Genomic DNA, 57671 nt, shown 5'->3' with positions numbered 1-57671 from the left:
CATAACCGTTGTCCAGTAAGGTTTTTATCCCATCGGCAAAGCGAACAGAAGACCGGAGATGACGACACCAATAATCGGGAGTAGTGACCTCAAAATTGACTAAGTTGCCATTAAGGTTAGAAATTAAGGCTCGTTGGGGGGGATGATAGGTGATAGTTTCAGCAATTTGTCGGAACTCGTCTAAAATCTCCTCCATCAGAGGGGAATGAAAGGCTTGAGAGACATTTAACCGGGTAATTTTCAGATTTTTGACCTGAAGCTGTTTTACCAGGGTTTCTATGGTCTCTGCAGCACCGGACAGGACAATATTATCCTGACCATTAATAGCGGCAATAGCTACCTGAGATTGATAGGGGGCAATTAAGGGAGTAATTTCAGCTTCACTAGCCGAGATAACGACCATTGAACCACTTTTTCCCACAGAATCCATCAATTTAGCCCGATAGAAGACTAATTTTAAGGCATCTTCTAAACTAAAGACTCCAGCAACACAGGCGGCCACATATTCCCCTAAACTATGACCCATAACTCCATGGGGGCTAATTCCCCAGGATTCCCAGAGTTTAAAAAGGGCGTATTCGAGAGCAAATAGGGCAGGTTGGCTGTAAAAAGTTTGATTGAGATGATTTTCTTGGTCAATAATCTCCGTTAGGCAATAGTCCCCATATTGACGGAGAATCTCAGCACAGCGATCGATTGTTTGACGAAATAGAGGATAGGATTGGTATAGTTCCTTTCCCATACCGGGGTATTGAGAACCCTGTCCCGGAAAGAGAAAGGCAATTTTTGCCCGATTTTTGCCACTAAATTCACTTTTTTGGCGAAAAGAACTCGGTTCACCTTGAACAAAAGCGGTTAATTTTTCTTGAAGTTGGCAGTGACTAGAGACAACACAGGTGAAACGATGGGGTAATTGGGAGCGACTGCGATTGCTAGTAGCACAAATGGAGCTTAAAGCAATATTTTTGGCATTTTCTAGGTAATTTGCGTATTTTTGGGCTAGTTTGATTAAAGCCGATTCGGTCTTGGCTGAGAGGGTGAACAGATAGGGCGATGAATCAGGTGCCGCAGTCGTTTCAGGTTCGTAAGGGTATTCTTCGAGAATAATATGGGCATTAGTGCCATTTAAGCCAAAAGAACTAACTCCAGCTAAACGAGAAGAATTTTCACTAACCCATTCACGGTTTTTAGTCGGAACTTTCAGCGGTTGATTTTCCCAGTCTAGATGGGGTGTCGGTTGTTGGAAGTGGAGATGGGGGGCAATTTGTCGATGTTGCAAGCATAAAATCACTTTCATTAGTCCGGCAATACCTGCGGCCGCTTCTAGATGGCCGATATTGGTTTTGACGGAACCAACCCAAACTGGTTGGAGATTTTTAGCAAAAACTGTCGATAATGCACCTAATTCAATGGGATCGCCCAAAGAAGTGCCAGTGCCATGGGCCTCAATATAGCTAATGTCCTCTGGCTTTACCTGAGCATTTTTTAAAGCTTGACGAATCAATTGTTCTTGACTAAGTTGATTGGGAACTGTTAAACCGCTACTCGTACCGCCATGGTTAACGGCCGAACCTTTAATTAGTCCTAAAATCAAGTTATTATCCCGAATAGCCGCAGATAAAGACTTTAAAACTATAATACCGCCGCCTTCTCCCCGTACATAGCCATTCGCTGTTCTATCAAAGGTTTTACAACGACCGTCAGGAGACAACATCTGGGCGCGGGATTCCATGATAGTAACGAAGGGGGTTAACATTAGGTTGACTCCCCCGGCTAGGGCAACTTCACACTCGTTATTGCGTAAACTTTGGCAAGCTAAATGAACAGCGACTAAAGAGGAGGCACAAGCAGTATCAACCGTTAAAGTTGGGCCATGAAATCCAAAAAGATAGGATAAACGTCCCGAAGCTACACTTTTAGCATTTCCCGTTCCCGTATAGGCATCAATCAGATCGGGATGATGGCTAAAATGGGAGTAATCTTGAGTCATCATGCCGATAAATACCCCCGTTTGACTTCCTCGCCGATTTAAGGGTGATATTCCCGCATTTTCCAGAGCTTCCCAGGCTAGTTCCAGCAGTAATCGCTGTTGCGGATCCATTTGTGCCACCTCCCGGGGAGAAAGACCAAAAAAACCAGCGTCAAATTGATCTATCGGTTGATTTAAGAAGCCACCGTGACGGGTATAGACTTTTCCCCTTGCATCGGGTTTAGGATCGTAATAATTGTCAATATTCCAGCGTTGTGGCGGAATTTCGCTGATGGCATCGGTTCCTGATTGCAATAATTCCCAAAAAGTTTCCGGGGAATTAGCTCCCTGGGGAAAGCGACAGGACATACCAATAATTGCAATTGGTTCATTTTTGGCTTTTTCTAGGGTATGTAGCTTAGTTTTTAAGACCTTAATTTGATTTAAGGCATCTTTTATTAAGCTCATTTGATCGGTTTTGGCAGGTGTTTGTGTCATGGTAAACAGGTTATTTAGATAGGGTTTGAGGTCTGCTTTTCTAGCTTAAGGAATTTAACTCCTGTAGCAGTAAATCGGACAATTCTTCTAGGGATAAATCTTCTTCGTTGAGGGGATCAAGATTGTTATCTTGATTTGCTCCTATTGCTAAGGGTTTTAAACTAAAGTCAAGGTCAATAACTTCAGCTACTAGATAATCGACCAAACTGGTCACTGTTGGGTATTTAAAAGTGATAGTTGCCGCCAGAGATTTACCTAAATCCTTGGCTAAACGATTGCGTAATTCCACCGTCATTAAAGAATCCATTCCCAACTCAAAAAAACCTTGGTCAACTTGGGTAAATTCTCTAGCCGGAATAGCGAGAATTTCCGCTACAATCCCTTGAACATGAGCAGTCAAAGCCGCAAAACGCTCCTCAATTGGTACTGTCCTTAAGACATCAAGAAAATTATTTTCTGTGGTTAATTTTTGGGCTGAAAAACTCTGGAAATCTCGTAATAAAGGCGGAATTTTTTGATTCTCGAAACTGTTAAAAAAGCTATTCCAATTGAGAGAAGCGACAGTTACCTGTGTCCGAGAAGTCGTCAGCAATGTTTCGAGGAGATGCAAACATTTTTGGGGATCAAGAGGGGTAAAACCCTGTTTAATTAGCCTTTTTTTCGCTTTTTCGTCTAAATTTTCCGCCATACCACCCTCTGCCCAGGGTCCCCAATTAATAGTCAGGGCCGGCAGTCCTTGCGCTTGACGATAATGGGCTAGACTATCTAAAAAGGCATTAGCGCTAGCATAATTACTCTGTCCAGAAGACCCTAAAACCGAGGCCATCGAGGAAAAATTAATAAACCAGTCTAAATCCACTTCTTGACTGAGGAGATGCAAATTCCAAGCGCCGAGTATTTTGGGGGAAAAGACGCGCTCAAATTTCTCCCAAGTCTGTTTGGATAAGCTGGCATCCTCTAACACCCCGGCCGTGTGAATAATGCCTTTTAAGGGGGGTAACTGTTGCTCGATTATCTCAAAAGCCCGACGCATTTGGCCAAAGTCGCTAACGTCGGCGGCAAAAACTTCTACATTGGTTCCCTCTTGTCGCCATTGGTCTATAATTGGCTGGGTTTCTGGAGTTATTCCCCGGCGACTTAGTAAGACGAGGGATTTTGCTCCTTTTTTCCTTAACCAATTAGCCACTTGCTGCCCTAAGGCCCCTAGACCACCAGTAATAAGATAGGTGGCATTTTCGGCAATTTCTCGGTTTTTTAGCGACGATTTCGGGATAAATCGCCCTAAACGAGCCACATAGCTCTGGCCTTGCCGCCAAACGATTTGATTTTCCTCCTCCGAACTTTGTAAAGATTGGAACACCTCTAGGGCTAAGGTGTGGCTATCCTGAAATTTATCTCCATCTAGACACAGACAGCGCAATTCTGGGTGTTCTAGGGCAATAGTCCGTCCTAATCCCCAGAGGGAACTTTGGGCAAGGGCAATCACTGTGGGTTGAGAAGGAATGTATTGAGCCGATTGGGTGACAATATAGAGGCGAGGAGAGTAATTAACCTCTATTTTGCCTAGTTCTTGCACTATTTCCAGCAAAGTTCCACAAATTCGCTCTTGAGTGGCGGCTAGGTTTTGATTATTTTCTAAAGCTTGGTCGTCATCGATTCCCCAGAGATAAATTAGACCTTGATAGGGTTTTTTGAGGAGATATTGCCAAGTCTGGCGATTGTTTTCGGTGATAAGTTGGCATCTATGCCCTTGTTGCGCCAATTTTTCGGCTAATTGTTGCCCCACTCCCTTTTTGTCAGCAAAAATTAACCAATCTCCTGTTTCTGTCCAATCCATTCCCGTCAAGTCCGTGGCTTGCCAAGTAATTTCGTATAAACTATCCTTGAGGTCGTTGGTCTGGGAAAAGAGGGTTTCTGGCCGGGCCTGTTGAAAAGTTAATCCGTCAATTTGGCTAATTAATTGACCCGATTCGCTGAAAATAGTCAAATCAGCGATTAAGATGCCGTTTTGCAAATTGCTATGGCTGAAGCGACCATGACAGTATATAGAGGTGTCCTTAACTCCCGAAAAGGTCAATCGGTCAATATTAGTGGGAAGATAGGTGCTATTCCCCGCGGGAAATAGTGCCGACATAGCGTGAAAGCAACCATCAAGTAAGACAGGATGTAGCTGGTAATCCACCGCTTGCGAGAGTAGATGGGAAGAAAGTTGAATTTTTGCGACAATTTCGGACTGATTGCGGTAAAGTTCCTGGATAACTCGAAAACTTTCCCCGTAGTTCACTCCTTTACTTGAACAGTCCTGATAATGCTGTGCAATTTCGATTTTTTGGTGACAACGGTTCCGGATATCTGTCCAATTGCAGCTGGGTAAGTCCTGGTTTTCATTGGTTAAATTACCCGATAGATGCAGTAGGGAAACTTCCCCTTCCCCAAGACTGAGAATCTGAAATTGTCCCCCCGCTAGTAAGCTTAACTGTACCTTTTTACTCTGGTTTTCTGAGAAAATTAAGGGTCGATTCAGACTCAATTGACCAATAGTGAACTGCTGATTGGGATATTGTTGACCAGCTGCTACTATAATCATCTCTAGATAGGCTGCGGCTGGGAAAACTACCTGGCCAAAAACTTGATGTTCTTGCAGATAGCTGGGAGAGCAGGGAGAAAGAGAGGATTGATAGTGGACATCCTTTGACCCCAATAGATGCAGCGGTTGCTGTAGGAGAGGGTGGAAAGCTGCTGCTGTCGGGGTTTTTAGCTGAGAATCAATGTAATCTAACCAATAGCGTTTTCTTTGGAAGGGATAGGTCGGTAAGGGGATTTTTTCGCGTAAATAATCCAGGTCGAATCCATTCCAGTCAATTTTGACCCCTTTTACATAAAGGGTCGCTAAACTTTGGAGCAGGGTTTCCCAATTCGACTGTTTTGGGGATAAACTAGCTAACCAGAGACCTTGGTCGGGGAGATTTTGCTGACCTAGGCTAATTAAGGTGGTTTTGGCACCAATTTCTAGGAATATTTCCGTATTTAACTCTCCTAATCTTTCTATACCCCGGGCAAACTCTACGGGAGACAGTAGATGATTAACCCAATATTGGGAAGTTGCTATCTCTGCATCGATAACATCCCCAGTCAGGTTAGAAATAAGGGGGAGACGCGGGGAATTATAGGTGATAGTTTCGGCAATCTTGGCAAATTCTCCCACCATACCCGTCATTAAGGGAGAATGGAAAGCATGGGAAACAGCTAAAGTCTGACTTTCAATGCCTCTCTGATTAAAGTTAGCGATTAAATGGTTAATAGCCTCAGTTTCGCCAGAAATGACTGTATTTTCTCGACTATTGACCGCAGCAATGGTACAGATGCCCCTAATCTTCCTGAGATGATTGGTCACGCTGTCGGAATCGGTAAAAATTGCCGCCATTATGCCGTTTTTCGGTAATGTCTGCATTAAGCGTCCCCGATGGGCAATTAACTTCAAACCGTCTTCTAAGCTAAAGACTCCCGCTAAACAAGCGGCCACATATTCCCCTAAACTATGACCGATGAGAGCATCGGGTTTCACTCCCCAAGATAACCAGAGTTGAGCAAGGGCATATTCCAGAGAAAATAGGGTAATTTGACTGTAAAAAGTCTGATTAATCAACTGACTGGTTTTTTCGTCCCCATATAACACTTGCAGTAAGGATTTCACCCCATAGCTCCGTAAAATTTCGTCACATTTCTCTAAAGTTTGGCGAAAAGTCGGTTGCGTTTCGTAGAGTTCCCTAGCCATTCCGGGATACTGTGAACCCTGTCCCGTACACATAAAAGCCAGTTTAGGGGCTTTTTTCGAGGTTAAAAGACTTTTTTGACCTGAAAAGCGATTTTCACCCCTAATAAAGTCTTTTAAAGCTTGCTCAAGCTGTTTTTGAGCCAGAAAGGGAATAGCTAAACGATGCTCAAAATGCGATCGCCCAGTATTAGCGGTATAGGCCAGATTTGCCATGACCGTCTGGGAATTTTGACCTAAAAAATCGTAGTAGCGTTGAGCTAATTCCCGTAAGGCTGGCTCACTTTTCGCCGAAAGGGTAATTAAATGACAAGGACGTTCTAAATGAGGTTTTTCGTCACCAAGCCGCTCAAAATTGCTTTCCTCCACGATTAAATGGACGTTAGTCCCACTCATCCCAAAAGCGCTCACTCCAGCCCGTCGGACTCCTTCTCTGACCAACCAAGGGGTAAGAGTGGTGGGGATTTTGACCGGCAGTTTTTCCCAGGGAATATAGGGATTAGGGTTCTTAAAATGAAGATTAGGGGCGATTTGCTGATTTTGTAGCTGTAAAACTGTCTTAATTAACGCTGCAATCCCCGCAGCCCCTTCCAGATGCCCCATATTAGTTTTCACGGTTCCCAAAATCAGGGGATTATCTTGGCTATGACCCCGGCCATAAATTTTCCCTAAGGATAAAACCTCGATGGGATCTCCTAAAGATGTACCTGTACCGTGAACTTCGACGTATTGCAGATCTTTAGGTTGAATTTTCGCTCTTTCGAGGGCTTGTCTGAGTAAAGCTTCCTGTGCCTGACCATTGGGGGCGGTTAAGCCATTACTTTTTCCATCGTGATTGACAGCCGAACCGCGAATTTGGGCGAAAATAAGATTGCCATCTCGGAGAGCATCACTGAGACGTTTTAAGACCACGACACCGCAACCTTCGCCCCGACCATAACCATCGGCCGAAGCATCAAAGGTTTTACTGCGACCCTGGGGAGAAACGGCTTTTAACTTACAATTACTAATCGCAGTGGCCGGGGTTAACATCAGATTCACACCCCCCGCTAAAGCGAGATTACATTCTTGGCCGCGCAGACTTTGACAGGCCAAATGTACTGCTAAGAGGGAGGAGGAACAGGCCGTATCAATTTGCAGAGTCGGACCGTGAAACCCAAATAGATAAGAGATTCTGCCGACGGCAATAGCGCGACTGGTTCCTAAACTGTTGTAAGCATCAATGTGATTGACTACGCCTTGATGAAAACACAATTGGGCATAATCATCGCGAAAAATGCCCATAAATACGCCAGTTTGACTATTAATCAAACTTTCTGGCGCAATAGCCGCATTTTCTAGGGATTCCCAACAGACTTCTAACAGTAACCGTTGTTGCGGATCCATGGCGGCGGCTTCCCGGGGTGAGATGCCGAAGAAAGCTGGGTCAAATTCGTCAACTTTGTCTAAAAATGCCCCTTCCCGACTATACATTTTCCCCGGAACATCGGCATCTTGGTGATAATAGTCGGCAATATTCCAACGTTCTAGAGGAATTTCTGTTACTGCATCGATGCCATTAACCAATAACTGCCAATAACTTGCGGAATCATTGACTCCTGCGGGAAAACGACAGCCCATCCCCACAATAGCGATGGGTTCGGTTTGCGCTTTGACCATTGCATCGAGGTGTTTGTATTGTTCTAAAAAAGCTTGTTTTTGTTGATTCATCTTCCTAACAACTCTTGTCTTGTTATGTCACGTCACTTTCATCTCAGGTTATGCTTGGGAAAAAGTCACGGATAAGCGGGAAAAACCTTGATACTGTCGGGATGGGAAAATTTAGTGGCATAGTCACAATTGTCCCCGTGACTCCGAGGTGGGGGATAGGTCAAGGGAAATTAGCTATCCTATCCCCACCAGCGATTAACTAAAGAAGGCTGAGATTTCTTCTTCGGATATTTGGGGTAAAACTGCTAAAATTTCGCTTTTTTCTCGATTATTTGTCGATTCAGCCGCCGTATTGCTTTGATTAATCTGGTTAGCTAAATATTCTGCCAAACTATCAATAGTGGGATAATTCCAAACAATGGTGGCTTCGACGGGGATTCCCGACCAATCGGCAATATCTTGCGCTAATTCCACGGCAAAAATTGAATCTAAGCCAAAATCAGCAAAAGACTGGCTGGTTTGGATAGTGGCTGGATTGACCTTTAATTTCTGGTGTAACCAATTACTTAACCACATTTCCACCTTTTCGGGAGTTTGTTGGCTAATAAGGGACTTTTTCGGACTAGAGGGGCTATTTACTCGGTTCTGCGGCGTTTGAATAGCAATTTCGACCAGAGAAGTTTCAGCTTGAGGATGAGTCTGTTTAGCTTCTGGTTCCAACGTCAATAACTCGTCGAGTTGATAATCGGAACCCTCTAGACGTTGTTCGATATCATCAATAGATTGACTATAATCGAGGATACGATCGCGGATAGTCGCCACCGAAGAAGCAAAGTTTTCTTCGGGTGTTCCCCGGAGAGCTTTCTGCACACATAAATCAAACTGCAATTGACTCCAAGCTAGGGCATGACTGTACTTTTCCCCGGGGTGAATTTGGGACATTTTCGCTGTTGTTGCTACTAAAGCGGCGTAACAACCCAATTCTCCGATTAAAGAATAAGCCCAAGCTAAGGCGGCAGAACGATCACCCCAGAGATTAGACTGGAGACAACGCTGATTAATAGATTGGGCAGTGGTGTGGAGTTGCAGGGCAATCTCGGGCGCTTCCAGAACTTTTGTCAGAAATTCGCCTAATTTGTCCGTATGGGTGATACTTTTGCCCAAAAAGATTTTCAAACTTTCGTTAGGACCTTCGCCAATTCGTAAAACTCTGGCATCCCGGAGAATTTGCGGGGCAAGATTAGTTTCCATGTAACCTCTACCCCCGAGCATCTGAACGAGACTATCGGCCGCTTCCCAGAGGTAATCAGCCCCCGTAATCTTGGCAATAACTGCCATTTCCCTGGGAACGGCAACTTTTTGGTCTAAGGCGGTGGTGATACACTTTAAGAGACTGGACAAGGCCACCGTAGCCCCAGTTAAATGGTCAAAACGGGCTAAAGTAATCGGACTTTCTAGCAATTTACCTGTAGCGATCGAACGACGACTGGCATAACGTAACATTAATTGTAAACAGCGTTTCATGCCGCCAACTCCCATCATGCCAATCCCTAAACGGGCATAAAGTAAAGCATCGTCGGCGGGTTCAGTGCCATTGCCCAATTCTCCCAGCAATTGCTCTTTAGTGACTAAAACATCCTCAAAATAGATGGCATTTTGCATAATTCCCCGTAATCCCATAGTTAGGGATTCAGGTCCCAAACGCAGACCGGGGGTGCCTTGACGGACAAGAAAACCTGTCAAACCGTTATTCCCCGGTTCTTCCGAATCAAGCAAACGGACAAAAACATTAATCATTCCGGCCCAAGCGGAACCATTCCAACGCTTAAGGCCGCGAATTCGCCATTTATCTCGGCCATCCGGCACGGCAACGGTACTAATTGCCCCGATATTCGCTCCTGCTTCCGGTTCCGTCATGCCAAAGGAGGATAATTGCCTTCCTGTCGCTAAAAGAGGTAATAACTCTTGCTTGAGGGAAATAGTCCCGTAGTTGAGCAGCGGACGGATACCTAAGCTGTTATTGAGACTCACCATCGTCGCCAGAGTTAAATCAATGGCGGCTAATTGTTCCATCACCTGCAAAAAATTGCGATTATTAAGGGCTATTCCCCCGTATTCTTCGGGAATCTGCATTCCCATCAGTCCTTGATTGCCAAAATCCATGACAATATAGGGCGGCACACAACGACGGTCATCAATCAGATGGGAATTAATGCGAGTTTTGGCGTAATCTCGCAACCAAGTCAAGATTTGCTCGGTTTTTTCTTGACTAGCGGTTGTGGGGGCAGCTTGGTGACTGCTGAGGGGGGGGGTTAGCGTCGGCATAGGGGATGAAATTAGTGGAAGTTGCTGGTTTAAATACTGTTGACGGCAAGCGTGGCGTTGAATTTTGCCGCTAGAAGTTTTGGACAGAGATGCGGGTTTGATAAAAGCAATATCATAAACTTGCAATTCGTGTTCTTGAAAAACCGCTCGACGAACTGCTTCTAGGGCTTTTTGCTGGTTAAAACGGCGAATTGCCGTTCTTTCTACCTCTTGAACCAGGACTAACTTTTCTTCTGCCTCGATTTCTACGGTAAAGGCGGCAGTTCCACTGGGGCAAAAGTCGGGATAGCATTGTTCTACGGTCTGTTCGATATCCTGGGGATAGTAGTTACCACCGCGAATAATCATCAGGTCTTTCAAGCGTCCGGTGATGTATAGTTGACCCTGATGAATAAAACCTAAATCCCCTGTACGCAAATAAAAACCCTGTCCAGTATCGGCGATAACTGCTTGAAAAGTTTTTTCTGTAGCTTCGGGATGTTGCCAATAGCCCTGGGCAACGGTTTTGCCTTTCACCCAAATTTCTCCCACCTGCTGGGAGGGACAGCGTTGACAGGTTTCAGGATTAACAATGGCAATTTCTGTGTCGATTTCTGTTTGTCCACAACTGACTAAGGATTGAGAATTTGGGCTTTTTTCTGTAAAAACGATTTGATGACGGTTTAAAGCGGCTTTTTCAACCCAGCAGATTTGAGGAACTTGATTTTTCCTGACAGCAGCAACTTTTAAGGTGGCCTCGGCTAAACCATAACCCGGACAAAAGGCGGCAAACTCAAAACCACAGGGGGCAAATTTACGAGCAAATTCGCTCAAAATTTCCATTCTGACCGTTTCTGCCCCATTTAAAGCCACTTTCCAACTGCTTAAGTCTAAATCCGCCAGCTGTTCCTCTTTAATCTTGTCAAGACAACGTTTATAGGCAAAATTAGGGGCGGCAGTGTGGGTGGCCCTGTATTTGCTGATGGCATTTAACCAACCGAAAGGACGTTGTAAAAAGGAAACCGGAGACATGAGATAACAGGGAAATCCTCGATAAAAAGGCAGTAAAATACCATAAATTAGCCCCATATCATGAAAAGTTGGCAACCATGTCACCATAACGCTCTTTTCATCGTGTTCCCAGCCTAAATCTAAATCTCGGAGGTTGGTCAAAAGATTCTCGTGATTGACCATCACTCCTTTGGGAGTCCCCGTGGAACCAGAGGTGTATTGTAAAAAGGCTAAGGTCTCTGCTTTTATCTGAGTGGGGTGGTCTTCGGCTAAACTTTTGCCGATTAAGCTATCCGTAGCTAGAAAGGGAATGTCTCTGTCTAGTTGCCTTTTTAATTGGTCTAATTCCGATTGTGTGCTTAAAAGTAAGCTTGCTTGCGAATTGTTAAGAATAGAAGTTAAGCGAGCCATCTTTTGGTTTTTCTTGGGCAAATTAACTGGAATTGCCACTACTCCTGCTAATAAACAGCCGAAAAACCCAGTAATAAACTCTAATCCCGAAGGGTATGCTAATAAAACTCGTTCCCCCGGTAATAGGATGGATTGGAGACTATTGGCAATCGCTTGCGCTTCTAGAAATAATTCCCCGTAGGTAAGGCGTTTTTCTTCGGTTTCGCCATCGACTAAAAAGGTATAAGCAGTTTTTCGGGGTTGGTATTGGGCGCGATAACGAATAATATCGACTAAACTGCTTATTTCTGACAAATTAAGCTTAGTATCTAAACAAAGAGTCATTTTTTTACTCCCTATTATTAAATGGAATCGAAGACAAAGATTTAATCCTCTCGCACCGGGAAAAGTTTCTGGTGACGGGGCGACGGTCACTCTAGGGGTGATTTGGGCTTAAATTAAAGGTTTCTCCGTAAATTTCGCCATAGCAGAGCTTCTGAGTCCCAAAACGTCCCCCATACTCGCTCAAGGGTTCATCAGCGTATCCCAAGGCTAAGAGACAACAGACATCGACCGTATCGGGAATTTGGAAATACTCGCGCAAGGGTTTAGCCACAAATCCTTCTAGGGGACAACTATCCACCCCCAAGCTTTGCGCCGCTATCATGAGATAAGTAACCGCAATCATAACTTGTCGGTTGCTCCAAGCTTCTGGAGACTGATAACAGGGTTTAAATTGGAAAAAAGGCGGAATGGCCATGTGCATGAACTTGGCCCGTTTTTCGGAAATCGTCCCCTCTTGCTTTCCTAACTCAATCACTTGATTAATGTAACCACGATGGTTAACTTGGCGATCGCCACAACAGATTAAAACCACGGGTGCATCGACCAATTTATCTTGTTCAAAGCCGAATTCTCGCAATTTTGCCTTATTTTCTGGTTCTCTAACCACAATAAATCGCCATGGTTGCAAATTATAACTAGAGGGTGCTTGGAATCCTAAACGAAAAATTTCGGCTAAAATTTCTTCGGGAATGGCATCGGTGCGAAATTTACGAGTAGAGCGTCTTTTTTGAAATATTTCAGCAATATTCATCATCTAACCCCTTTTATAAGACTTTTTCAACGGTTTAACCTAAAAAACTTTCGGGAATCGCTGGTCCCCATTGATAGAGAATATCTAACCCACCCGCATGAAGTTCTGGCTCGGTGGTTTGCTCGAAAAGATCCCCATCGGTAAAATGTTCAATGAGGCTACCGAAAGGATCTTGCCAATAGTCAAACACTTGACTTCCCAACAAATGGCGACCAATACCCCACACAGGAGTCCATCCTTTTTCTCGTAACCAATCGTGGCCGATTTTAATAGAGTCAAAATCTTGCACCTCGAAGGCAGTATGATGGACTTTGGGGTGAGAACCTTGCAACATGGCGATGGTGTGATGATCAACCCATTCCTCTCCCCGTTGACAACGAAGAAAACCCCCGACTCGTAAACTGGGATGGCCGTAATAAATTAAATCTGTTGCTTTTAAGCCAAAAGTCTGCTGATACCAGTGATAGCTTTCCTCAAAGTCTTTGACATCAATAGCTAGATGACCTAGACGTAAAATAGGTGCGGGTTCTTTTTTCGGCCTTTGGGTGCGACCTAAACGGGTTTTCCGACTAGCGTGATTCCATTGCAAGGGTTCGGGAATCGGCAAAGGTTCCACTTCCTCGATACCATAGACCAATTCTAGGTTAAAACCGTTGGGGTCAATAATTTTGATGCGCTGACCACCGCCGGGGGTGAACAGGGTTTCCACGGTCGAAGCGGAGGCTAAAGTGGCTAGTTCATGTAAGACGGATTCTGATGTCGCTTCTAGGGCAAAACTGACAAATTTAGCTTCTTTTCCCCATTCTACGACATAGACAAACTGTTTTTTGCCTCTAGCTCGCATATACAAGGCTGTATCGGTTTTAACTGCGGTAATCAGGCCAAAATCCCTCAAAAAACGTTCGCACAGGTCTAAATCCGGATGTTGATAGGTAACGTAGGCAATATCAGCAATTTTAGTCATAGTCGGTCATCCAGTGGAGTTGTCTAATTCGGCACAAAATAGCCAGACAGATATCGGTCAAAGTGCTGCCATAGCAAGGGTAAAAAGACTATTAAGAAAATCTGAACCTTGTTGTGGTTGATTATGGCATTGTGAGTACACCCACAGTCAAAGGCGAATTTTTCTTGCCCTCAATTGCTATCCCAGACTGGAGTTTGAGTAACTTGGGGGTGGAGAAAAACCTTGGGGAACTTCGGGGTTTTGCGGAAAATTTTTTTGAGAGATGTGGTCAAGGTTGTCTAGAGTACCTCGATAAATTGGACTTATTGAGAAAATATTCACACTAATTGAGAATAAACAAATGTCTAGAAAAGTTACCTATGGGGATATTCCCAGACAAAGAACCAAATATCTGCTTAATGCTCTGTTAAAGTTTGCTAACTACGAGGTGGATAATTGTGAAAATCTGGCTATTAAATTTAGCTGGATTAATGAGAAAAAATTGAAAATTCAAGCCGAACTTAATGCTTTAGAAATGCTGACGGAAAAATGTGGTCAAAAGCTGGAGTCATGGCAAATTCGCGATGCTTTGACGGAATATCTTAACGAAAAGTTTTTAGGTATTTTGGAAGATCATCGTCTCAATAATCAAGGAAAAATTCGTACTTTTCAAATTACTTTTTGGCAACGGGGTCATGATATTTTAACTAACCTAAGGAGCTTTGATCAAGAGTGGGCAAACAAAAGTAAACATCAATCTCCCGCAATTGCTGCTATTCTCTCCTCTTTAGATGAGGAAAAACAACAGGATTATCAGACCTATATTAAGGATTATGTGAAACGTCCACCTCTGGAGGAAAATTGTCTCAAAGTTCTTCAGCAAGAACAATCATTGCTAAGAATTCGTGCACCTCATAATAGTGGCAAAACCCGTTTAGTTAATTGGTTAGTCCATCATCTCAAACAAGATAATTATCAACCAGTTATCATTGATTGTGAGGAGGAAAAATCCACTATTGCCCTTAGTTGTGAAGACTTGCTGCTGTCGATTTGTCGTACCATTACCCAAGAATTAAAGATTAACGAATCTCTTCTCGATAAATTTTGGTCTCGTCCCGGAACTCCTGCCCACAAAACTCGACGATATTTAGAGGAATATGTTCTCCAACCCAGCGCTAATCCTCTGGTTTTTGTCTTTGAAAAATTTGATACAATTTTGGAAACTGAAACACTCGGTAATGAAATTTGTGGTATTCTCAGAAGTTGGCATGAAAGACGTTCCCAACCTTGGCGGAAACTGCGCTTAATTATTATTCATTCAACGGAATTTTATAGCAACTACGATTTTTATGCCTCTCCCTTAATTGGTGTAGGTTATGTGGCCAGTTTATCGGATTTTAATGCGGAACAAGTTCTCTCTTTCGCTCAAGTTCATGGCATGAATTGGACGTTATCAGATGTTAATAAGGTCATGAACTTAGTGGGAGGTAATCCTTATTTAATTAAGTTAATCTTGGTAAAATTGCAAGAAGGGAATTCTCTGGAAAAGGTTCTAGATGATGCCTTGCAGGGACGAGAGCCATTTCAAAGTCATTTTTTCCTCCTGATGAGATATCTGAAAAGTAATGCTAACCTACGGAATACTTTTAGGCAAATTCTTCAGAAAAAAGCTCTGACTCCGGCGCAAATGAAAGGAGAATCTGTCCAATTTTTGGAACGATTGGGACTGATCGACAAAAATTATGATACCCTAGAGGTGCGTTGCAATTTGTATCAAGTATATTTTGACGACTTGCTTGATTAGTCTCGTTGAGATTCCCAGTGAAACCGAATTGATTTTTCAAGTTTTGCTTCTAACTTACTCTCAACCTTCACAGTAATTGGTTCTCGATTAGATTCAGATTCATTATCTACAAACCTGAGAGGATTACCTGAGGTCAAACTGGCCGAAAGATTGAGGTTTTCTAAATGTTCTTGTATCAACTCTAAAGAAATTTTATTCTGGGATTGCAAGGCTCTAATAGCAGCTATAAATGATTGAGCCGCATCATAACTGGTAGCAGTTCGCCAACTAATATCTTCTTTCCATAAAGCTTGAGCATCTCTGACAAAATTTTGGGACTTAATTAGATGGGAAAACCAAGGCACAGCCAAAACTAAATTATCAATAAATTTACCGCTATCAACCAACATTTCATGTTCATACATGGAATGACTCCCTAAAAGAACTAGCTTATTTTTCAGTTCTGGAGTGTTGCTGGTATTCAACTCTTCAAGAGTATGGGATAATTCTACTACCACAGAAGCTGATTCCAAACTGGGAAATAAGACAATTCCTCTAACTTGATCTTGGGAAAATGCTTTTAAAACTTCTGCGTCAATATCGAGGGAAGATGATAAATCAATTACTTTAGTGATTTTACCGCCTTTTTTTTGGAAAGCTTGACGAAACTCTTGAGTAAGTTCTTGGCTATCAATCTGGTTAGAATTATTAAAAATAATTACCTTATCTAGATCATGTTTGCTGGCGTAATTAGCTAAAGTCTCACCAATTTTTTCATTGGTAATAACGGTTCTAAAAAAGTATTCACTCTCAATTACATCCGAAGAACTTGTAGAAGAAATTAAAGTAATTTTGGCTCTTTCATAGATAGGTAAAGCTGCTAAGGTGGCTTCACTAGAATAATGTCCAATTACTCCAATAACTTTGGGGTCTTTAACGATTTCCTTGGCGACTATCTTGGCAACTTTTTCATCATTATTATCATTGGCAATAACGATATTTAAAAATAAATTATTCGCACTTGTCGGTAATTGGCTATTAAATAAATATTGTGCTTGAGCAATCCCTTTAAGGATTTCTTGGGAAATTTCATTTTTTTTGCCACTGGGAATAACCACCGCCAAAGTAACATAATTATTACTTAAATAAGCGATAGCATTATTATAATAAATCAATGTTTCTGCATCTTCAGGATGAGCAAGATAGGCTTTTTTGAATAACTGTTTAGCTTCCAGATAATTAGCATTTTGAAAAGCCAAAATACCCCGATCTTTATAAAAATTTTCCTGTTCAATAAATAGCTTTTTTTCGCCTTGGCTAAATAGTTTAGGCTCGTTAGTATAGGGAATTTTATAAAAGTAAGGTAACAGCCATGACTGGTAGAATCCCAACCCAAGTAACCCTGTAACAATGCTAGTAAATATTCCCGCTACCAACATAAATAAACGAGATTGTTTTTGACGAGTAATGCTTTCAGAGGCTGCTAAAAAACGATAATCGATACTATCTAATTCTTTATCTTCTTGCCATTTTTTAGATTCCTCTAACTTTTTCCCCGTCAGTAAACAATTTGTATCGGTAAAATTTGAGTCTTCCCACTTAGCAATTTCCGATTGATAAGGACGACTAGCTGCTAATACATTATATAACCATTTTTGATTAAAAATTGCCTGATAAATAGCATTAGCCACTCTAAGATAGCCCTGATTATCGACGATAACTAATCCAGATAGTAATAATTCATCATGTTCTGGTGTGTTACTCGCTTTCACCAATTTACCTTTTAAAACATTAGCATAAACCCTTAGTAAATACCCTTGGTCAGGATGATAAATAAGTCGCTCTCTTATACTTGATAAAAAAGCAGGTTCATCTTTTTTTTCCCAGTTATCAATAATGTGTTTATAAACAAAATCTCGCATCCAAGCTGATAAGAGAGACTGAGGTATTGTAACTTTAAACTTGGCCATTAAATAGCACAATTTTTGAGTTAGAAAAGGTTGACCATTAGTCCAGCTAAAAATTTCTTGTAGAATTTCTTGAGGGGAAACACCCAACCCTTCTAGTCCTTGCATCAAGGGTTGACAGTTATCTTCTAACGACAGTCCATTTAATTCAATTGCTTTACCAATATTGAAAGGAGTTCTTTGACTATCCTGAATTAATTGATTGGGGGTAGCCGTGCCAATTAAAACAAATGAAATACGATTAAAATCTGCATTAATAACTCGCTTTTCATGACAAGATCTAATGTAAGCAAAAAAGTCATCAGTAGCAAAGGGTAGTTTTCTAACTACATCAATTTCATCAATAAAAATAACAATGTTGTTTGAAATTTTTATCAATAAAATTTCTTTAATAAACTGTCTAAGTAACCCAACATTAGAAACAGATTGACTGGCAATCCAAGATTCTAAATCCGTCATATTTAGTTTTAATTGTTCGGCAATTTCAATAATTAAGGAATGATACCAGCTAGATTGATCTACTGATGTCCCCAATTCATTTAAGTCTATACGGGAACAGGCTACTCCTTGGACTTCAATTTGAGTTTGGATGCGTACCGTCAAACTCGACTTGCCCATTTTGCGAGAATTGAAAATATAACAATACTGACTGTTCATCAGAGCTTGGTACAATTCCAGATCAGCCCTTCTATCCACATAGCTTGGATCGGAAGGAGATAAGGTACTAGAAAACTTATAAACATTCTCGGCGGTTCCGTTTTCTTGCATATTTCGGTATTTCATTGACCAGATAACCAAAACTTGGGTAAGTAATACCAGTTTGAACTACACTAACCCCGGTGATAAATCCAGAAAAAAACCGCGCTCACTCATAGCCGATTATTGGTAAGCTAGTTCTACTCTGAATGAAATTGGCATATTTTCTTAGGGTAAACTCATCTAAGCTGAATTCTCTCAACGAACCCGCGCGAGTCCCCACCCTCAGCAACGGGTTCGGCGGAGACTTTTCAGTCTCCTATCCCCTAATTCCCTACTCTAAAGCGTAGATACGACCATCCATGAGCAGACGGGTGATCCCTTTAGCTTCCAGTTGAGCGTGAGCTTTTTCGATCAGGCGACCGTCGGGAACTTTAATCACTTTTTCCTTGCGCTTGGAGAAACGACGAGCGATGCGATGACTTTCAAAGATGGGGAGGGTGCGCTGCTGGATTTCCTGAGGGGGAACCTTACCCAATTCGGCAAAATCCTTGAGGGGACGGGTGATTAATTCGGCAGCGCGATCAATTACCAAGTAACAGGTTTTGGGAAAAGCCGCCGCCGAGAGGGGTAAGATCTGTAGTTGGGCGGTTTTAACGATAGTCGGGCCTAAATAGCTGTCCGCTAGTTCTCCCTCATCTTCATCTTCATCTTCATCTTCATCTTCATCTTCATCCTCCTCTTCATCCCAATCCTCGTCAAGCTCATCTTCCTCGATAGCTTCGACGAAAAACTCGTTTAAATTAGCGGTTTCTAGGGTCTTATCGCCATTAATTTCCGTGTCTTCCGGATTATCTGCTTCTGGCGAGTAAGAGGTATCCATTAACAGGGTTAATTGTTCCACAGAAGCGATCGGTGGCTCAAAATCCCGCTCATCCTTAGCTTCGGTGCGCGCTGCCCGAAAACTAATCACCTCGATCGCTTTTTCCGGTAAATCCGCTGCTGCCTCCTCCTCCTCAAGGCCGCGACCATTGCGGGCCAAGCGTTTTTTCTGGATTAACTGCTCGTATTCCTCGCCAGAAAAAGAATTTTTGAGAAAACGACTGACCGTAGAACTACTCACGCCATAACGCTCGGCTAACGTGGAAGTGGTGGCCTCCGTTTCCCGATAAAGCTTAAGAATTTCTTTTTTCGTGGCATCAGTCAGTTTTCTTGGACTCATATTACTTATATAGTTATTTTTTAAGCGATAGGATTTTGCCGATGGCTAGTCAGGGGAAGCTGTTGTCTTTGAGCGGACGTACTCTTAATCATAAAACGCCCTAGCCAATTAAAACTAAGCAATTCGTTTTCTAGTCCCTGTTCTAGTCTATCCTTGACTTCTGTTTCTCACCACTACTCAAGATTAAAAAATTGACGATGATATCCAGTGCTGCTAGTCAAAAAGCCTTATTAGTTCTGGCCGATGGTACGGTTTACGAGGGTTATTCCTTCGGCTCCCAGGGAACCACCGTCGGCGAAGTTGTCTTTAACACAGGGATGACCGGTTATCAGGAAGTCCTCACCGATCCCAGTTATGCTGGTCAAATCGTCACTTTTACCTATCCAGAATTGGGAAATACGGGGGTTAACCCCGAAGATGAGGAGTCAATTCGTCCCCAGGTCAAAGGAGCGATTGCCAAAAACATCTGCCACCGGCCCAGTAATTGGCGTTCTAGCCAATCCCTACCGGATTATCTGGCCGCTCATCATGTTATTGGCATCTATGGCATCGATACCCGCTCCCTGACCCGCAAAATTCGCTCGGTTGGGGCGATGAATGGGGCAATTTCGACGGAAATACTCGATTATCATGATTTACTGCGACTGGTGCAGGCAGCCCCCAGTATGGCCGGGTTAAATCTCGTTAAAGAAGTTACCACCAAGGAAGTGTACGAATGGACGACTCCCACCCCGTCCGCCTGGGAATTTGCGCCAATTGATAGTGATCAAGAACCGTTAACGGTGGTGGCGATCGATTTTGGCATCAAACGCAATATTCTCCGGCGTTTAGCCAGCTACGGTTGTCGGGTGATCGTGGTTCCCGCCGACACTCCCCCGGAAAAAATCGCCGCATATAATCCCGATGGTATTTTCTTTTCTAACGGACCGGGAGATCCGGCGGCTGTCACCGAAGGAATTGCCCTAGCCAAGCAACTTTTGCAAGGGGAAAAACCGACTTTTGGCATCTGTATGGGTCATCAAATTTTGGGGCTATCCCTAGGAGCAGAAACCTTTAAACTGAAATTTGGTCATCGCGGGTTAAATCAACCCTGTGGACTCCAGCAACAGGTGGAAATTACCAGTCAGAATCACGGTTTTGCCGTGCAGGAGGCATCTTTAAATCCGCAAGTGGAGATTACCCATCTCAACCTCAATGATCGCACCGTAGCCGGTTTAAAACACCGGTCTTTGCCCTTTTTCTCGGTACAATACCACCCCGAAGCCAGTCCCGGCCCCCACGATGCCGATTATCTGTTCGCCAAATTTGTCGATTTAATGCGGCAAGCAAAAAAGGATCGGTCGTAAATTTTTAGGATATACTAGGGTTTTGATTTTTACGGCTCTAGAGCTAGGAGGCGATTATTCCAGAAGCAATTAACTTGACCGTCAGCTTGCGAGGCACGCGTGAGGTCAGAGATAAGTACCAAATTTTCCGTTTGACGGGTCTTTTAGATGCCTTTTCCGAACCGACTTTTTGTAAGGTGATCGAAGGCTATGTGGAGCAAGGTCCCAAGGATGTGATTATTAGCCTCGCTCAGATTGATTTTATCGATAGCTCCGGTTTAGGGGCCTTAGTAAAATTGGTGAAAAAGGCCAAAACCGAAGGGGGCAGTTTACAAATTGTTACCAATCCCCGGGTGACTCAAACCGTAAAACTGGTGCGATTGGAGAAGTTTTTTTCCCTGCAACCCACCCTGGAAGCGGCGATCAAACATCTAGAAAAAGCGTAAATCGTGGAATCTCCTCTCGAACAAATTCGCTTACAGGTCAATGGCCAGGGTTCACCAATCCTAGAGGGTCTTGACCGATTATCGCCCGCTTCCCTGGCCTATCTAGGGGATGCTGTTTATGAATTATACATCCGCACCTATTATTTACTGCCGCCCCAGCGTCTGGGAGACTATCACGCTCAGGTGGTGGGCAAAGTCAGGGCCGAACAACAGGCTTTAGATTTAGCACAACTGCAGCCCTATCTGACAGACCAAGAAAAAGAAATTCTGCGCCGGGGACGCAATGCGGTCACGGGAAAACGCCGTCGTCTGACAGCCCAAGTCTATCAGCAGGCCAGCAGTTTAGAAACCCTGTTCGGCTATCTTTATCTACAAGACCCCTCAAGATTACATCAACTATTAGAAAAACTAGAATTATAGCCATCGGGATGACTCCCGACTCCTTTACTATTAATCAATCATGAGCGATCGACCATTTCGTGACAAGTCCGATAATCGTAATTCTCGCCGGCCCTTGCGGTCAAAAACTGGGCCAATTCTGGCTAAATCCCCGGCAGTAACTCCAGAAAACCAAGAAGCTGATGATCTGCTCTACGGTCGCCGGGTGGTTTTAACAGCCATGGAGGAGGAGCGCCAACTTAATCGGATTTGGGTGGTCAATCGACTCCGTTACGATCCCCGTTATCATACCCTCTTAGAAAAAGCCAAGGCCAACGGCACGGTAATTGATGAGGTGGATGATCTGCGTCTCGATCAGATTACCAATAAGGCCAATCATCAGGGGATTGCCGCCCAGATGTCTCCCTATGAGTATATAGAATTAGCCGATCTGATCGAGAAAGCTAAGGGCAGAAGTCGCCACCCCGTCATCGTCATCGCTGAAGGTATTACGGATCCCCATAACCTTGGGGCAATCATTCGCACCGCTGAAGCTATGGGTTGTCAGGGGGTAGTTATTCCCCAACGTCGCGCCGCCGGGGTGACATCGACAGTGATGAAAGTGGCGGCCGGATCCTTGGAATATTTACCCGTCGCTAGGGTGGTTAATCTCAATCGTGCTTTAGAGGAATTAAAAGCGGCCGGTTTTTGGCTCTACGGCACGGCGGCAAAAACTGGTAAATCTTTACACACAATCAATTTAACGGGTGCGATAGGATTGGTGGTAGGTTCGGAGGGAGAGGGTTTGAGTCTGTTGACCCAAAAGTCCTGCGATGAGTTGGTATCTATCCCTTTGGCAGGCAAAACCCCCAGTCTCAATGCTTCGGTGGCGGCGGGTATGGCTCTTTACGAGGTTTACCGGCAACGCTGGCAAAATTCCCCCGACTGAGAATCTGTATTTTTCGACACTCCCAATAGCCAAAAGGAGAAAGTATAAATAAAATAGGAAGGAAGTTTGCGAAATGTAAACGAACGTAACAAAACCACCAGAGTAGATTTAGATGGGGAACGAGATGAAAGAATTTTTGATTAGCTTACTGGAAAGGTTCGGATTAGCCTACTGGGTCGAGATTAAAACCGACTATCCCAGATGTACTTATTATTTCGGTCCTTTTCTCGCTAAAGACGAGGCTGAAGTCGCTCAAGCTGGTTACGAAGAAGATTTGAAAACAGAAGGAGCGCAGGGGATTAAATTGCATATAAAACGTTGTAAACCGAAAGATTTAACTATTTTTGAGGAAAAAGAAGAAAGCAAGCTCCTGAATACCCTAAAGGTCTTACGCAGTCAAGTTTCTTAACAATTTTCAGTGATCAGTAATCAGTGATCAGTAATCAGTAATCAGTGATCAGTAAACAGTAAACAGTGAAAAGACAGCAGGAAACTGCCATTTGATGAGGCTCACTTAATACATACTGCTTAGGGACTTGCGTGGGAATAATATCCCAATCGATCGGAGGGCGCAAGCTTTGCGCCCCTACAGTAACGGATTTTGTCCACAATGTAGGGGCGAACTGCGTTCGCCCAAAAGGTACATTATCAAAGCGCAAGTCCCTTACTTAAAACTGATAACTGATAACTGGTAACTGATAACTGATAACTGGTAACTGATAACTGATAACTGATAACTGATGGCTAAATATCAATGGGAGCGATTTAAAAAACAGCTATATTCTGCTTCTGTCAGTCTTCCCGCTTCGTAGAGAGTATCGGTAATTTCTGCTAGGGTTAAAACCGAATAAGGTTGATAACCATGGCTACGAAGTTTATCTTTAACGGGGCCACCATGGTCGATAAAAACCACGATATCATTAACTAATAATCCCGCCGATTTAATCTTTTCTGCCCCCTCGATCGCACTTTTGCCAGAAATTAAAATATCGTCCACTACTACCACGGTTTCCCCCACCTGAAAATTACCTTCAATTACTCTTCTTGTGCCGTGAGCTTTTACTTCTTTGCGGGGGAAAATCATCGGATGATTTAATAATAAAGATAAACCCGTGGCTGTGGGTAAAGAACCGTAGGGAATACCAGCAACGCGGTCAAATGTCAAGGTTTTTAATATTTCTCCATAGGCTTCAATTACCTGCTGAAAAATATTAGGATTAGAGATAATTTTTCTCAGATCAATATAATAGGAAAAAGTTTCTCCCGATGCTTGCACATAATCGCCAAACATCAAGCAGCCAATATCAAATAATTGTAGAATTAAATCCTGATGAGGATGTTGTTTTAAAAGACAAACGTTAGCAGTCCAAGTCTCATCTTGGCTCGATTCTTGCTGGTGATTTTGTTTAATTTTGTTGACTTCCTCGCGTAAATCCTTGACTTTTGCTCCCAAATCAGGTTGAGATAAAAAGTCTTGGGGTACAGGAATTAATAAACCCTCGCCATGACTATTTAAACCCACAGTAATTAACTCGGAAAATTTACTTTTGTCTTCCCAAATACTGCGTAATAAAATCAATCTTTCGGGGGCAAAATTGCGAATCTTGGTCAAAATCTCTGGTTGAGTGGTTCCCACTTCTAAAAACACCTGTTCGGGAGTTCCCCAGGTGCAAGCTTCTTTGACAACTTGCAGATAAAAAGGATTGTCGCGACTGGGGAATTCTTGCAGATTAATTGCGCCTTGATTGGAAGTATGACAGAGGATAAAAGCGCCATGCTCGGGGTAAACTAAAAAAGGAGCAACGTGATCCTGTCCGGAGTAGGGATTGAGAGTAACCGCGTCCACCTGCCAAGTTTTAAAGATAGTCTCGGCTAAAATACTGCTGGTATTAATATCACCGTGTTTAGCATCCAAAATTACCGGGATATGAGCGGGAATTGCCGTTAAAATTCGCTGTAATAATTCTAAACCTGCCGCTCCCAAAGCTTGATAAAAACCTAAAGTTGGTTTGTAGGCACAGACAAAAGGAGCAGTTTCATCGATAATAAACTTGAGCCACCGTTCTAAATTAACGATTAATTCTCCCGGGGTGGAGGGCATCATTTCGGGGTTAGCATCTAAACCGAGGACAAGTAGAGTCTGGTTTTGACTAATGGCGTGGTTTAACTTTTGAAAAAAATTCATCGGTTCCTAATCTCAGGATTCTGGATTAGTTTCTAATTCTACACTATTTGGCCGAAAAATAGGCTGTAAAATTGTCTGGTGCAGACTTTTTCTGGTGTCAGCGTCAAGGAATTTCTTTTGTAAGGGTTGCCATTCTTGCCATTTTTGGTGACGGATATTTTGGAAAATTTCTAATAAAGTCGGCATTTCCTTGGCAAGACAATTGGGGAAAATTTTGCTAAGAAAATCCGAGAGAACACAACAATCCTGCATTTCTCCGAGAATACTTTGAAGGTTTTTAATGTCTTCTAGATACTCTTGATACTTGTCGCCATAAAACTGAGTGAATAACTCCATATTATAGCGGGAACGCTTGGCTTCTTTGCGGAGATCGTGCAGTAATAATCCTTCTTTTTCCAATAAGTCATCAATTTCTTGACTAGAAAACTCTCCTACTTTTTGATCTTCCTCTAAATTTACCCCAACTAACCAGCCTTCGTGCAGTAAAAAGCGACTCGCTTGCGGTAATAATAAGTCTGGTAAAACCGTGGCAATATCTAATTTTCCCATCGGTTGATAGGTGGGATTATCCAACCAAATGGCAAAATCTGCCTTAAAATTGAGAAATTTATCGGACTTTAACAGCTTTTCTACCTTAGCAAAAGCCTTCTTTCTTTGGCTTTCGAGAACTTGTAAAACTTTCTTCAGTAAATCCTGTTCTTGCGGGGGCAAAATTGGCTGATAATGACCGATAAAAGCCTCTTTTAACACATCTAAATCTCGCAATTCTCCTAAAATTCTGCCCAGATTACCCACCCGTTTTTGATCGGCATATTTCGGCATGGTTAAAGCGGGATCAAAACCAGTTAAGGTACTGCGAAGACGGCGCATTCCCACACGAATTTGATGTAATTCTTCTGGATCCTGATCGAGTAAAACCCCAGCTTCGTGTTTAAGAACTTTATGAAAATGTTTATCGATACCGATATAGGCCCAATCGGCAACAGTTTTAGCCCGAGGATTAAATTTGTTAGTCATTGGTCTTTAGGGAGGAAATAATGTCAAGATGGTGATAGAATCTTTAAGTAAAGACTGGAACTAATAGATACTATTTATTCTATACAATAGGATGAACCAGCCGCTTTAAGAGAAGTTTATGGATAGTTTTTGGCTAGATTATGGGGGGGAAATCGCTTTTCGCACAGGAGAGCATCTTTTCTTGACGGGAATAGCCATGGCTATGGGTAGCTTAATCGGGATTCCTCTAGGTATTTTAATTAGTCGTCAAGCTATTCTCGCTCAACCGATTATAGCGATCGTTAACACCCTACAGACTATCCCCAGTTTAGCCCTATTTGGTTTTTTAATTTCCGTGCCTTTTTTGGGAGGAATCGGCAAAATTCCCGCTATTGTTGCCCTAACTCTCTATACCTTACTGCCAATTGTTTTAAATACCTATCTGGGCATCAAAAAAGTTGATCCTGAATTAAAATTAGCCGGGTTATCCCTAGGTATGACCGACGGACAAATCCTGCGCTATATCGAATTACCCCTGGCCAGGGCGACAATTTTGGCAGGAGTGAGAATTGCCACGGTGATTGCTATCGGTGTGGCTACGATCGCAGCTGCCATCGGTGGCGGTGGTTTGGGAGTGTTTATTTTTCGCGGTATTGCCACGGTAAATAATCAGTTAATTTTGGCGGGGGCAATTCCTGCCGCTTTTTTAGCCCTTGTTGCCGATTGGAGTCTCGGTCGGCTAGAAAAGACCTTTACCCCTTCGCCACGTCCGAAAAAGCCCTCTAAATGGCAATGGGGATTAGGTTTAATCGGGTTGGCCTTGCTATCTTTCCTCTTGACTCAAATTTTCCATTCATCCCCCGGCACAGTGGTGATCGGTTCCAAAAATTTTACTGAACAGGTGATTTTAGGGGAAATTTTGGCACAGGAAATCGAAAAAGAGACGAATTTACGGGTTGATCGTCAATTTAATCTCGGTGGTACTCTGATCTGTCATGAAGCGGTGAAAGCGGGTAAAATCGACGGTTATGTGGAGTATTCCGGCACAGCTTTCACGGGAATTTTGCGAGAAAAACCCCTGAACGATGCCCGATTAGTCTCTGAAAAGCTGCAAAAGATTTATCCGGAAAAATTTAATCTAGAAGTCTTTCCCAGTTTAGGATTTGAGAATACTTTCGCCATTGTTATCCGGGGAGAAACCGCCAGTCAATACCATCTTAAAACTCTCTCGCAAGCGGCGAAATATACCCCCAATTGGCAAGCGGGTTTTGGTTATGAATTTTTGGAAAGGGAAGACGGTTACAAGGGATTAGCGAAGACCTACGGCCTAACTTTTGCCCGACCCCCGAAAGTGATGGATTTAGGCTTAATGTACCGCGCTTTAGCCGAAAAACAAGTGGATTTAGTGGCGGGAAATTCCACCGATGGCTTAATTCCCGTGCTAGATTTAGTCATCCTAGAAGATGATCGACGCTATTTTCCTCCCTACGAAGCGGTACCGATTTTTAACCGGGATAGTTTGCAAAAATATCCGCAATTGCGACAGGTTTTAGCCAAACTCACCGGCAAAATTACCTCCAGCACTATGCAGAAATTAAACTATCAGGTGGATGGACGCAATCGCAAAGTAGAGGAAGTGGCCGAAGAATTTCTAGTCTCCCTCTCTTAACCATTTAGTCACTCCCCCGGGTTGGTCGATTAAAGTAATGCCTTGGGCTTTTAATTCTGCGCGAATGCGATCGCTTTCGGCGTAATTTTTCGCTTTTTTTGCCTCTGTCCGTTGTTGGATGAGATTGTCGATTTCCGCTGCACTAATTCCCTCAGAAACAGGAGTTTCTCCCTGGTCGGCGGCAATTTCTAGACCCAAAACCCTAGACAATTTCACCAAAGTATGCCATTTTACCGCTAATTGGGCCAGATTGCTGTCTGTCTTACCCGCATGGGTTAAATTATTACCTTCCTTGCGTAACTCCTTAGCGATTTCAAATAACACCGCTAAACCACCGGCAAAGTTAAAATCGTGATTTACCGCCTCTTGAAAGCGATTTTCTAGCTCTTGGTCAGTAATTGTGGGATTATCTGGCGGAAGATGCTTATAACCAAAGGATAAACCCTCTTGTAAAGTATGCCAGCCATTAGTGGCCGCCTGCAATCCCTCATCGGAAAAATCGATCGGTTTGCGGTATTGGGCGCCTAAAATTAATAATCTCACGGCTAAGGGGTCATATTTTGCCAATAACTCGCGAATAGTGATGAAATTACCGAGGGATTTCGACATTTTTTCCCCGGCCACCTTAACCATGCCATTATGTAACCAATATTGGGCCAGAGGTTTACCCGTAGCCGCTTCACTTTGAGCAATTTCGTTTTCGTGGTGGGGAAAAATCAGATCACTTCCCCCCACATGAATATCGATAGTTTCTCCCAATTGTTCTTTGACCATAGCCGAACATTCAATATGCCACCCCGGACGACCTTGGCCCCAGGGAGAATCCCAACTAGGTTCCCCCGGTTTTGCCCCCTTCCAGAGGGCAAAATCGAAGGGGTCTTGTTTTTTAATTGCTTCCGGGTCGTCGGTTTCTACCCGGCCGCTGGCCCCAGCTTGCAGATCATCGAGTTTTCGCCCTGATAGTTTGCCATAATCAGAAAAACGACGGACGGAATAGTAAACATCGCCATCGCTGGGGTAAGCATAGCCTTTTTGTTCTAATTCATAGACTAGGCGCTTGATACCGTCGAGGGTATGAGTGGCCCGGGGATAAGCGTCCGCCGGTCTGACTCCTAATTTTGCCATATCCTCAAAGTAGGCCTGGATAAATTTCTCGGCCACGGCTGCCATGGTGGTGTGTTCATTTTTAGCCCGATTGAGAATTTTATCGTCAATATCAGTAAAATTCTGAATATAGCGCACTTGATAACCGAGATACTCCAAATAACGCCGCACCACATCCCAAACCACACAGGTACGCGCATGACCCAAATGGCAATAATCATAGACGGTAATGCCGCAGCAATACATGGAGACCATGCCGGGGATGAGGGGGGTAAAGGGTTCTTCGCGACGACTGAGGGTGTTGTAGAGGATTAAGGTCATGGATGGGGATTTTTTTCTGGGGAAAAAGGCTAGTCCAATTTTATAGCAGTTATTTTCAGTTATCAGTGATCAGTTATCAGTTATCAGTGATCAGTGATCAGTTATCAGTGATCAGTTATCAGTGTAAGTATCTAAGCACAATTAATTACACATCTAAGCCACTACTCCGTCAGACTTCTGCGGTGGTGAGCAAACAGAGAACTGAAAACTCAAATCCGATCCCTAATAGCTGTATCCCGTCTCCTGTCTCCTGTCTCCTGTCTCGACTAGGAAATTAATTTTGCACGACTACTTATCAGTGACCGCTAACCACTTTCCCTGATTTACCTACTATATTTTGTGTTTTTTGTCAAGGGGTTTTTGGGGTTTTAGTAAAGATGTGACGGGATAGGACTGTTTTGATGACAACTATTATTGATAGAATCGATAGAATAACGAGAGGAAAGCTTGATTGTTTGCCTCAACCGACAATTTTTAATTGTTAATAAACTTTGACCAGACCCTAACTATGAATGAACCACCTAATAGCGCTGGCGATGAAATCCAATTACCCCGGGGAGAAAGAGTTGACCAGCTAAGAAATCTCATCGAAACCCTACGCATTGCCGATGAAGTGGCCAATCGCGGTTATTTGATTACCAGCGCCGAAGTGGCCGATTTAATGGATATTAATCCAGGGGCCGTTACCAGTCGCGGCGACCATTGGCCGTGGCGAAATTGGGTAATCTCCCGGGTCAGACGCGAGGGAAACCAAATTCTTTGGCAGTTGGAAAAAGTCGATTAGGATTAATGGCAACCATCAGTTAATTTCTCTCTTGACTTTTGCAATTATTTCGTCATTTTCCCCCAGCAGATGACGCGCAAAACGTCGGGCCAGGGGCGGAGCCGATACAAGTGTACTGGTAAAGCCAGAAAATACCTGCAATCCCACTTTATCAGCGATCGCTCCCACTAAAGGCCGTCCCGAGGGAGCAAAAGCCACTAGGCAATGATGACAGCTGCCGGGGAGAGAGGCTAAAGAGGGCAGCAATGTCCCCACGGCGGCCCGTATTGCTTTTTCCCCGGCCAGAGGGTTTAAAATCGCGTCTGGATCGGTGATAATGGCGCTAATTTGCCCTAGATAAAGGCTTTGATCCCGGAATTGTACCGCCCCCGTTTCTAAAACACTGGCAATTATTTCTGGGGTTTCTCTCTGCCAAATGCCCTGCTTTTCTAGTTGGGTGATTTTTTGCTCTAATAGCAATCTGGCAGGAATTGCGGGCATAACTAGGGTGTTTAATTTGATCTCAGTGGGGGGAATTTTGATCACCTGGGCATGGGTAAAATAGACGGGAGCGGCAATACCGGATTTTTGCAGTAAAGACCGGGTTAATCCCCCCGCACAGACGATAGTTTCCCCAGCAGAATAATTATGTTTAGGGGTTTTTACGCCGGTAATTCTCGATGCAGTTTCAGTTAATTCGATGACAGCTTCCCGAATAATCGTGCCTCCCAGACGCAGAAAAGCTTGTTGATAGGCAAGATTAGTTTTTTCGGCGTTAATGTGACCGTGGGGCAGTCGTAAAACTCCAGAGATAGCTGCGGGATTTAATAGAGGTTCTAAAGCGATCGCTGCTTGCGGATCAAGAATTTCGGGAGTAATAGCAAAGATAGCAAATTTTTCGGCCACAGTGGCCGGATCATCTTCGGGGTTAACGGTGAGGATTAGCTCTATGTCCCGGTATTCGTTATCTATGCCCAGTTCCTGGGATAAATTGCGCTGAATTTCTCGACCTTCTTGGTATAATTTTCTCTGGATTTCTGTGGTAGCTGACCAATAGGCTAAACCTCCATAACTGTAGAAAGTGGCGTTGAGGGGATGGGTTTCTTTTTCTAATAAGAGGACTCGACTGCCTAGGTTAGCTAGTTCATAGCTTAAGGCGGAACCGGTGATACCACCACCGATAATTATATAATCATAAGTTGTGGTCATAATTGGGCTTATTTTTTCTCAATTAATCCATTCTATCATTATACTTGCTCAGTTCCCTGATTCTGATTTGATCAATAATTGCTATAATTAGAGAAAAAGTTCAAAGCGGGATCGGATAACTATGCAACAGCTAGAAACTAGGGGGATAACTGACTCATGGATTAAAGCTAGTTGGGAAGAATACCTAGAAGCGATTAACGATTTTCCAGAAAATCAAGGAAAAAGTTATTATTACAATGGCTATTATCGATTAGAAATGACTCCTATTGGATTTGAACACGCTAGAGATCATCACGTTGTCTTTTTGGGGGTGAGTCTCTACGCTATCCTCAAGGAAATTCCTTTTCAAGGACTCCCCACTTGTTCCTATCGCAAAAGAGGAATTAGAGAAGTGCAGCCAGATATATCTTACTATCTAGGAGAGAAAGCGAATCTGATACCAAATGGGACTTCGATTATTGATTTAAATCAGTATCCCCCACCAGATTTAGTCATTGAAATCTCAAAATCTACCCTCAATGATGACTTAGGCAATAAACGCTTACTCTACGAAGAATTAGGAGTTAGTGAATATTGGAGTGTTAACGTCGATTATCCTCAAATATTTGCTTTTGAAATAATCGATCGAGGTAGCAAAAGAATTGATATATCAAAGGTTTTACCTAATTTAAAACTTGCGGTTTTAGAGTCAGCTTTACAACAGGCACGCACTAGAGATCAAAGTCAGGTGGGACGTTGGTTAATCAGTCAATTTCAAGGTTAACCCCATAAAATCGAGGCGAAGATTATGCAACAGCTAGAAACTACTATCTCGACAGATTTATGGATTAAAGGTAGTTGGGAAGAATACTTAAAAGCAATTAAAAACTTCCCAGAAAATCAAGGAAAAAGTTATTATTACAATGGCTATTATCGATTAGAAATGACTCCTATTGGTAACGATCATGCCAGCGATCATGCTATTTTGATCTTCGCTGTTAGTCTCTATGCTACCCTAAAAAATCTGGCCTTTAGTGCCAAAGATAATTGCAGTTTTCGCAAGTCTGGTTATCGAGAAGTTCAACCGGATATATCTTATTATTTTGCAGAGAAAGCTAATCTAATTTCCTACGGTACTTCGATTATTGATTTAAATCAGTATCCCCCACCAGATTTAGTCATTGAAATCTCAAAATCTACCCTCAATGATGACTTAGGTAATAAACGCTTACTCTATGAAGAATTAGGAGTTAGTGAATATTGGAGTGTTAACGTCGATTATCCCCAAATATTCGCTTTTGAAATAATTGATCGAGGTAGTAAAAGAATTGATATATCAAAGGTTTTACCTAATTTAAAACTTGCGGTTTTAGAGTCAGCTTTACAACAGGCACGCAGCAAGGATCAAAGTCAGGTAGGACGTTGGTTAATCAGTCAATTTCAAGGTTAAATCCTGCTGTTTTTTGGCAGCCGCTTTATCCAATAAAGACTCGGCAAAAGCGATGGCAGCCGCTGCCGAATTTCCTCCCGTTAATTGTGCCAATTCTTCCCTTCTCGTCTGACGGTTATCGAGAGAAGTAACCCGGACAACCGTGCGAATTTCCGAGAGATTAGTAGAATTATCTTCGGCAATCATTTGTTTATAAACGCGAAAATGGTGATCAGCTAAAGCAGCCACTAAGGGTTGATGAGTAACGCATAAAACCTGATATTGTTGACCTAATTGATCTAATTTATCGGCAATTGCTTGAGCAACTTTTCCCGATACTCCCGCATCGATTTCGTCAAAAATTAGGGTTGCCGCTGCTGATTGGGATTGGGAAAAACAGGACTTTAAAGCTAGAAGAAAACGACTCATTTCTCCTCCAGAAGCGGTACTGGATAAAGGTTGGATTTTTTCCCCCGGATTGGGACTAAAATAAAATCCCACTTGATCGACTCCCAGACTGCTAGGATTACCCGGAGCAATCCGACAGACAAAAATCACCTTTTCCATGGCTAAAGGTTTTAATTCCTGTACCAATTGTTTTTCTAGTTGACTAGCGGTTTCTTGTCGCAAAAAGGTCAACTGGGTGCTAGTTTCTCGATAGATTTTTTCCTGTTGCTGACAAATTTTTTCTAATTCCTCAATCGATTGTCCTTCTCCCGTCAACTCCGCTAATTCCTGCTGTAATTTCTGATAATAATCGATCGCTTCGGCTAAACTTGGGCCATATTTGCGACAAATGCGCTTAAGTTGGATAATTCTCTCTTCTATCTCGTTCAATCTCTCCGGATCTGCCTCTAGACTATCCCCATAAACGTTGATTTCCTGTCCCGCTTCCACCACCTGATTTAATGCCGATCGCACCATTTCTAAAATTGGCTCTAAACTGCTATCATAAACCATCATATTTGTCAAGATATTGTCAGCTTTTCCTAACAAATCGGCGACGGCGGGTTGATCGCGATCGTTTTGGTAGAGGAGTTGATAGACTTGATAGCTGGAATTTTGCAAATCGACAGCGTGGGAGAGTCGGTTTCTTTCCTGTTCCAACTGTTCCAACTCGTTAGCGTCAGTTAAATTAGCTGATTCTAGTTCTTTTAGTTGATATTCTATTAAATCTAATCTTTGTAGGCGATTTTGTTCCGATTGCAACCTATTATTTAAACTATTCTTGCTTTCTTGCCAGTTAGCGTAGGCTGTGGCTACTTTTTCCCGCTGCCGCAGCAGCGATTCACCCCCGTAGAGATCTAATAATTCCCTCTGTCGATTAGCGTCCATTAACTGAACTGTTTGACCTTGAGCGGTGATTTCTACCAAAAAATCTCTTATTTGCGCCATTTGTTGGCGATTAGCGACGACTCCGTTAATCCGAGAACGAGAACGCAAGGAATTATTAGTAATCACTAATTCCCTGCTGATGGTCAGACTATTATCTTCTAATGGGTCAATTTCCTGACTTTCTAGCCAAGCAATTAATTCTGGAGTTAGAGAAAAAGTCGCTTCTAGGGTTGATTGTTGGCTTCCCTGACGGATGACGCGATGATTGACTTTACCACCGAGAACAATATCGATCGCATCTAATATAATCGATTTTCCTGCCCCCGTCTCACCGGTCAGTACATTTAATCCGTTCCCGAAAGTTAATTCTAAGCGATCGATGAGGGTAAAATTTTCAATTCGTAGGCAGGATAACATATGTCAGTAATCAGTAATCAGTTGCTAAGTAGGTAGGCGTTAAAAATTATCAGATGCCCCCTTATTAAGGGGGTATCCCCCCTTAATCCCCCCTTATCAAGGGGGCAGGGGGGATCGAACCTAAAATCCATTTTTAATTTAATTATAACCAGCTACTTATTCTCATTATCCTTCAGTATTCCCTAATTTTCCCCGAAACGGTAGCCCTTCCCATAGACAGTATTAATTAGAGGTGTTTCTCCGGCCGCTTCGATTTTACGACGCAGCAAGCGCATCAGGGCAGGAACCACATTACTATTAGGTTGCTCTCCTTCTGACCAGAGATGCTGATAAATTTGTTCATGGGTGAGAAGTTGCCCGGGATGGGTCATAAATAAAGTTAACAATTGTACTTCTTTTGCTGATAAACTAATCGTGCGACCGTGACGATAGGCCACTTGATTTTCGCTATCGAGTTCTAAATCAGCACATTTTAGTTTACTGCTGTTACTAGCTTCAAAATTGGGAGAACGACGCAATAAAGCGCGGACTCTCGCTAATAATTCTCGCAGTTGAAAGGGTTTGACTAAATAATCATCAGCGCCGGCATCTAATCCCGCCACTCGATCGTCTATGGTATCCTTAGCGGTTAGAAATAAAACGGGAGTGGTGTCCCCTTGATCCCGTAAATATTGACAGATTTGTAATCCAGATTGCTGGGGTAACATCCAATCGAGAATTAAGAGGTCATAATTATTCTCTCGTGCCAATTCTAACCCCGTCCGACCATTATCAGCAATATCAACGTCATAGCCTTCTTGAGCAAGAATTTGTTCTAAGGGTTCGGTTAATTCTTTTTCATCGTCAACGATAAGTATTTTCATAAAAGTAAAAAAGATGGTGTCGGGTTTTGGGGTTTTGGGGTTTTTAGTTGAATCTCCCCATTTCCCCATATCCCCATTTTTCCTAATTATCTATCTTTGGGTAATAAATTGCGCCATTCGAGAGGGATATAACTTTCAATAAATCTAGCTAGGGTGGGGTAATGACGCTGATACAAAACTCCCATATAGATAATACCAAGTCCTAGGACGGTTAGGGCAAAGGGAAAGAAAATTGAATCGGCAAAGATACGATAGGAGAGATAGGAAAGATAGGCAAATACTCCGATACCTCCAAAAACCACAAATAATCTTCTTTTTAGCAGGATGGATAATAACATCAATCCCAAGTTAATTAGACAGTATAAAAATCGTTGCGCTTCATTATCCTCGATGAGGAGAGATAGACTAAACCAAAACATAATCAATCCGAATAGGTATAGCCAAAAAGCAAAATCTCCCCGACTGCGACGCTGACGTACATCAATTAAATAGGCAGTTATCAAACAGGCAATTCCAAACCAAAAGGATACCCACAGTCGCAGTCTCCATGTATATTCGTTCTCTCCAAATAGTAAAGAGGTTAAGTCCATTGACATATACCACAGACTAAAAGCGATCGGTGCAGTTAAAAAGGGAAATTTAACAAATCGCAAAGTTATTAATCCTGCGATAATCGTGCCTAATTCCATTAAAAACCAACTGCCTTTAATCCATGTATGGAAATCTCGATAGATGCCCGGATAGCCAGCTTGCCAGTATCCTGTCCAGCGTTGTAAACCATAGATTGCTAAGGGAGTCATTGCCACTGCCATGGTAAATAAAAGGCCGCCGGGGATTTTGAGATTTTGCTGAAAATAGAGATTTTTTCCCGTGAAAATAAAACAAACTGCATAAAACAGGGCGATAAAAAATAGGCCTGCACCGCCGAAACTCTCCCAAGCTTCGTTCATAAACCACCCCAGAGCAGAGATAACAATTAATGCCCCAAAATAATAGGCTACATTAGCGAAATTAAAGCGAGGACGATTAACTTCATCTTCTTGGGGATAACGGGACAAAAAAGCCGTCCATAAATTTTCAGATTGGCTGGCAGTAATTAGGTTTTGTTGTACTGCCCAATCAAAATCTTCTTTTTCTAGTCTCATAACATTCTCTAGTCCTTAAGCTAAGATGTATTTTAACCGCTTATCCTAAGGATAAGGGAATAGGGCATAGGCGCAGATGTTAAATCCTGTAATAAAACTTAACATTTACCGCTAGAAACATCCGAAATCTGCAAAATAGAGTATGATCCAATCTAGATTAACTATTATCGAAGCCATCATGACAACTAAATCAGAACTCTATGAACAAGATTTTCAATTATGGCTGATAACAACAATAGGTCAGTTAGAACAAGGAGATTTTCAGGCATTAGATGTATCTCATTTAGTTGAGGAGTTGAAAGAATTGGGTAAATCAGATAAAAATGCCCTAGAAGGAAATTTAATGATTTTGCTGGCTCATTTACTGAAATTAAAAGTACAATCATCTGTCCCTGAAAGCATGAAATCTAGCTGGTATAGCTCCATTGTCGAACACAGGGAACGAGTTATCGCCTTACTAGAAAACACCCCTTCTTTGAAATCTCATCTAGCAATCGCCATCGATAAAACCTATCCTAAAGGTCGCAAAATTGCCATCAAGGAAAGTAAATTGGCTGACTTGGGAATTGCGATTCCTCCAGAGGAAGCATATCCCCTAGACTGCCCTTTTTCCTTAGAACAAATTCTTGACGAAGATTTCTATGGCTGATAATTCATAAGTAGTCGTGCAAAATTAATTTCTTGGTTAGGATAGGCAAGAGGCAACCCCCCCAACCCCCCCGACATCGGGGGGGCAAGGGGGTGGGGGAGATTGAGCTAATTTAAGGGTAGGTGGTTAAAATTCGTCTTGGCATAGCTTACAAGCTTTTTTGCTCAACCCTAGTTAATCAGCCTTTAAAAAATAAGTAAAAATTATCAATTTAAGATAAACAATTAAAATATTTAAATACTTTGGGTGATTAGTTAAATGTAAAAAGTAAGTTACAAGATTTTAATTTTCCCAGAATTTGCCAAAATTTGGCTGTAAATCGGGGTTGCCTACATTTATTAATCTGGTATGATCATGGTATGCTGTGGGCTTAGTTTAACTGTTAAGCCTTAAATTAACGTAAAACCAAGACAATCAGGGTACTGTATCGATTCTCTTGCCCAAAAAAAGCCCCTAGTGGCGACATTTTTTTATGTTGCAATTTTTTAAGTTTTGTAAAGGTTATTGACTTAAAGCCAGAATTATGCAGGTCGAGAATTTTAGTAGAAATGCTCAAACTCCTCTCCCTTCTCCCTAATTTCCTATACTTTTTAAACAGGATTTAGTATGAGATAACCGCCGTAAGATGGGCTAAAAACTGGCGTAATGTGGACATCGATCGAAAGACTAAGCTAAACTGGTAATGACTATGTATTAGGGCGGAGGTCAAGGGATACAACTATGGACAATTTGGAGGTAAAACAAAAACCGATCCGGTGTTTAGAAGATGCGATCGAAAGGTGTCAAACTTTAGGAATGCGGGTTAGTCGTCAGCGTCGCTATATTTTAGAATTGCTGTGGCAAGCGCAGGAACACCTATCAGCGCGAGAAATTTATGATCGTCTCAATCTGCAAGGAAAAAACATCGGTCATACCTCAGTGTACCAAAACCTAGAGGCTCTATCGGGTCAAGGCATTATCGAATCTGTGGAACGCTGGGACGGCAGACTCTACGGCAACATCAGCGATTCCCACAGTCACATCAATTGTCTGGACAGTCAAGAAATCATCGATGTGCATATCCAACTTCCCCCGGAATTAATTAAACAGATTGAGGCATCGACGGGGGTAAAAATTACCGATTATCGCATCGATTTCTATGGCTATAAACAAAACAAATGAGCTAGATCACTGTATAATTGACCCTGTGAATAGTATCCGTTGACAGGCTGCAACTCTTGTGATCGATCGCCCTCTCACCCTAATTATCATCGATAATGACCCGATTTTCCGCTTGGGTCTAGTGCAGGCTTTGTCGCAGATAGAAAATATTAGTATCGTCACCGAAGGGGATTTAGAAACAATTTTCGCTTTGACTCTTAATCCGGCCCCCGAAATTATTATTATTGATCCTCTCTTTGATTGGTCTTACTGTGAAATTCTCCACTCTCGCTATCCCGAAAGTAAAATTGTTCTATTAACCTTTCCTCTCGATTCCAGGCAGCAACTAATCGCCAGAGAATTAGGCATCGCTGGTTATATTCCCAAAGGCACAAACCTAGAGCAATTTATCACTATTTTAGGGCAAATTTCCCGGGATGAATCCCATGATGTTGTCCCTTCTCCTCTCACCATTGCTACCCGTGCAAGTTTAGCTCCTAGCCATTGGTTAATCAGTGCTGGCAAAACGGGATTAAATCGCATCGAAAGTGAATTACATTTAATTGATCTCCATCTTAATCAACAGTCTTTATCTGGCTTTGATCGCTTTTATTGGCAGGGGAGAAAACGAGAACTTTTAGCAGCCCTATGGCTAGTCAGAAAACTAATTCCCCTTGAAGGTAGCTATTACAATTCAGCTTCAGTGACAGCCCCGGTAATAATTAACAATATCGATCGAGAATTACCAATTTTAAGCCGCGAGCGTCCCCTCTGTGTTTCGGCGGTTTTTGAGTCCACTTTAGCAGTCATTCGCTCCCCTTTAATTAATAGAACCAAGATCAGTTTTGAAATTGATGTTTTACAGGATAATCGGCAACGGGAATTATTGTATTTAGTTCTCGATGAAATTCGTAAAAATGTCGATGAAATGAGATATTTACAGATTAGTAGCGGGGAATTAACTGGTCGCTTAAATCTGATTATTTACGATATCTGGGAGAAAGTTACCCGTAAATTTTTAGAAATTAATGCCTCGGTTTATGAGGAAATTAGTAAAGGCAGACTTAACGAAATTATTCTGGAAGAAAGAGAGGCAATTCAAACAGAAATCCTCAATAAAATTCCTTTTACTCTTGACTTATTTTCCTATTTAGTGTACGAAAATAGTTTAACTATTGACGGAGTAGAATACCGAGCTAATGCTCCTGAAACTATTGCCAGAGCCGAAATTATCCTGCAAAATCTCATTCATAATATTGCCAATGCGGTGACGGTAATTATTCTCAATAACTTCTCGGAATCGGAAAGAATCAAACAAAAACTTTACCAGTCAGAATTTCTCATCGCCAGAAAATTAGCTAAAATCCGCAATGAATTATCTTGGAAATACCGACGGCAACAATATTGGCAAGAACCTAAAGATATCTTTGAAAGTCAATATCAATTATTTCACTATAGCGAGGGAGAAATCCAATCTCTAGCCATTTATTCCCCTCGACAGGAAGAATTAAATAGTTTAACAGGCATACCCTGGTTAGCTTCGATCGCCTTAGAATTAAGAGACTCTTTATCTCCTCGTTTACGCGCTTTTTTTCGGGTGGTGGGTAAGGGAGTAGTCTATATTCTTATCCAAGTTATCGGTAGGGGTATTGGTTTAGTAATTCGCGGGGTTTTACAGGGAGTCGGTAACACTTGGCAGGAAGTAAAAGGTAAAAAGGGATCATGAATTATGACTGATAACTGATAACTGATAACTGATAACTGATAACTGATAACTGATAACTGAAGTGTCCCTAACTTTTACAATTCCTTGTCAAAACTGTATTTATCGCGAATCTGTCCGACAAAAAACTGTCCTTTCGATGGTGCAGACTGAAAATCTTTATATACTGCCAAAGGTAGATCATGATAAAGATAGATACCACCGTGATTAAATTCCACTTTCAGAATTTTTTTGTCCTGATCGTAGTCAAAAGATTTAATCGCTGTACTTTGACTTTTTAATAAGGGGAAAGCAATCACATCGCGAATACTGGCAGAATCGGTTAATAACATGATCAGGCGATCGATGCCAATTCCTAAGCCTCCCGTGGGGGGCATTCCGTATTCTAAAGCGGTTAAAAAGTCCTCATCAACTCCCTGCGCTTCCAAATCGCCGGCCGCTTTTTTGAGTGCCTGTGCTTCCAATCTTTGCCGTTGATCGATGGGATCGGTTAACTCAGAAAAACTATTAGCTAATTCCCGTCCAACCACATATAATTCAAATCTTTCCACGAGGTCAGTTTTTGAGCGATGGGGTTTAGCTAAAGGGGAAATTTCCACGGGAAAATCTAGCACAAAAGTGGGCTGTATTAGGGTTTCTTCGACTTTTTGTTCAAAAGCTTCATTTAAGAGCTTACCAATGGTTTTACAGTCCTCTGGAACGCCAATGCCGGCATTTTCTGCGGCAATACGAGCCGACTCGAAATCCTCAAAACTATTCAAGTCAACCCCGGTTATTTCTTGGACTAATTCGTGCATAGTCACTCGTCGCCAAGGGGGAGTTAGGTCAATTTCCCTGTCTTGATAGGTGATTTTCAGCGTACCTAAAACATCTTGTGCAGCATTAACAATAATGTTTTCGGTTAACTCCATCATGTCATAATAATCAGCGTAGGCCTGATAGATTTCGATGGAAGTAAACTCGGGGTTATGTTTAGTAGAAACCCCTTCATTACGAAAAATTCTGCCTAACTCAAAGACTTTTTCAAAACCACCCACTATTAATCTTTTTAGATGTAATTCGGTGGCAATGCGGAGATATAACTCCATCTCCAGCGTATTATGATAGGTGATAAACGGTCTAGCATCGGCTCCTCCCGCTTCACTTTGTAGCACGGGAGTTTCAATTTCAATAAAACCTTCTTGGTCTAAATATCTCCGAATAGCAGCAGTAATTTGGGCGCGACGGCGAAAAGTTTGTCGCACTTCAGGATTAACAATTAAATCCACATATCTTTGTCGATAACGCTTTTCTACATCGGTTAAACCGTGCCATTTATCCGGTAGAGGTAAGAGGGATTTGGTGAGAATTTCGTACTCGTTAACATAGATAGATAATTCGCCGCGTTCTGTGCGTTTAATTGTGCCTTTTGCCCCTAAAATATCACCTGTATCGGTCAGTTTAATTACCGTGTTAAAGGCATTCGGCACGGCGGCCATAGTTTCACTAATGCGTTTTTTATCGAGGTATAATTGAATCGTCCCCGTTTCATCTTGCAGGTTAAAAAAGGCTAGTTTACCCATAATTCTTCGGGCAATAATCCGACCAGCAATTGCTACTTCTGTGCTAATTTCTTCCCCCGGTGCTAAGTCAGCGTACTGCTCTTGTAATTGTTGAGCGTGAGCGGTAGATTTCCACTGGTAAGCGTAGGGATTTAAGCCAGCTTTTTGCAGTCCTGCCACTTTTTCTAAACGAGCAGCCCGGATTTCTTCGAGAGTAGAGGAGGGTTGATTTTCAGGATTTTGTGCTTGAGATGCCATCGTTTTCTAAGAGGAACAATTCTGGGGAATTTTTAGGTGTTGGGTTTTGGGGTTTTAGGGTGTTGGGGTGTTGGGGTGTTGGGGTGTTGGGGTTTTAGGGTTTTAGGGTTTTAGTTGAAATTCCCCCACTTCCCCACTTCCCCACTTCCCCAGTTCCCCAGTTCCCCAGTTCCCCTAATAACAGTAATTATCGTCCCATTTCTCGCTTTAATTTTTTCAATTCTTCTTCCATTTCCCATTCTTTAAATTTTAGATCGAGATTATCGTAGTTCGAGCGCTGATAGTCCGATTCTTGGGGTTGAGCCCAAAAAGTGGTTTCCCAGTCACGGGACTGATTTTTAGGGGCTTTTTCGGCTTTAATTTGCACTTCCTGACGACGTTGTTGGACCTGTTGCAGTAACTCTTGGGATTGAGTCAGACGTTTTTTCACCCCTTCCATCCGTCCCCAAAGTTGATTACCCTGACGGAAGAGGGCTGCCTCGCGTTCACTGGCAGCCTTAACCAAGTCCTGCCGTCCAGCGGCCTTAGCCTTATCAATTCTAGCGTGCCAAGTTTGGATATCTTGGGCAGTGGCCAAAATTTGCTGTTCGAGACGTTGACGCTCATTTTCTAGGGCGGTAATCAGTTTAGCAGTATCGCGCTCCTGTTCGCGCAGTTGTTCCACCAGCGCCTGTAATTCTAATTGGGGATGACTTTTGAGAAATTCTTCCAGTTGGGTTTCAAGAAAGCGACTAACATCATCAAATAGATTGCCCATCTGTGCAGTATCCTAAATTTGCAATTAAAGTCTAGGAGCGATTTTAATCCCCCTCTTTTTAGCATAGGCTAGATCAACCCTAGGTTTAAATATATTTGGAAAAAGTAGTACAAAAATGTTATTCGGCTGCGGGTTAGGGACGGGGAAACCCGTATAATAAAACTAAGTAGCTGGTTATAATTAAATTAAAAATGGATTTTAGGTTCGATCCCCCCTTAGTCCCCCCTTGATAAGGGGGGTGCCGATCCCCCCTTAGTCCCCCCTTAATAAGGGGGGTGCCGATCCCCCCTTAGTCCCCCCTTAATAAGGGGGGCATCTGATAATTTTTAACGCCTACCTACTTAGAGTGATATTTCCTGAAAACCTCTTAATTGTTTGACTTAAGTGACAACTTCACCAACTTGGACAGAACGTATCGGTTATCAACGGGATTGGGTGTGGCGCGGTTGGCAAATTCGTTATAGTTTTATGCCAGCAAAAACCCCCCAAGATGCCGATAATCCCCCTTTAATTTTACTGCACGGATTTGGAGCGGCGATCGAACATTGGCGCCATAATATTCCTATCCTCAGCCAAAATCATCGAGTTTACGCGGTAGATTTATTAGGTTTCGGTGGTTCGCGTAAAGTGCAGGTTCCCTATACCGTTAATCTCTGGGTGGAACAAATACACGATTTCTGGCAAACTTTTATCAATAGACCAGTGGTATTAGTGGGAAATTCGATCGGTTCTTTAGTTAGTATGGCATTAGCGGGTAAATACCCGGAAATGGTAGCCGGATTAGTTATGCTCAGTTTACCCGATGTCAGCCGTCGGAGGGAAATGATTGCTGATTGGTTATTAAATATCGTCACTCCCATCGAAAACTTTTTCACTTCGCCTTGGCTATTAAAACCGATATTTTACTATCTGCGTCGTCCGCAAATCTTAAAAAAATGGACAGGAATCGCCTACGAAGACAAGAAAGCAGTCAGCGAGGAATTAGTACAAATTATCGCCGCCCCAACCCTAGATGAGGGGGCAGCCGAGGCGTTTATTTCCCTAGCACAAGCTGTTAATCATCCCGAATATTGTCCACCAGCCAAGTTAATTTTACCACGCTTAGAAATCCCGATTTTATTGTGTTGGGGCAAACAAGATCGGATGGTTCCCGTCCAGTTAGCTCAGGGTTTTGTCTCCCTTAATCCTAGAATTAAATATATAGAATTTGCCCAGGCCGGTCATTGTTTACAGGATGAATGTCCCGACCGTTTTAACCCAATTTTATTAGAGTGGCTAGAATCCGTTGCTGTTCTTTGAGATGAACGTAGGTTGGGTTGAAGCATGAAACCCAACGTCCGCTCCTGTTACGCTACCCCTAACCCATCCGACAAATAATTGTGCCTCCCTACTTAGAATCCGTTCCTGTTCTTTGAGAGAATAGGGAGAGTGATTGTTGGTGATAGTCCTATGCAAACCTTGGAATCGACGCTCAAACCTCCCGCAACTGCATCCGAATTCGACACCACGATTCACCGACGCAAAACCCGTCCCGTCCGGGTAGGTAGCGTTACCATCGGTGGTGGTCATCCCGTGGTCGTGCAGTCGATGATTAACGAGGATACCCTTGATATAGATGGTTCCGTGGCCGGCATCCGTCGCCTCCATGAAATCGGCTGTGAAATTGTCCGCGTCACCGTGCCGAGTCTGGCCCACGCCACCGCCTTGGCTAAAATTAGGGAAAAACTGCTGGCCACCTATCAACCCGTACCGTTAGTAGCCGATGTGCATCACAACGGTATGAAAATCGCCCTAGAAGTGGCCAAGCACGTCGATAAAGTGCGGATTAACCCCGGTTTGTACGTTTTCGAGAAACCGAAGGCCGACCGCAGCGAGTATAGTCAAGCAGAATTTGATGAAATTGGCGAAAAAATAGCCGAAACACTGAAACCTTTAGTGATTTCCCTGCGAGATCAAGATAAAGCGATGCGAATCGGCGTTAACCACGGTTCTCTGGCCGAAAGAATGCTCTTTACCTACGGCGACACCCCCGAAGGAATGGTACAGTCGGCTTTAGAATTTATCCGCATCTGCGAATCCCTCGATTTTCGCAATCTGGTGGTTTCCCTGAAAGCTTCCCGCGTGCAGGTGATGGTGGCCGCCTATCGTCTCATGGTTAAGCGCATGGACGAGTTAGGTATGGATTATCCCCTACATTTGGGTGTTACTGAGGCAGGAGATGGGGAATACGGACGAATTAAATCCACTGCTGGGATTGCCACTCTGTTAGCGGACGGTATTGGTGATACGATTCGCGTTTCTCTGACGGAGGCTCCCGAAAAGGAAATTCCCGTCTGTTACAGCATTCTCCAGGCCCTGGGACTGCGGAAAACCATGGTCGAATACGTTGCCTGTCCTTCCTGTGGTCGCACTCTTTTTAATTTAGAAGATGTTCTGCAGCAAGTGCGGGCAGCGACTCAACACCTCACCGGACTCGATATCGCCGTTATGGGTTGTATTGTCAATGGACCGGGAGAAATGGCCGACGCAGACTATGGTTATGTGGGGAAACAGGCCGGTTATATTGCCCTTTATCGCGGTCGCGAGGAAATTAAACGCGTCCCCGAAAGTGAAGGTGTAAGCGAGTTGATTAATTTAATTAAAGCCGATGGCCGTTGGGTAGAACCCTAATTAGTTTTACTGGTAGGGGTTGAATAGATGTCAACCCCTGATAATCAGCTATAATAAAAAGCTTGCTAGAAATTGCCGCTCCAGAGAGTTCATGCTACCTACACGCGATTGTGTTCGTCAAACCCCCGCTTACACTCCGGGAGAACAGCCCCAAACTGCGGGATTTACCAAACTTAACACCAATGAGAACCCCTATCCCCCACCGGCGGAAATTTTTGCCCACCTGCAAGAGCAGTTAGAAAAAGTCCGACTCTATCCCGATCCTATCTCCAAAGAGTTACGGCAAACGGCGGCGGAATTATACGGCATAACAGCTGATCAGATAATCGCGGGTAATGGGTCTGATGATATCCTCAATATCGCCCTGCGTACCTTTGTTAACCCCGGTGAAAGCGTTGCTTTTTTGGATTTAACCTATTCCCTTTACGAGACAATTGCCCGGGTACACGGGGCAAATATTATCGAATTTACCACTAATGATCAATTTGAATTAGCAGGACCGATTATTTGTCCGGAAGCGAAATTAATTTTTCTCGCTTCTCCTAATCCTCCCCTCGGTAAACATCTTGAGCGCGACTATTTAGAAGCAACCTGTGCTAATGCGTCGGGATTGGTATTAATTGATGAAGCTTATGTGGATTTTAGTGATGACAATCATCTCGATTTTCTCTCCCGTTACGATAATGTCATCATTAGTCGCACCATGTCGAAAAGTTATAGTTTAGCGGGGTTAAGAGTCGGTTTCGGTTTTGCTTCTGGGGCAATTATCGAACAGATGGATAAGGTGCGTGATTCCTATAATTTAGATCGCATCGCTCAAACTTTAGCCACAGCAGCTTTAAAACACCATAATTATTTTGAGCAAGTTTGGCAAAAAGTCCGTCAAACCCGCAGCCGTTTAATTACTTCTCTGCGCGAGTTGGGATTTATTGTTTTTGACTCGGAAGCTAATTTTATCCTCGCTTCTCCCCCCCACATTAGTGCCAGTGAGTTATATAATCAACTGAAAGAGCGTCAGATATTAGTGCGATACTTTAAACATCCTCGCATTCAGAATTATGTGCGGATTTCTATCGGCACTGATGAGGAGATTGATCGCCTTTTATCTGCTATTCAAGAGATTATGGGAACAAATTAATCTCTATTTCCGTCAAGGTTTTATTAGCATTTTAAACCCCGATAACTTCTCGAAAAAAGGCTAGATCGATCGGAACAAAGCAGCGACAAACAAGGGTCTAATGGCCTGTCGTTTCTCCCGATTACTAGCCTTGGCTATCAAGATTATTAGTCCGACAAAAGGATTAAATACTAGCGCACAAATTTTTGAACTTATGCAATTTTATCCCCAAGGAATCACAGTTCAAGAATTGAGCCAACGCTTAAATCGTCCCGTTTCTATGCTCAATCTTTGTCTAAAATCTTTGGTCGCTTCTAAAAAAATCGTGGCCAGAAAAAATCATAATCAGTGGGTTTATACTGTTGATAAAAAAGCTTAGTTGATCTGGATAAGCATACTTAAGATGTAGAAAAAGTGTTTATTAAGTACCCAGAGAGAATCAATTATACATATTTTTCCCTTTCCTGTTGCCTCTTTCCGGAGGGTGAATGCAATTCGCCCCTACAATAATATTATTGCGCCAATTGCCTGCGCCCAAAATGTAATATAGACATTTCTATAAAACTGAGATCTACCCATATATTACCCCTATTGCTGAATAACTATTTTAGGCTGTAGGTAGTATTCATCCTCTGCGACAACTATCTCACCAATGCCGAGAAATTGAGCTTCTAAAGACTCCACAGCAACCAGAGAACCGATTATAACATTTGTATCGGTGAGATTAATTTTTCTACCGTGAAACCAATCGATAACTCTTTCTGACATCAAAGAAATCCAGTCTAGATGTGCCAAGGCAATGCGAGGCGAAATTAAACCCTCGGAATTAGCCATTAAAGCTTCCAGATTAATACTATCAGCTAATTGAAAACCACAGCTTTCCGTGCGAGTTAAACTGGCTAAAGTGCCACCCACAGCTAACACCTTGCCCAAATCTCTGGCCAGGGAACGGATATAAGTCCCCGATCCACAGTGAATATCTACCTCTATTTGCGGAAATTCCCCCTCTAACCAGCCTAAAACCGTAATTTGGTCAATTTTGACCTGACGAGGCTCCACTGCGATTATTTCCCCTTTGCGGGCCAATTCGTAGAGACGGCGACCATCCTTGTGAATAGCACTATACATCGGCGGAATCTGGGCGATATTACCGATAAATTCCGCTAAATAAGGCTTAACTGCCTCTAAAGTTAAATCGCCACAGGGACAAGTAGCGATCGCTTTTCCCGTAATATCATCGGTATCGGTGCTGAGTCCTAACTGAATTTTTGCCCGATAAGCCTTATTTTCGGGTAAATAGGGCAGTAATCGGGTGGCAGCCCCGACGGCGATCGGTAAAACTCCCGTAGCCATAGGATCTAAAGTTCCGCCATGGCCGACTCGTTTTGTCTTCAGAATTTTGCGGACTTTGGCCACGCAATCGTGAGAAGTCCAATCGGGGGGTTTATTGAGATTTAAAAAGCCAAACATTATAAATTATGAATTATGAATTATGAATTATGAAGTGGGGTGATGGGGTGATGGGGAGAATAGATAAAAGCAATCTCCTCAATTCTGAATACTGACGGCTGATAGCTAAAAATCTGACGTATTATATAATTGCATAACTTCGCTTAAAGGTAAACGGGAACGAACACCTAGGGAAAGGTCAGAAAAATGACCAAGATCATAATGATCAACGGCAGCGCGAGCAATCATAGCGGCGTTATCGGTACAGAGTTTAAGCGGCGGAAAATAGACGGTTAAATGATGATTTTTGGCGGCAGTTTGCAGATGATTTCTTAAGGCACTATTAGCAGCCACTCCTCCCCCGATCGCAATAGTTTTTAAGCCATAATCTAAGGCACAATTGATTGTCCGACGGGTTAAACTTCTGGCTACCGTATCTTGAAAACTAGCGGCTATATCAGCTACGGGTAAATTATCTGGCTCGAATTTCTCTACTAAGCGCAAAACAGCAGTTTTTAAACCACTAAAACTGGAATCGTAGGCATGAAAACCGCCGGTTGGTAAAGATATTTTACCTTCAGGTAAGGGAAAAGCTTGGGGATTACCATCTTTAGCAATGCGATCGATTATCGGACCACCCGGATAACTTAAGTTTAATAATCGTGCCACTTTATCAAAAGCTTCTCCGGCTGCATCATCTCTAGTGGTTCCTAATTGTTGATATTTACCACAGGCCTGCACATGGATTAAACTGGTATGACCCCCGGAGACTAAAAGAGATAAAAAGGGGGGTTTAAGATCAGATTCAGCGAGATAGGAAGCATAGATATGACCTTCGAGATGATGAATGCCGATAAAGGGTTTATCGTGGATAATAGCGAGGGTTTTGGCTGCTGTCATTCCCACCATTAAAGCACCTACTAAACCGGGAGCAACTGTGGCGGCTATTCCATCAATTTCTGACCAAGTTAAACCCGTTTCTTGCCAAGCTTTTTCTAGACAAAAATTAATGGTTTCTAGGTGTTGTCGGGAGGCCATTTCCGGCACAACACCACCATAGAGACGATGGAGATCAATTTGAGAAGAAACCACACTACTCAACACCTGGTTATTGTTAACAATAGCCACAGCCGTTTCATCGCAACTGGTTTCGATCGCTAAGATAATTGTCATAAATTAATCAGTAAATCGTCAGACACCCCCCTTATTAAGGGGGGATTAAGGGGGAATCCGTCTTTAATTTAATTATAACCACTTACTTAATTTTACTTAGGTACTTAATTAAAATTAAAGTTATCGTTCAGCAATTTCCATAGCCACCACCGCCGGGGGTTTCAATAATAAAAATATCACCAGGGTTCATTTCTATAGTCGCTGTACCGGGCAATTCTTCGATAGTTTCATCGTTTCTTTCCACGGCATTACGTCCTATTTTACCGGCTTTTCCTCCCGCTAGTCCAAAGGGGGGAATCCGGCGATTACCCGACAGAATATTAGCAGTCATAGCCTCTTGAAATTTAATCCTTCTAATTACACCATCACCTCCAGAATATTGTCCCTTACCGCCACTATCTTGGCGAATGCTAAAACTTTCTACTAACACAGGATAGCGCATTTCTAATACTTCTGGATCAGTGAGACGGGAATTAGTCATCTGGGTTTGTACGGCAGCAGTTCCCGCAAAATTTGCCCCTGCACCAGAACCGCCGCAAATAGTCTCATAATATTGGTACTTTTGATTGCCAAAAGTGAAATTATTCATCGTTCCTTGACTGGCTGCTTGAATGCCTAAAGCGCCGTATAAAGCATTAACTATTGCCTGGGAAGTTTCCACATTTCCCGCTACTACGGCAGCTGGATAAACGGGATTAAGAAAACAGCCAGATGGGATAATTAAATGGAGGGGTTTGAAACAGCCAGCATTTAAAGGGATTGCCTCCTCCACAAGGGTACGAAAAACGTATAAAACCGCCGCTCTTGTCACTGCTAGGGGTGCATTAAAATTATTATTTAACTGGTCAGATGTGCCAGTAAAATCGATGGTTGCTTGACAATTATCAATATCTATGCTAATTCTGACCTTGATGACAGCACCGTTATCCAGATAATAGGTAAATTCACCATCTTTTAAGACAGATATAGCTTTTCTAACTGCTAATTCGGCATTATCTTGAACAAACTGTTGATAGGCTTTAACCATAGCTAATCCGTAGCGATCAACCATATTATGTAATTCTCTTTCTCCCTTGGCATTAGCAGCTATTTGTGCCTGAAAATCGGCAATATTTTGGGCGATATTGCGTGCTGGAAAAGGACTATTAGTTAAGTGATTAATTAATTCTTTTTCCCGAAAATGTCCCGCCGCTACCAGCAAAAAATTATCGAATAAAATTCCTTCTTCGCTAATATGGACAGAATGGGGAGGCATAGAACCGGGGGTAATGCCACCGATATCAGCTTGATGTCCCCGGGAGGCAAGATAAAATAATATTTCCTGATTTTGACGGTCAAAAATAGGACTAATTACTGTGACATCTGGCAGGTGAGTACCGCCATTATAAGGATTATTAGCCAGATAAACATTCCCTGGACGAATCGTCTCCCCTTTATCCTGAATTAAGCTTTTAACACTATCGGCCATAGAGCCTAAATGGACGGGAATATGAGGAGCATTAGCGATTAAATTTCCCATCTCATCAAAGATAGCACAGGAGAAGTCTAGGCGCTCTTTAATATTGACACTTGCTGCCGTATTTTGGAGAGTAATCCCCATTTCTTCGGCAATAAATTGATAGAGATTTTTAAAGATTTCTAGATAAATAGGATCGGCAACGGTAGTTATTTCTGAGCGGTGAGAATTGAGAGGGGACATAGGAAAATCAGTTATCAGTGATCAGTTATCAGGTGCATCTCATTTAAAGAGGGCGAATGCAATTCGCCCCTACAATAATATATATTATTGCGCCAATGGTAGGGGCGCACTGCGTGCGCCCAAAATGTCATCTAGATATTGATCCAAAATTGAGATGCAGCCTCAGTTATCAGTTAGCTGTCTCTTGTCTTTTTTTATCCTCCCGTCTCGGAGTTTACTGTCTCCTCACCCAAGGGAAGATTTTTGATTTTTGCAGGAGAGCCACTGATAGGGGCCGACTGATATATAATCGCAGTCAGTACCAGAGGGTGAATTATGGATAAAACCAGCTTGATCGATAAAGTGAAACAAATGGCTAATAAACGCGATTATTTACTGCAATTGCGCGATAAACCCGACATTGGCGGACTGAGATTAGATGTTAATCAAGCTCTTGAGGAGTTGGATGAATTACTCGATGAGTTTCAAGCAACTTTTCCTGAAGAAAAACTTAGTTAACTATCCGACTCGACGGAATTGAGATTTGTCCGATTGTGCTAATTTTCCCAAGTCATCGATCGCTTTGATCAGAGCTTGGGAAGATATATCTTTAGAGCAGTATAGGTCAAAAGCTGTACTTTGATTATTTTTTTCCATTGGAAGCTTTGGCAAGGAACTATAGGCAATAATGCGAATATAAGGGTCGAATTGTTTGATTTGAATAGCGGCGCTGTGTCCATCTAAGACAGGCATCCCTATATCTAAAATAATTACATCTGGTTGACAACTTTTCGCCAAGTCGATCGCCTGTTGACCATTAACTGCAATTCCCACCACCTGACAATGCTGCTGCTGGGAAATTAAAATCTTGAGTCCTAAACAGGTTAGCTCGTGATCGTCGGCAATTAAGACTTTAATTGACTCTCTCGGCCTCATTATAATCATTTTCCTGTCCCTAGAGATCTCACTTGTCATCATTGTAGAGCCTGTTAGTCTTTTGGCCTTAACTTCCCTTCTTCTCTCTCCCTTCTCCCTTCTCCCTTCTCCCCCACTGTTGACTTAAAACCCCCCACTGATCACTGATCACTGAAAAAAGCCCAACTTTGGGCAAAAATCTGGTTTGTGTCCCCTCTTAGCGGTAAAATTTCTACATCTGGACCGTCGAAAAGCATAAGTTTTGTAAAGTAAAATTAAGAAGGGAGACAAATTTAAGATAACCAACGTATGGAAGTAACTTTTACCGCTGCCGAATCCCTAGAAATTGTTGTTGCTGAACAAACCATCCCGATTCAGCATTATCTGCGTCAACCGCAAAGATTAGTACAGGCTATCGTTGAGACTAGCTTAACAGAACACTTGTCCGAGAATCGGTTTCGCCTAAAAATGCGTCCCCTAAACTTTTTGGATTTGTACTATTTTCAGCCCACGGTTATTCTTAATGTCTGGGCCACCTCTGGGGGGACGATATTTTTGCAATCAGAAGACTGTCAGATCAAAGGTATTGATTATATCAACGATCGCTTTAGCCTCAATGTTAAAGGCAAACTCGCTCCTGTGGAAAAAAATAATCAAACCTATCTAGCGGGAAAAGCCAATCTTGAGGTGAAAGTCGCCCTACCACCACCATTATGGTTAACCCCGCGTCCCTTGTTAGAAATCACTGGCAATAGTCTCTTAAAAGGGGTTTTATTGCGGATTAAACAGCGTTTAATGAGTCAATTGTTGCAAGATTACCAACAATGGGCTAAACAGGACATTATTGCCCAAAATTACCCCGAAACCATTCTTGATCTCTCCCTTAGTTAAATAAAAATATGAGTTGGACAAAAGTATTATCTGTAGATTCCCTTGCCCCCGGTGCCCGTCAAGTGGTAAAAGTGGGGGAAAATTCCATTCTCTTGATTAACAATAACGGTCAATTCCACGCCGTCGGCAATCTTTGTCCTCATTTAAAATTATCGATGACGAAGGGCAAAATTACCGAGGATGGCGCGATCGTTTGTCCCTGGCATCGTAGTTCGTTTGATCTCTGTAGCGGTGCTGTCAAAGATTGGATTACCTGGCCCCCTGTGGTTAACAAAGCGATGGCGGCAGTTTCTCAACCCCAAGCTTTACCAGTTTATCCCCTTCGCATCGAAGACGGCAGCATCTGGATAGACGCATAACCGCTCACCGAGGGGGGGTTTTGGGCAACCTAAAGAGCAGTTCACTCGACAATGGGGTAATCTTGGAGAATGCCAAACGCACCTCGCTCGCTTCCGTAAAAACCCAGTTAGGGACTTGCGTGGGAATAATATCCCAATCGATTGGAGGGCGCAAGCTTTGCGCCCCTACAGTAACGGATTTTGTCCACAATGTAGGGGCGAACTGCGTTCGCCCAAAAGGTACATTATCAAAGCGCAAGTCCCTTATGGATTGTTCCCCCCCGCTCCGGTGATCCCCACTCTCCTATACTTTTACTGACTATGAAATCCCGTCATGTCAGCCTAGGATCGGACGGCTTTGCAGTATAAATAATAAGCTGGATATTATTTAATACAAGTGTTTGCCTATTTTAGCCGATAATTATTAACCCTAATTGGTTCCGTTTAAAAGTTGAGAACGAAGCAAATTGATCGCATCTAAATAACTTGGCATTGGTTCATCACCTAACAGACAAGCACTGCGGTCCACGCTAATCATATCATCACCCCAAAACACTTGACCGAGAGGAATAGATTTTCCTCGATCCGGTCGCCAATTACTACTAAAATATTTAAGATTAGCGTCCACCACTGCCCCATCAAAAAGATGACCGATACAAAAATAAACATCCTGTAAAATTAGCGGTACGGAGGGGCGATGTAATTGCCCCCGCGAGTTGGGACTACGGGCTTTATAATGACTACGGGGAAAGAGTCCATAGAGATTTTTTAAAGAAGCAGAAATCAGGGGTTTATCCTTTAAATGGGTGCGTTTTAAGGTTCCAATCGTGATCCGACAATCCACTTCTTCGATAATTTTAGGGGCAAACATCGAGGGAAAACGGACAGGAAAAGGGGAAAGATTCGGATATTCTTGCTGGGGTAAACTATCAGCATCAAGAATAGTTATTCCAGGATAGAGAATAGATTTTACTCCCAAAATATCGATAATTTCTCTCAAAGAAATAGCCGAACATACTCCCTCTACCAAGATAATTTCTGCTCCAGGATTTACCCCTCTCAATCCCCGCAAAACTTGACTTAATACCGGCAGACTAACCGTTACCGGTGGTGGCACAGGATAACCTAAATTAGGTTTAATTAAAATACGTTTAGCTGTGATAGCTGCCCGGGGAGGTTGATAAACAAAATCCGCCATAGCTGAATTTTTTACCCCGGCAGTAATTGAGGATTGGGTAATCATAGAGAGGAAAATAAATCAATGGGAATTAGCCAGATCATTTAGGGAATTTACCTGCTGTAAAGCTTGCCAGATTACCCCAGAATCGGCCCCAGGAAAATGGCTATTTTCACTAATATAACGCTTCCAGGCCTTAGTTCCGGGCTGACCGGCAAAAAGCTGTAAAAGATGTTTGCTGATCTGGTGTAATTTATAACCTTTACTCACCCACTCATCGATGTAGGGAAGCATTTTTTTGATTACTTCTTCCCGGGTAGGAGGAGTAACCGATTCCCCATAAAAATCTTGATCGACTGTGGCAAATAAATAGGGATTATCGTAGGCTGCCCGACCGATCATAACTGCATCTACTAATTGTAAATGTTGTCTAGCCTGTTCTAAATTAATGATACCGCCATTAATTTCAATAAACAAATGGGGAAACTGATTTTTTAGGCGATAAACATCATCGTAACGTAGGGGGGGAACGGTGCGATTTTCCTTGGGACTTAATCCCTGTAACCAAGCTTTACGCGCATGGATGGTAAAACGTTGACAACCCGCATCCGCGACAATACGGACAAAATTCGCCATATTTTCGTAACTATCCTGATGATCAATGCCAATTCTCTGTTTTACAGTCACGGGAATCGATACAGCTTGATTCATTGCCGATATTCCCCTAGCGACTAATTCCGGGTTAGCCATCAAACAAGCGCCGAAATTGCCCTCTTTTACCCGAGAACTAGGACAACCCACATTGAGATTTACCTCGTCATAACCCATATCTTCGGCTATTTTAGCGCATTCTGCCAAAAGATAGGGATTATCACCCCCTAACTGCAAAGCTAGAGGTTTTTCTGCTAGGGAGAACCCCAGCAACTTATAGCGATCGCCGTGTTTAATCGCCATCGTCGTGATCATTTCCGTGTAGAGAAGGGGACGACGGCTAATTTGTCGCAAAAAATAGCGAAAATGGCGATCGGTATAATCCATCATCGGCGCCACACTTAAAATACTGCCCATCTTTCCCTTGATTTTTTCGCTGATCGGGACATTCTCTGGTGAACCCCAGAGAATAACCAGTCTTCCTCTCAACATATTTTAAAGCTTTTTGGTAAGTAGGTAGGCGTTAAAAATTATCAGACACCACCCTTATCAAGGGGGGACTAAGGGTAGGGTTGATTCATGAATCAACCCTACTATGAATCAACCCTAGTACTAAGGGGGGATCGAACCTAAAATCTATTTTTAATTTAATTATAACCAGCTACTTAAGTTGACTATCTAAATTACTGGTTAACACTGCACCGGAGAAAGGAGAAGGGGACTTTTTTGACTTATCTCCGTGGCATATTTGCCCCTTTAATCGTGTCGCGGATGACGATTTTTTGTTCTTTGGAATAACCAGCAAAAGAACGAGTAGCAAGTAACTCGATTTCTACCCCAGTACCCGATCGCAAAGATTCCACAGGTAAGGGTAATTGACCGATATCGAGAATAAATTGATTACCCTCCTGTCGGATCAAATTAGCGGGCATATCTCCTTCATAGCGAGTGACAAAATCAGTTCTGGGACTGGTTTGCAGGTCGTCTGCTTGCCAACGAGTGACGCGATAACGCACTTTAAATTTAGTGCCGATTAAATTCGATTGGGAAGCTTTATCTTCGAGAAAAAGCCTTAAATCAGTACCATTTCCTGTAATACCTTTTGCTTCTAATTGGGTGACATCTCGTTCAAAAACAGCATTATAAACGACAAATTCCGTAACATTATTGCGTTTTTGAGTGGTTCCCTCGATCCAGAGTTCACTGGGGACAGTTACCTTCATTTCCTTTTGATCATCGAGGGTTAAAGTAAAACGCTGATTAGCAAACCGGTTAAACTCTTGGGGGGCATTCCAAATTAAAATAAAAGAACGTTCCGATCGATCTAATAAAATCCGATATTGATCATCGATCAGGGAACCGGGGGAAAATAAAGACACTGCCCCAGTGCGAGTTTCCCAACTATTTTTAGAGAGAATATAACCCCGTTCTTTTAACTCCGACAGGGGAACAGTTGCGCTCGGTTGGTCGGCAGTTAAAGGGCGATCGATTTGAATTAAAGTTAACTGTCCTAAACGTCCCCCGCGACCGTTACGACCACTATTACCCGTCGCCCCATCCAGACCATCCTGACAGCTAAATTCTCTGGTGGTACAGCTATAATTGGCATCACCCGGCCTACCGCTGCAGGTTTGAATTGTCCAGAAAGGTTGGGAACAGCGACAACCCTTGCCCCCCTGACCTCCTTGACCCCCAAAACCCCCGGCGCCTCCGGCCGCATTGACCGTTACTTGTCTTAAAAAATCTAAATTAGTGACATAGAGGGTTAAAGCGCCGCCATTGCCCCCATCACCCCCATCACCCCCATTGCCACCGTTACCACCACCGGCCGCCTGGAGATTTCTGGTGACGTTGCTAGGTTGACCGCTACAGTTGCCATCGCTGCCGTTGCTGCCATTTTCACCATCGACCCCTTTTTGTCCCGAAATATCGAGTTTTAGGGGAGAACCATCGAGAAAAAGGGTTAAACTGTCACTATTTTTGCCTTGGCTGCCGACCTTGCCAGCTTTCCCGCTCTGGCCCTGTTTGCCGAAAGTCTGTACATCGGAACCTTGGGCTAACCAAGAACAGCGATCGCCCGTCACCGTAGGGGGCATTAGGTACGGTAAAGGGAGAAAAAAGGTGAATATTAATGATTTAGCCCAAAAATTCATGATTTTAGCCAATTTATCCCCAAAGACTCCGATCAATTCCCTCTTGATGACTTTTAGATCTAGATTTTTGTTTCCCCTCTATCAATAAGGTGCGCTATCATCCTACACTTACTTTGAGAAGGAAACAGCCAATCGCGAGGGTTACGCGCGTGAAAAAAGTATTAGCTATTATTTTGGGTGGCGGGGCCGGAACTCGCCTTTATCCGTTAACGAAACTGCGGGCAAAACCTGCCGTCCCCCTAGCGGGAAAATATCGCTTAATCGATATTCCCGTCAGCAATTGTATTAACTCCCAGATTGACAAAATCTATGTGTTGACGCAATTTAATTCCGCTTCTCTCAATCGTCACCTCAATCGTACCTATAATTTTACGGGTTTTAGCGATGGTTTCGTGGAAGTTTTGGCCGCTCAACAAACCATGGAAAATCCTCAATGGTTCCAAGGCACGGCCGACGCAGTACGACAATATATCTGGACGATGAAGGATTGGGATATCGATGAATATCTAATTCTCTCCGGAGATCATCTCTATCGCATGGACTACAGTAAGTTCATCGAACGCCATCGGGAAACCAACGCCGATATCACTTTATCGGTGGTTCCCATCGATGAACGTCGCGCCTCCGCTTTTGGGGTGATGAAAATTAATGATTCGGGGCGCATTGTCGATTTTTATGAGAAACCCAAAGGGGCAGAATTGGAAAGAATGCGGGTAGATACGACGATTTTAGGCTTAAGTCCTGACCAAGCCCGTCAAAGTCCCTACATCGCTTCCATGGGAATTTATGTCTTTAAAAAGAATGTTTTAATCGATCTGCTCGATGCCAATAAAGAACAGACCGATTTCGGCAAGGAAATCATTCCCTCGGCGGCTAAAGATTACAATCTTCAGGCTTATTTATTTAAGGGTTACTGGGAAGATATCGGGACGATTGAAGCCTTTTATGAGTCTAATCTCGCCTTGACCCAACAACCAAATCCCGCCTTTAGTTTCTACGACGAAAAAGCCCCCATCTATACCCGTTCTCGCTATCTGCCACCGACAAAAATGCTCAATTGTACGGTGACAGAATCGATGATTTCTGAAGGTTGTATTCTCAAAGAATGTCGCATCCATCACTCGATTTTAGGGATTCGTAGTCGAGTCGGCAAAGACTGCACGATCGAGGATACAATGCTGATGGGATCCGACTTTTATGAGTCTTTCCCCGAACGGGAAAGTCTGATCGGAAATGCCAAAGTTCCCGTGGGTATCGGTTCCGGTTCCACTATTCGTCGGGCAATTGTGGACAAAAATGCTCGCATTGGTTCCAATGTTTTAATTGTTAACAAAGATCGTGTGGAAGAATCTAATCGCGAAGATTTAGGTTTCTATGTTCGCAGCGGCATCGTGGTTATTTTCAAAAATGCCACTATTCCCGACGGGACGGTAATTTAATCTATCAGTTATCAGTTATCAGTTATCAGTTATCAGTTATCAGTTATCAGTTATCAGTTATCAGTTATCAGTTATCAGTTATCAGTTATCAGTTATCAGTTATCAGTTATCAGTTATCAGTTATCAGTTATCAGTTAT

At 42.9% G+C, this 57671-nt stretch carries 45 protein-coding genes (1 of these 45 running past the window's edge); 22 read left to right on the top strand and 23 right to left on the bottom strand.

The window, feature by feature from the left end:
* From IM515_RS08310 to IM515_RS08290, 5 genes are all read right to left on the bottom strand, one after another.
* A protein-coding gene (locus IM515_RS08310) for a beta-ketoacyl synthase N-terminal-like domain-containing protein (RefSeq protein WP_287630054.1) crosses the window boundary here: on the bottom strand, positions 1-2467 show its 5' portion. It extends 1496 nt beyond the left edge of the window; 2467 of the gene's 3963 nt are visible here — the first part of the coding sequence; it begins with the start codon at positions 2465-2467; the stop codon falls past the left edge of the window.
* A gap of 40 nt (positions 2468-2507) precedes the next feature.
* Positions 2508-7949 (bottom strand): type I polyketide synthase, encoded by a 5442-nt coding sequence (locus tag IM515_RS08305; RefSeq protein WP_287630052.1) that lies wholly within the window; start codon positions 7947-7949, stop codon positions 2508-2510.
* Between the two features lie 195 nt (positions 7950-8144).
* A complete protein-coding gene (locus tag IM515_RS08300) occupies positions 8145-11939 on the bottom strand; it encodes an AMP-binding protein (protein WP_287630051.1) in 3795 nt (1264 codons plus the stop codon).
* Positions 11940-12030: 91 nt separating this feature from the next.
* Positions 12031-12693: a nitroreductase family protein gene (locus IM515_RS08295; protein WP_002776854.1), complete on the bottom strand. Its 663-nt coding sequence runs from the start codon at positions 12691-12693 to the stop codon at positions 12031-12033.
* 31 nt (positions 12694-12724) lie between these two features.
* A complete protein-coding gene (locus IM515_RS08290) occupies positions 12725-13654 on the bottom strand; it encodes a VOC family protein (protein ID WP_002732692.1) in 930 nt (309 codons plus the stop codon).
* Positions 13655-13994: 340 nt separating this feature from the next.
* Between IM515_RS08290 and IM515_RS08285 the strand changes: the two genes are divergently transcribed.
* Entirely contained in the window at positions 13995-15437 is a 1443-nt protein-coding gene (locus IM515_RS08285; RefSeq protein ID WP_287630049.1) for an AAA-like domain-containing protein, read from the top strand.
* Here IM515_RS08285 and IM515_RS08280 read toward each other — a convergent pair.
* Complete coding sequence (locus IM515_RS08280; protein WP_287630048.1) at positions 15434-18166, bottom strand: AAA-like domain-containing protein; 2733 nt, start codon at positions 18164-18166, stop codon at positions 15434-15436. The genes IM515_RS08285 and IM515_RS08280 overlap by 4 nt on opposite strands.
* 247 nt (positions 18167-18413) lie before the next feature.
* Positions 18414-19301 (bottom strand): helix-turn-helix domain-containing protein, encoded by an 888-nt coding sequence (locus IM515_RS08275; protein ID WP_287630047.1) that lies wholly within the window; start codon positions 19299-19301, stop codon positions 18414-18416.
* Positions 19302-19498: 197 nt separating this feature from the next.
* On the opposite strand from IM515_RS08275, the gene carA reads away from it, so the two are divergent.
* The 5 genes from carA (at position 19499) to IM515_RS08250 (ending at position 22808) form a co-directional block, all read left to right on the top strand.
* Positions 19499-20647 (top strand): glutamine-hydrolyzing carbamoyl-phosphate synthase small subunit, encoded by a 1149-nt coding sequence (gene carA / locus IM515_RS08270; protein WP_287630046.1) that lies wholly within the window; start codon positions 19499-19501, stop codon positions 20645-20647.
* 74 nt (positions 20648-20721) lie between these two features.
* The gene (locus tag IM515_RS08265; protein WP_287630045.1) at positions 20722-21072 is read left to right on the top strand and encodes an STAS domain-containing protein; all 351 of its coding nucleotides are present in this window, start codon (positions 20722-20724) and stop codon (positions 21070-21072) included.
* Positions 21073-21075: 3 nt separating this feature from the next.
* A complete protein-coding gene (locus IM515_RS08260; protein ID WP_287630044.1) occupies positions 21076-21492 on the top strand; it encodes a Mini-ribonuclease 3 in 417 nt (138 codons plus the stop codon).
* 40 nt (positions 21493-21532) lie between these two features.
* Positions 21533-22399 (top strand): 23S rRNA (guanosine(2251)-2'-O)-methyltransferase RlmB, encoded by an 867-nt coding sequence (gene rlmB, locus IM515_RS08255; RefSeq protein ID WP_287630043.1) that lies wholly within the window; start codon positions 21533-21535, stop codon positions 22397-22399.
* Positions 22400-22511: 112 nt separating this feature from the next.
* The gene (locus IM515_RS08250) at positions 22512-22808 is read left to right on the top strand and encodes a DUF1816 domain-containing protein (RefSeq protein ID WP_002768846.1); all 297 of its coding nucleotides are present in this window, start codon (positions 22512-22514) and stop codon (positions 22806-22808) included.
* Positions 22809-23150: 342 nt separating this feature from the next.
* Here the strand turns inward: IM515_RS08250 and IM515_RS08245 are convergent, their stop codons facing one another.
* Together IM515_RS08245 and IM515_RS08240 are read right to left on the bottom strand one after the other, a co-directional pair.
* Positions 23151-24584 (bottom strand): bifunctional orotidine-5'-phosphate decarboxylase/orotate phosphoribosyltransferase, encoded by a 1434-nt coding sequence (locus IM515_RS08245; RefSeq protein WP_287630041.1) that lies wholly within the window; start codon positions 24582-24584, stop codon positions 23151-23153.
* 12 nt (positions 24585-24596) lie between these two features.
* Positions 24597-25601: a CHAD domain-containing protein gene (locus tag IM515_RS08240; RefSeq protein WP_287630040.1), complete on the bottom strand. Its 1005-nt coding sequence runs from the start codon at positions 25599-25601 to the stop codon at positions 24597-24599.
* Between the two features lie 118 nt (positions 25602-25719).
* Here IM515_RS08240 and IM515_RS08235 point away from each other — a divergent pair, with 118 nt between their 5' ends.
* Positions 25720-27249, top strand: coding sequence for a glycine betaine ABC transporter substrate-binding protein (locus IM515_RS08235; protein ID WP_287630038.1), 1530 nt, complete (start codon positions 25720-25722; stop codon positions 27247-27249).
* Here IM515_RS08235 and cysS read toward each other — a convergent pair.
* Positions 27232-28674 carry a cysteine--tRNA ligase gene (gene cysS / locus IM515_RS08230; RefSeq protein WP_287630037.1) on the bottom strand — a complete coding sequence of 481 codons (1443 nt, stop codon included), beginning with the start codon at positions 28672-28674 and terminating at the stop codon, positions 27232-27234. The genes IM515_RS08235 and cysS overlap by 18 nt on opposite strands.
* Before the next feature lie 2 nt (positions 28675-28676).
* Between cysS and IM515_RS08225 the strand changes: the two genes are divergently transcribed.
* Entirely contained in the window at positions 28677-28952 is a 276-nt protein-coding gene (locus tag IM515_RS08225; protein WP_002768835.1) for a hypothetical protein, read from the top strand.
* A 230-nt stretch (positions 28953-29182) separates the two neighbouring features.
* Entirely contained in the window at positions 29183-29458 is a 276-nt protein-coding gene (locus IM515_RS08220) for a hypothetical protein (protein ID WP_002768833.1), read from the top strand.
* A 15-nt stretch (positions 29459-29473) separates the two neighbouring features.
* Here the strand turns inward: IM515_RS08220 and IM515_RS08215 are convergent, their stop codons facing one another.
* Positions 29474-30646, bottom strand: coding sequence for an NAD(P)/FAD-dependent oxidoreductase (locus IM515_RS08215; RefSeq protein ID WP_287630035.1), 1173 nt, complete (start codon positions 30644-30646; stop codon positions 29474-29476).
* Between the two features lie 121 nt (positions 30647-30767).
* Here IM515_RS08215 and IM515_RS08210 point away from each other — a divergent pair, with 121 nt between their 5' ends.
* The gene (locus tag IM515_RS08210) at positions 30768-31409 is read left to right on the top strand and encodes a Uma2 family endonuclease (protein WP_287630034.1); all 642 of its coding nucleotides are present in this window, start codon (positions 30768-30770) and stop codon (positions 31407-31409) included.
* A 24-nt stretch (positions 31410-31433) separates the two neighbouring features.
* Positions 31434-32075, top strand: coding sequence for a Uma2 family endonuclease (locus tag IM515_RS08205; protein ID WP_287630033.1), 642 nt, complete (start codon positions 31434-31436; stop codon positions 32073-32075).
* Here IM515_RS08205 and recN read toward each other — a convergent pair.
* The 3 genes from recN to IM515_RS08190 form a co-directional block, all read right to left on the bottom strand.
* A complete protein-coding gene (gene recN / locus IM515_RS08200) occupies positions 32052-33806 on the bottom strand; it encodes a DNA repair protein RecN (protein WP_287630031.1) in 1755 nt (584 codons plus the stop codon). The genes IM515_RS08205 and recN overlap by 24 nt on opposite strands.
* Positions 33807-33988: 182 nt before the next feature.
* Positions 33989-34669 carry a two-component system response regulator RppA gene (rppA, locus tag IM515_RS08195; RefSeq protein WP_287630029.1) on the bottom strand — a complete coding sequence of 227 codons (681 nt, stop codon included), beginning with the start codon at positions 34667-34669 and terminating at the stop codon, positions 33989-33991.
* 86 nt (positions 34670-34755) lie between these two features.
* Positions 34756-35814 carry a DUF2157 domain-containing protein gene (locus tag IM515_RS08190; RefSeq protein WP_287630028.1) on the bottom strand — a complete coding sequence of 353 codons (1059 nt, stop codon included), beginning with the start codon at positions 35812-35814 and terminating at the stop codon, positions 34756-34758.
* 178 nt (positions 35815-35992) lie between these two features.
* Between IM515_RS08190 and IM515_RS08185 the strand changes: the two genes are divergently transcribed.
* From IM515_RS08185 to IM515_RS08175, 3 genes are all read left to right on the top strand, one after another.
* Entirely contained in the window at positions 35993-36463 is a 471-nt protein-coding gene (locus tag IM515_RS08185; RefSeq protein ID WP_287630063.1) for a DUF29 domain-containing protein, read from the top strand.
* A gap of 720 nt (positions 36464-37183) precedes the next feature.
* Positions 37184-37624, top strand: a complete 441-nt coding sequence (locus IM515_RS08180) for a Fur family transcriptional regulator (protein WP_002731825.1) — start codon at positions 37184-37186, stop codon at positions 37622-37624.
* Positions 37625-37682: 58 nt separating this feature from the next.
* The gene (locus tag IM515_RS08175; RefSeq protein WP_287630027.1) at positions 37683-39329 is read left to right on the top strand and encodes a DUF3685 domain-containing protein; all 1647 of its coding nucleotides are present in this window, start codon (positions 37683-37685) and stop codon (positions 39327-39329) included.
* Positions 39330-39403: 74 nt separating this feature from the next.
* Here IM515_RS08175 and lysS read toward each other — a convergent pair whose 3' ends face one another.
* Positions 39404-41125, bottom strand: a complete 1722-nt coding sequence (lysS, locus tag IM515_RS08170) for a lysine--tRNA ligase (RefSeq protein ID WP_287630026.1) — start codon at positions 41123-41125, stop codon at positions 39404-39406.
* Positions 41126-41312: 187 nt separating this feature from the next.
* Positions 41313-41882, bottom strand: a complete 570-nt coding sequence (locus tag IM515_RS08165) for a TIGR04376 family protein (RefSeq protein ID WP_287630025.1) — start codon at positions 41880-41882, stop codon at positions 41313-41315.
* A gap of 384 nt (positions 41883-42266) precedes the next feature.
* Between IM515_RS08165 and IM515_RS08160 the strand changes: the two genes are divergently transcribed.
* The 4 genes from IM515_RS08160 (at position 42267) to IM515_RS08145 (ending at position 46048) form a co-directional block, all read left to right on the top strand.
* Positions 42267-43181: an alpha/beta fold hydrolase gene (locus tag IM515_RS08160; protein ID WP_287630024.1), complete on the top strand. Its 915-nt coding sequence runs from the start codon at positions 42267-42269 to the stop codon at positions 43179-43181.
* A 150-nt stretch (positions 43182-43331) separates the two neighbouring features.
* Positions 43332-44552, top strand: a complete 1221-nt coding sequence (gene ispG / locus IM515_RS08155; protein WP_002768813.1) for a (E)-4-hydroxy-3-methylbut-2-enyl-diphosphate synthase — start codon at positions 43332-43334, stop codon at positions 44550-44552.
* A gap of 91 nt (positions 44553-44643) precedes the next feature.
* Positions 44644-45690, top strand: coding sequence for a histidinol-phosphate transaminase (hisC, locus tag IM515_RS08150; protein ID WP_002768812.1), 1047 nt, complete (start codon positions 44644-44646; stop codon positions 45688-45690).
* Positions 45691-45790: 100 nt separating this feature from the next.
* Positions 45791-46048 (top strand): hypothetical protein, encoded by a 258-nt coding sequence (locus IM515_RS08145; RefSeq protein ID WP_002768810.1) that lies wholly within the window; start codon positions 45791-45793, stop codon positions 46046-46048.
* Between the two features lie 209 nt (positions 46049-46257).
* On the opposite strand, the gene truB is transcribed toward IM515_RS08145, so the two are convergent.
* The 3 genes from truB to IM515_RS08130 form a co-directional block, all read right to left on the bottom strand.
* Complete coding sequence (gene truB, locus IM515_RS08140; protein ID WP_287630022.1) at positions 46258-47139, bottom strand: tRNA pseudouridine(55) synthase TruB; 882 nt, start codon at positions 47137-47139, stop codon at positions 46258-46260.
* A gap of 105 nt (positions 47140-47244) precedes the next feature.
* A complete protein-coding gene (gene tsaD / locus IM515_RS08135) occupies positions 47245-48291 on the bottom strand; it encodes a tRNA (adenosine(37)-N6)-threonylcarbamoyltransferase complex transferase subunit TsaD (RefSeq protein WP_287630021.1) in 1047 nt (348 codons plus the stop codon).
* A gap of 127 nt (positions 48292-48418) precedes the next feature.
* The gene (locus tag IM515_RS08130) at positions 48419-49990 is read right to left on the bottom strand and encodes a hydantoinase B/oxoprolinase family protein (protein ID WP_287630020.1); all 1572 of its coding nucleotides are present in this window, start codon (positions 49988-49990) and stop codon (positions 48419-48421) included.
* Positions 49991-50305: 315 nt separating this feature from the next.
* Here IM515_RS08130 and IM515_RS08125 point away from each other — a divergent pair, with 315 nt between their 5' ends.
* Complete coding sequence (locus tag IM515_RS08125; RefSeq protein WP_002734024.1) at positions 50306-50488, top strand: hypothetical protein; 183 nt, start codon at positions 50306-50308, stop codon at positions 50486-50488.
* Here the strand turns inward: IM515_RS08125 and IM515_RS08120 are convergent, their stop codons facing one another.
* Positions 50489-50947, bottom strand: a complete 459-nt coding sequence (locus IM515_RS08120) for a response regulator (RefSeq protein WP_287630019.1) — start codon at positions 50945-50947, stop codon at positions 50489-50491.
* A gap of 246 nt (positions 50948-51193) precedes the next feature.
* Between IM515_RS08120 and IM515_RS08115 the strand changes: the two genes are divergently transcribed.
* Together IM515_RS08115 and IM515_RS08110 are read left to right on the top strand one after the other, a co-directional pair.
* Entirely contained in the window at positions 51194-51775 is a 582-nt protein-coding gene (locus tag IM515_RS08115) for a DUF1997 domain-containing protein (RefSeq protein WP_149977709.1), read from the top strand.
* Between the two features lie 8 nt (positions 51776-51783).
* Complete coding sequence (locus IM515_RS08110; RefSeq protein WP_002789933.1) at positions 51784-52134, top strand: Rieske (2Fe-2S) protein; 351 nt, start codon at positions 51784-51786, stop codon at positions 52132-52134.
* Between the two features lie 409 nt (positions 52135-52543).
* Here the strand turns inward: IM515_RS08110 and IM515_RS08105 are convergent, their stop codons facing one another.
* From IM515_RS08105 to IM515_RS08095, 3 genes are all read right to left on the bottom strand, one after another.
* Complete coding sequence (locus tag IM515_RS08105) at positions 52544-53356, bottom strand: DUF362 domain-containing protein (protein ID WP_287630017.1); 813 nt, start codon at positions 53354-53356, stop codon at positions 52544-52546.
* Between the two features lie 15 nt (positions 53357-53371).
* Positions 53372-54358, bottom strand: coding sequence for a tRNA dihydrouridine(20/20a) synthase DusA (dusA, locus tag IM515_RS08100; protein ID WP_287630062.1), 987 nt, complete (start codon positions 54356-54358; stop codon positions 53372-53374).
* Between the two features lie 314 nt (positions 54359-54672).
* Positions 54673-56037 (bottom strand): collagen-like protein, encoded by a 1365-nt coding sequence (locus tag IM515_RS08095; RefSeq protein ID WP_287630061.1) that lies wholly within the window; start codon positions 56035-56037, stop codon positions 54673-54675.
* Between the two features lie 206 nt (positions 56038-56243).
* On the opposite strand from IM515_RS08095, the gene IM515_RS08090 reads away from it, so the two are divergent.
* Positions 56244-57533: a glucose-1-phosphate adenylyltransferase gene (locus tag IM515_RS08090; protein WP_002789937.1), complete on the top strand. Its 1290-nt coding sequence runs from the start codon at positions 56244-56246 to the stop codon at positions 57531-57533.
* Positions 57534-57671: the final 138 nt, after the last annotated feature.

The sequence above is a fragment of the Microcystis sp. M44BS1 genome, from assembly GCF_020244875.1.
Lineage (GTDB): Bacteria > Cyanobacteriota > Cyanobacteriia > Cyanobacteriales > Microcystaceae > Microcystis > Microcystis panniformis.
Note: the sequence above shows the minus strand (reverse complement) of the source record. Positions and strands in the feature narration are given on the sequence as shown.

Coding starts and splice junctions, on each gene's coding strand:
- IM515_RS08225 (WP_002768835.1), top strand. CDS start 28,677: ATGGGGATTTTTTTCTGGGGAAAAAGGCTAGTCCAATTTTATAGCAGT.
- IM515_RS08245 (WP_287630041.1), bottom strand. CDS start 24,584: ATGAATTTTTTTCAAAAGTTAAACCACGCCATTAGTCAAAACCAGACT.
- IM515_RS08145 (WP_002768810.1), top strand. CDS start 45,791: ATGGCCTGTCGTTTCTCCCGATTACTAGCCTTGGCTATCAAGATTATT.
- IM515_RS08280 (WP_287630048.1), bottom strand. CDS start 18,166: ATGAAATACCGAAATATGCAAGAAAACGGAACCGCCGAGAATGTTTAT.
- IM515_RS08125 (WP_002734024.1), top strand. CDS start 50,306: ATGGATAAAACCAGCTTGATCGATAAAGTGAAACAAATGGCTAATAAA.
- IM515_RS08180 (WP_002731825.1), top strand. CDS start 37,184: ATGGACAATTTGGAGGTAAAACAAAAACCGATCCGGTGTTTAGAAGAT.
- IM515_RS08305 (WP_287630052.1), bottom strand. CDS start 7,949: ATGAATCAACAAAAACAAGCTTTTTTAGAACAATACAAACACCTCGAT.
- truB (WP_287630022.1), bottom strand. CDS start 47,139: ATGTTTGGCTTTTTAAATCTCAATAAACCCCCCGATTGGACTTCTCAC.
- IM515_RS08290 (WP_002732692.1), bottom strand. CDS start 13,654: ATGACTAAAATTGCTGATATTGCCTACGTTACCTATCAACATCCGGAT.
- IM515_RS08190 (WP_287630028.1), bottom strand. CDS start 35,814: ATGAGACTAGAAAAAGAAGATTTTGATTGGGCAGTACAACAAAACCTA.
- IM515_RS08285 (WP_287630049.1), top strand. CDS start 13,995: ATGTCTAGAAAAGTTACCTATGGGGATATTCCCAGACAAAGAACCAAA.
- IM515_RS08240 (WP_287630040.1), bottom strand. CDS start 25,601: ATGACTAACAAATTTAATCCTCGGGCTAAAACTGTTGCCGATTGGGCC.
- IM515_RS08110 (WP_002789933.1), top strand. CDS start 51,784: ATGAGTTGGACAAAAGTATTATCTGTAGATTCCCTTGCCCCCGGTGCC.
- IM515_RS08220 (WP_002768833.1), top strand. CDS start 29,183: ATGAATGAACCACCTAATAGCGCTGGCGATGAAATCCAATTACCCCGG.
- ispG (WP_002768813.1), top strand. CDS start 43,332: ATGCAAACCTTGGAATCGACGCTCAAACCTCCCGCAACTGCATCCGAA.
- IM515_RS08120 (WP_287630019.1), bottom strand. CDS start 50,947: ATGATGACAAGTGAGATCTCTAGGGACAGGAAAATGATTATAATGAGG.
- cysS (WP_287630037.1), bottom strand. CDS start 28,674: ATGACCTTAATCCTCTACAACACCCTCAGTCGTCGCGAAGAACCCTTT.
- IM515_RS08250 (WP_002768846.1), top strand. CDS start 22,512: ATGGGGAACGAGATGAAAGAATTTTTGATTAGCTTACTGGAAAGGTTC.
- rppA (WP_287630029.1), bottom strand. CDS start 34,669: ATGAAAATACTTATCGTTGACGATGAAAAAGAATTAACCGAACCCTTA.
- IM515_RS08215 (WP_287630035.1), bottom strand. CDS start 30,646: ATGACCACAACTTATGATTATATAATTATCGGTGGTGGTATCACCGGT.
- IM515_RS08105 (WP_287630017.1), bottom strand. CDS start 53,356: ATGATTACCCAATCCTCAATTACTGCCGGGGTAAAAAATTCAGCTATG.
- recN (WP_287630031.1), bottom strand. CDS start 33,806: ATGTTATCCTGCCTACGAATTGAAAATTTTACCCTCATCGATCGCTTA.
- carA (WP_287630046.1), top strand. CDS start 19,499: ATGATATCCAGTGCTGCTAGTCAAAAAGCCTTATTAGTTCTGGCCGAT.
- tsaD (WP_287630021.1), bottom strand. CDS start 48,291: ATGACAATTATCTTAGCGATCGAAACCAGTTGCGATGAAACGGCTGTG.
- IM515_RS08205 (WP_287630033.1), top strand. CDS start 31,434: ATGCAACAGCTAGAAACTACTATCTCGACAGATTTATGGATTAAAGGT.
- IM515_RS08095 (WP_287630061.1), bottom strand. CDS start 56,037: ATGCCCCCTACGGTGACGGGCGATCGCTGTTCTTGGTTAGCCCAAGGT.
- rlmB (WP_287630043.1), top strand. CDS start 21,533: ATGAGCGATCGACCATTTCGTGACAAGTCCGATAATCGTAATTCTCGC.
- hisC (WP_002768812.1), top strand. CDS start 44,644: ATGCTACCTACACGCGATTGTGTTCGTCAAACCCCCGCTTACACTCCG.
- IM515_RS08295 (WP_002776854.1), bottom strand. CDS start 12,693: ATGATGAATATTGCTGAAATATTTCAAAAAAGACGCTCTACTCGTAAA.
- IM515_RS08185 (WP_287630063.1), top strand. CDS start 35,993: ATGACAACTAAATCAGAACTCTATGAACAAGATTTTCAATTATGGCTG.
- IM515_RS08165 (WP_287630025.1), bottom strand. CDS start 41,882: ATGGGCAATCTATTTGATGATGTTAGTCGCTTTCTTGAAACCCAACTG.
- IM515_RS08210 (WP_287630034.1), top strand. CDS start 30,768: ATGCAACAGCTAGAAACTAGGGGGATAACTGACTCATGGATTAAAGCT.
- IM515_RS08115 (WP_149977709.1), top strand. CDS start 51,194: ATGGAAGTAACTTTTACCGCTGCCGAATCCCTAGAAATTGTTGTTGCT.
- IM515_RS08130 (WP_287630020.1), bottom strand. CDS start 49,990: ATGTCCCCTCTCAATTCTCACCGCTCAGAAATAACTACCGTTGCCGAT.
- IM515_RS08235 (WP_287630038.1), top strand. CDS start 25,720: ATGGATAGTTTTTGGCTAGATTATGGGGGGGAAATCGCTTTTCGCACA.
- lysS (WP_287630026.1), bottom strand. CDS start 41,125: ATGGCATCTCAAGCACAAAATCCTGAAAATCAACCCTCCTCTACTCTC.
- IM515_RS08300 (WP_287630051.1), bottom strand. CDS start 11,939: ATGACTCTTTGTTTAGATACTAAGCTTAATTTGTCAGAAATAAGCAGT.
- dusA (WP_287630062.1), bottom strand. CDS start 54,358: ATGGGCAGTATTTTAAGTGTGGCGCCGATGATGGATTATACCGATCGC.
- IM515_RS08275 (WP_287630047.1), bottom strand. CDS start 19,301: ATGAGTCCAAGAAAACTGACTGATGCCACGAAAAAAGAAATTCTTAAG.